The organism is Halobacillus rhizosphaerae (assembly GCF_046719735.1).
Lineage (GTDB): Bacteria > Bacillota > Bacilli > Bacillales > Halobacillaceae > Halobacillus_B > Halobacillus_B rhizosphaerae.
In genome coordinates, this window is the sequence record NZ_JAUTWQ010000002.1 from 1 (window position 1) to 57671 (window position 57671).

A 57671-nucleotide genomic window follows, 5' to 3' on the forward strand; every position below is an offset into this window, starting at 1 on the left:
AAGTGTTAAAATCAGTGATTACAAGGGCTATTATCCACTTTTGAACCTGTTTCTCCTTTTAGTACATCTCCTCCAGTTGATCGAATAACTTCATTTGTCACTTCTCTGGAGATAGTACTTGATACCATTTGCAGAATATCATTAATCACCATTTGGGAATCCTTAAATTCTGCCACTACAGGAATACTATCCAATTCTTCCTGTAAACGGTCAATTTCATTTTCTACTTTCTGCAAAGCTTCTGTTTTTCCATATGCCTGAAAGTTTACCGCTTGCTTTTGCAGGGCTTTAATCCGGTTGATATAATCTTGAACCTTTTTATTATCATTCAGCTTTGCTTCAAGCTGCTTAAAACGGTCAATTTCTTCAATATCCGCCATCATCTTAGCTAGTTTATGGGCTTCGTCAACAATTTGTTTACGTGTGTATTGAGCCACTCACTTCACCTCTGCCTTCGCTTCGACCATTTCTCCATCAAGAGACCAAGTCTTCGCTTTATTAATTTTTACCTGGACGATGCTGCCTATAGATGATTTCGGCCCGGTAAAGTTAACTAATTTATTTCGTTTCGTATGTCCAGCCAGTACGTCGGGATTGTTTTTGCTTTCTCCCTCAACTAGGACCTCTACCACTTCACCTTCATACTGCTGCATAGCTTCAGCCGATTGAGCATTGACGATTTTATTCAAACGCTGCAGACGGTCTTTCTTTTCTTCCATAGCAACATTATCCTGCATCTTTGCAGCTGGTGTGCCCTCTCTTGCGGAATAAATAAATGTATACGCCGCTTCGAAGCCGACTTCTTCTACTAAAGATAAAGTATCCTGGAATTGTTCTTCCGTTTCATTCGGGAACCCGACAATAATATCTGTCGTTAACGTAGCTTCTGGCATAGCTTTGCGAATTTTACTTACCAGCTTCAAATACTGTTCACGGGAATATTTACGGCCCATTATTTTTAATACATCAGAATTTCCTGATTGCACTGGCAGATGGATATGATCCAGCATGTTTCCACCTTTAGCAAGCACTTCAATCAAGCGGTCATCAAAATCACGCGGATGGGAAGTAGTAAATCGAATCCGAGGAATATCTACGCCGCGAAGTTCATCCATTAAGTCGCCTAATCCATAATTTATATCCAGATCTTTGCCATAGGCATTAACGTTCTGCCCAAGCAAGGTAATTTCCTTATACCCTTGAGCTGCCAAGTGACGGACTTCCTGAATAATGTCTTCTGGAAGGCGGCTTCTTTCTTTCCCTCTGGTATAAGGGACTATACAATACGTACAGAATTTATCACACCCATACATAATGTTTACCCACGCTTTAATTTTCCCATTACGGGAGCGAGGGAGATTCTCAATAATGTCGCCTTCTTTAGACCACACATCGATCACCATTTCTTTCCCAAACATTGCTTCCTTCACTAACTGAGGAAGGCGGTGAATATTATGTGTTCCGAAAATCAAATCTATAAATGGATGCTTTTTAAGTATGCGGTTCACTACAGATTCTTCCTGCGACATACAACCACAGACCCCAATAATTAAATTAGGATTTTCCATTTTTAATGGTTTCAGATGACCGATCTCGCCAAACACTTTGTTTTCTGCATTTTCGCGAATCGCACAGGTGTTAAGTAAAATAATGTCTGCTTCTTTTGTGTTGTCGGTTGAGGTATAGCCCATTTCTTCAAAAATACCGGCCATGACTTCTGTATCATGTTCATTCATTTGACAGCCATAGGTACGGATCATATATTTCTTACCCTTGCCCGCCTGGTCCAGATCTTCAGGTATGGTGAAATCGTAATGGACCTTCACCTCTTCTTTTCGGCGGCGCTGAGCTTTTCTAAGAGAAGGCGGCTGGTAGGTAGTTTCAAAATATTTCGTAAAGTCTTCACTTGTTTTTTCTTTCAAACGGTCCAGATTGTCCTGGTCGGATTTTACGTCCGCTGGATCCACCTGGCGTATTTGGGTCATTTGCTTTCGCTGTTCTTCGTTCATTGCAATCTCCTTTCAAGCAGAGCATTCTAACTGTCTTATTATATCAATTAATCAAGAGAAATTTAAGAGCTCTATGAATATTATTATAATCTCTCGCTTTTTAAGAGGCAAAACTATGTCATAAGACCCAGAAAACGGAACCAGCTTCTCTCTATTTTTCCTTGGATCTGATCCTTATACAATAATAGACCCCTATGAGATTTCATAGGGGGCAGGAGAAAGCTTAAATAATATTTAATTTTTTTCCGACTTTTTCAAAGGCGTCTAACGCCTCCTGTAATTCTTCCTGGGTATGTTCAGCAGTCACAATGGTTCGAATTCTACCCTTCCCGCGTTGTACGGTCGGAAAGACAATTCCTTGAGCAAATACTCCTTCTTCAAAGAGTTCATCGGAGAATTTGTGAGTTAAGGCATCGTCACCAATCATTACAGGGGTCACAGGAGTTTCACTGATCCCTGTATCAAAACCTAATGATTTCAGTCCATCTTTAAAGAATTTCGTATTGGCCCATAGCTTTTCGATCAATTCTGGTTCTTGAAGAAGAACATCGATCGCTGCATCATTCGCGGCCGTAACTGCTGGCGGATGAGATGTACTAAATAAGAATGGACGGCCTTTATGAATTAAATATTCACGCAGGGTTTTAGTACTGGCCACATATCCACCCAGCACTCCGATTGCTTTACTTAAAGTTCCTACTTGAATATGAACGCGTCCATCAAGATTAAAATGGTTCACCGTACCACGGCCGTTATCTCCAAGTACTCCGCTTGCATGGGCATCATCCACCATTACAAGGGCATTGTACTTCTCACACAGCTCGACAATTTCTGGAAGCGGGGCAATATTTCCGTCCATTGAAAATACACCATCCGTAACAACTAGACGAGTGCGGTAATCTCCACTCTCTTTTAACGCCTCTTCTAAAGAAGCCATATTCACATGTTTATATATTTTGCGGTCGGCTTTTGTTAGACGAATCCCATCAATAATAGAAGCGTGGTTTAATTCATCTGAAATCACCACATCTTCCTTTCCAAGAATTGAAGATAGGACTCCTTGATTGGTCGTAAATCCAGATTGAAAGACCAGGGAAGCTTCTGTATGTTTAAATTCAGCAAGCTTTTCTTCAAATTCCTCATGCATGGAGAGAGTTCCGGCAATTGTACGTACAGATCCCGTTCCTACACCATACTTTTCGTTAGCTCGATCGGCCGCTTCCTTCAATTTCGGATGAGAAGTCAATCCTAAGTAATTATTAGAAGAAAGCTGGATTACTTCTTTCCCTTTAATGGTTACTTTAGATCCTTGTGGGGATTCAAGGGGAATTAGTTTTCTAAATGTTCCTTCTTCTTTCATATCATCTAGCTGCTCTTGTAAATATTCAAAACCTTTCATACGTCTCCTCCTTAACAATTATTATGGATGTAATACTACTTTACCGCATTTTCCCTGATTCATTAATTCAAATCCCTTTTCAAATTCTTCCAATGATAAATGGTGGGTGATCATTGGCTTTACATTGACTTGACCAGAGTGCAGCAACCTTGAAACCTGCTGCCACGTTTCATACATTTTTCTCCCGGTAATCCCTTGGACTTGAACGCCTTTAAAGACGATATCATTCGTTACATCCAGAGTGACCGGCTTTGTTGGCAAACTCAAAATAGAGACTCTGCCCCCGTTTGTTATCATTTTAAATCCCTGGTCCATGGCGACTGGATGGCCACTCATTTCACAAACCACATCGACTCCGTGCCCGCTGGTTAATGCTCGCGCCTCTTCCACCGGATTTACCTTTCCTGAATGAAAGACAGCTGTAGCCCCCATCTCTTTCGCAAGATCTAATCGATAGTCATTCAGATCAAAAGCAAGTACCTGGGAAGCACCAGCGGCTTTGGCAACTCCTACAGCCATTAAACCAATCGGTCCACACCCTATGATGGCTACTGATTTCCCGGCAACATCACCGTTTAAAACTGTATGGACAGCATTTCCCATTGGTTCTTGAATAGAAGCTATATCCGTCGGTAGATCTTGCGGATTTCTCCATAAATTGCTTTCAGGCAGGGCCACATATTCCGCAAAACATCCTTGCGTATCAACCCCAATTATTTTAGTATTCTCACAAATATGGAACTGTCCCGTTAAACATTGAGGGCAGTGGCCGCAAACGAGATGAGTCTCTGCGCTCACATAGTCTCCAATTTTAAAATTGGCTACTTTTTCGCCAGTTTCCACAATTTCTCCTGCAAATTCATGGCCGAATACGTACGGCGGCTGCACACGGCTTGCCGACCACTCGTCCCAATTATAAATATGAACATCTGTTCCACAGATGGAGGTTGCTTTAACACGAATCAGTACTTCATCATCCTTGATGGATGGAATGGAGACTTCCTGAAGTTCGGCTCCAGCGCCTCGGTGGTGTTTGACAATTGCATTCATAGTTCCATTCACAGTGAACACTCCTATTGCTTTGCTTATATTAAATATCCTTATGCAATAACCATTTTATCATTAATTTAAAAAACCGCAACTTACGCCGTCCACCTCAAACGGACATATGACCACTAAAAAACCGTACTCTCTGGAAAGAGTACGGCTCGTCTGCATATAATGAATATTTGATTCATGAAAGCGTTTCGTTAACGGGGCTCGACAATTAACTTTATTGCCGTCCGTTCTTCCTCATCAATCATAATATCTGTAAAGGCAGGGACGCAGATTAAATCCAATCCACTCGGTGCTACAAACCCCCGGGCGATCGCAACCGCTTTCACTGCCTGGTTTAAAGCCCCAGCGCCGATCGCTTGAACTTCTGCAGTGCCATGTTCCCTAATAACATTGGCTAAGGCTCCTGCTACTGAATTAGGTACGGATTTAGCTGATACTTTTAATATATCCATTACTAGCTCCTCCTTCAATCACTATAGTTGTTCCATAACTACTATATTCCTGGAGATGTAGAATATTACCTTTTCAGTATGAATGAATTTGTCAAAAAATTCAAACAATCAACCAAAGAATGGATGATCATCATTGATGAGGATGCGTTCTACCTTTGTTGTTTTTCCGGTCCGTTCATCTACATCTGCCAAAAATCCGCTTAATTGTGTTCTTCCCTTTTTTGGAACTTCGAAACGTACCGGCAGATTAGTGAGGAACCGTTTTAAAACTGCTTCCCTTTCCATACCTAAGATGGCATCATAAGGTCCAGTCATGCCTACATCAGAAATGTAGCCTGTACCCTGAGGCAAGATGCGATCATCTGCTGTTTGCGTGTGAGTATGAGTGCCGACATTTACACTTACACGCCCGTCGACATACCACCCCATTGCTTGTTTCTCGCTGGTTGCTTCAGCATGAAAATCGAGGAAGATCAAATTCGTCCGCTTTTTTGCTATTTCAATAAGTTCATCAATTTTTCGGAAGGGATCATCATTAGGAGATAAAAATGTTCTGCCTTGAAGGTTGATGACAGCTATTTCAGCTTTTGGAGTCTTTACAAAGGTCATTCCTTTACCCGGGGTTCCTTCTGGGAAATTAGCCGGACGAATTAAATAATCCGCATGATCAATGAAGTCAAAAATTTCCTTTTTATCCCACGCGTGGTTGCCAAGCGTTACCGTTTGAGCTCCCAACTCAAGAAACCTGCGATAAATCTTCTCGGTTATCCCCTTGCCTGAGGCTGCATTTTCACCGTTAATAATCGTAACAGCAGGTTGATACTTTTGTTTTAATTTTGGAAGATACTCATCTACCATATCTCTTCCAGGTGAACCAACAACGTCACCAATAAATAATATTCTCATTACATCGTATCCTTTCTTGTATAACTTATATAAGTTTTGCACAATGAGCATAAGCTGTCAAAAAAACAATGAAGCGGCCAGAAGGCCGCTTCATCGGTTTATTTAGCATATTCCACAGATCGTGTTTCACGAATGACTGTAACTTTAATATGACCGGGGTAATCGAGCTCTCCCTCGATTCTATTTCTAATATCTCGTGCCAATCTTTTAGCTTCAAGATCATCAATTTCATCAGGACGAACCATAATGCGTACTTCTCTTCCGGCCTGTATAGCAAAGGATTTCTCAACTCCTTCATAGGATTCAGAGATTTCCTCCAGCTTCTCAAGACGTTTAATGTAGTTTTCTAAAGTTTCACTCCGAGCACCAGGACGAGCGGCTGACAAGGCGTCAGCAGCAGCTACTAGTACTGAAATGATAGAAGTCGGCTCTTCATCACCGTGGTGAGAAGCAATTGCATTAATAACAGTCTCATTCTCTTTATACTTAGCAGCAAGTTCCTTGCCGATTTCCACGTGACTTCCTTCCACTTCGTGGTCAATGGCTTTACCAATATCATGCAGTAAACCAGCACGTCTTGCTAACGTTTCGTCTTCTCCTAACTCTGCAGCTAGCAGACCTGATAAGTAAGCAACTTCCGTGGAATGCTTTAACACATTCTGACCGTAACTAGTACGGTATTTCAAACGACCGAGAATTTTAACAAGGTCAGGATGAAGTCCATGTACTCCTACTTCGAAGGTGGTTTCTTCTCCAACCTCGCGAATATAGTCATCAACTTCCCGTCTGGACTTGTCCACCATTTCTTCTATACGAGCTGGGTGAATACGGCCATCCTGAACAAGTTTCTCAAGTGCCATTCGGGCAGTTTCACGACGAATTGGATCAAATCCAGAAAGTATAACGGCTTCCGGGGTATCATCAATAATAAGATCAATTCCTGTTAACGTTTCTAGGGTACGAATATTACGGCCTTCACGACCAATAATACGACCTTTCATCTCATCATTAGGTAAATTGACAACAGAAACTGTTGTTTCTGCAACGTGATCAGCAGCACAGCGCTGCAAGGCAAGTGAAAGAATGCTTTTCGCTTTCTTGTCAGCTTCTTCTTTCGCGCGATTTTCTGCTTCTTTGATCATAAGCGCCGACTCATGCGACACCTCTTGCTCCACACGTTCTAGAATGATTTGTTTCGCCTGATCTGATGTCAAACCGGAAACTCTTTCAAGCTCGGCTTGCTGTTCTTGAAGCATAGCTTTCACTTTGCTTTCCATTTCTTCAATTTGTTGTTGTCTCTCGGCAAGAGTCCCTTCTTTCTTTTCAAGTGATAGATCACGCTGATCAAGCGTGCCACTTTTACGATCAAGATTCTCTTCTTTCTGTGTTAAACGATTTTCAGTTTTCTGCAGTTCCATGCGGCGTTCGCGGATTTCATTTTCCGCTTCCTGGCGAAAAGACTGGTTCTCTTCTTTCGCTTCGAGAAGAGATTCCTTCTTAGCTGATTCCGCATTGCGTCGACCTTCCTCCACAATTTGTTTAGCGAGGTCTTCTGCACTGGAGATTTTAGCCTCCGCAATCGATTTCCGAATAAGATAACCAACAACAGAACCGACGATAAGGGCAAGCAAAATGAAGATGAGCGAGGATATCATATCCATAATTTCACCTCCTCTTGCTATGAACTTGGTCCGTTTGCCGGCATGTACAAACGATTCATTTTCAATTTCATTTCATTAAATAAGGGTATAAAGATGAAAATGATACACTCTCATTTTATTCCTGAAGGTAAGTAATGTCAAGGAATCGTCAAATTCAGGCCCTGATTAAATGGAATATTAAAAACTGTCTGTCTTTTTATGGTTCAAAAAAAGCAGTGTCCGTTGCGACGGCACTGCTTTTCATAGTTTAAAAGTCTAACGATTCCTGGCTTTCATCACTTTTATCTGCCTCTTCTTCAGGTTTTTCTTCCATGCCGTAATGATCTCGGACCAACTGTTTTACTTCATAATAGATTTGTTCGTTTTCTTTAAGGAATTGTTTAGCATTTTCCCGGCCTTGTCCCAATCGCTCGTCTTTATAAGAATACCAGGATCCGCTCTTTTGAATCAAATCAAGCTCTGAACCGATATCAAGCAGCTCTCCTTCTCTGGAAATTCCCTGACCGTACATAATATCCACTTCTGCTTGTTTAAAGGGAGGAGCTACTTTATTCTTTACAACTTTTAAGCGTGTTTTATTACCGACCATTTCATTTCCTTGTTTGAGAGTTTCCGCACGGCGCACCTCTAGACGTATAGTGGAATAGAACTTAAGGGCACGACCGCCTGGAGTTGTTTCCGGACTACCAAACATAACGCCGACTTTTTCACGAATCTGATTAATGAAAACTGCCGTTGTTTTGGACTTATTAATAGCGCCTGAAAGTTTACGTAAAGCCTGAGACATTAAACGTGCCTGCAAACCTACATGAGCATCTCCCATTTCGCCTTCAATTTCTGCTTTAGGCACAAGAGCAGCTACCGAGTCAATAACTACCATGTCTACAGCACCGCTTCGCACAAGGGCTTCAGCTATCTCCAGCGCCTGTTCGCCAGTATCCGGTTGAGAAAGCAGCAATTCATCAATATTTACTCCTAGATTTCGCGCGTACGCAGGATCCAGCGCATGCTCAGCATCAATAAATGCTGCCTGACCGCCCTGACGCTGGGCTTCCGCAATAGCATGCAAAGCCACAGTTGTTTTACCAGAAGACTCCGGTCCATATATTTCAACGATTCTACCTCGTGGATATCCACCTACTCCAAGAGCAACGTCAAGGGCAAGTGATCCACTTGGAACGGTATTCACTTTGTGCTCCGCAGATTCTCCAAGCTTCATAATTGAACCTTTACCGAATTGTTTTTCAATTTGTCTTAATGCCATATCTAGCGCTTGCTTACGATCACTCATAATATACCCCTCTCAATATTTCTATTCTTATCATAACTTGTTTTACTTCGTTTAACAACTAAAAAGCGAATAAACGTTCCCTTTTTTTAAAATGAAAATGTATGCAGCTTTTCTTTTTCAATATAAAGAATTTGAAAGAACTGCATACAAGAAGGTATCGATTATTTATTTTTTAAATGATGGTATAACAATTCAAATCCTTTTTTGACCGTACGATGCCGGATCTTATTTCTGCTTCCGTCAAAATGAAATTGATGTACTTCAGGCGGCTCATTACAGGATTGAATTCCTATATATACGATCCCCGGGGCGTGTCCTTCACTGGCGTCGGGGCCAGCTGCTCCCGTAAAGCTGATGGCAAGATCCGTGTCTAGAATCCGCTGCGCATTCAGCGCCATTATTTCCGCACACTCTTCGCTGATTGTTCCAAAATCGTTAATAATAAACCGCGGGACTTCGATCACTTTCTCTTTTGCTTCAGGAGTATAGGCTACTAGACTTCCTTTACAAACAGATGAGGCGCCTTGAAAGGAAATCAGCCGCTCCATAAACAACCCGCCTGTTAAGCTCTCTGCAGCACCGATAGTTAACTCTTTCTCTTTCAAGAGATCACGTACTTTCTCTTCGATTGTAATCTCATCGCTTCCATAATAATATTCACCTGCACGGCTGAGAATCTGCTGCTTCTTCGTATCAATCAGACGATGAACTTCTTCATCAGAATTTCCAGCAGCTGTCAGACGAAGTGCCACTTCCCCTTCACTGGCTAGAGGCGCAATTGTAGGATTGGACTGTTCTGCTATCAAATCGCTTAACTGATGTTCAAGAGTGGATTCTCCAATCCCTATAAAACGAAGCATTTCTGATTTAATTTGTGAATGAAGCTGAAAGGTTGTTTTAATATATGGTAAAACATGCTGATCCATAAGAACTTTCATCTCTGAGGGTACACCCGGAAGGAAAACCCACAAACAATCGTCCTCTTCCACAATTTGTCCTGGTGCCATTCCTTCAGTGTTGGGTAAGACTTTAGCGTTTTTAAATACCCTGGACTGCTTACGGTTATTCACGGTCATTTCCCTGTCATTGCGCAAATAATATTGTTCAATCTTGGCCATTGATTCCTGGTGTTCTATAAGTTCCTGCTTAAGAAGTGTTTGAGCTGCTTCTCTCGTCATATCATCCTCAGTAGGACCCAGTCCACCAGTAATAATGACAAGGTCCGAACGGCTGCTAGCTGTTTGAAACGTATGTTTCACCCGGCTCATGTTATCGCCGACTACTGTATGAAAATATACGGGAACTCCATAGGAAGCAAGCTGCTGAGAAATCCACTGAGCATTGGTGTTTGCAATCTGTCCTAGCAGCAGTTCTGTCCCAACTGCAACAATTTCTGCCTTCATTTCGAATCTCTCATAACATGCCAATTTTTCGCGAAGTAATCATAACCGGATACAACGGTAATGATGAGCGCTGCATATAAAGCAATCATTCCTAATGGAAAACCGGCATAGGCTAACGGCCAATTATGCAGAAGTAAAAGAGAAATCGCGATAATCTGGATCCACGTTTTCAACTTACCCATTTGACTTGCAGCTAGAACAGTTCCTTCCCCAGCGGCAACCAATCTCAAACCAGTCACTGCAAATTCACGACTGATGATAGCAATCACAATCCATGCAGGTGCTAGGTTAATCTCTACAAGCAGAATAAGAGCAGCACTTACCAACAGTTTATCCGCTAAAGGATCAAGAAATTTACCTAGATTAGTGACAAGGTTATATTTTCTGGCAATATACCCATCAATCCAATCTGTCGTGGAAGCGATAATAAACAACAATGCACCAGCCAGGTGGGCAACAGGTAGTTCATGACCGCCCATATCAAAAGAGCCCCAATGAAAGGGAACACTCATAAGTACAATAAAAACCGGGATTAAAAATATTCTCGATAACGTAATCTTATTCGGTAAATTCATCTCTACACTCTCCTACACTCCAACATAAAAGCTGTCCTATAGAATAGATGGTGAACGGCATGTCCACTCGTCTTATCTATTCTTCCAAAGGACAGCCTGAATTCAAACCCTTACTTAAAATTAAATAAAAATTTCTGAGTGACCAGCTGCTTGGCATCAATCGGATAATTAACCTGCTGTCCATTGATTTTAACTTCTACAGATGGAGCAGAACCGATCTTTACATAGACTTGTTTGCGGTCTTTAACGTCTATTTTTATTGGTGAATCTGCTTGCGTATAATTCTTTGGAGGCGTTAGGTTTTCTCCTCCTTTTGATGCACGAACTTCTAAATACGTCTTCCCAGTAATATCAATGGTTAAACTGGGCTGATCAGCTCCCGTAACATTAAACGTATGCTCTGGAAAGCTGCCTGTGCCTTTCTGGGTCAATTTCACTTCAGGTTTTGACTGTTCTTCCTTTTTATTCTCATCCTGCTTATCCTGATTTGCCTTTTCATCAGCAGAGTTGCCGGAACCAGAATCCTTCGAGCTGTCATCATCTTTTTTAGCGGAATCAGAAGACCCGTCTGTCTCAGATTTATCTTTTCCTTGATCCTTTGAATCCGGCACGCTTACTTCATTTTCATTAGAAGAAGCAGGCTGATTATCCTTACTTCCATCATTCATTTGGGTAATAAAGATATAAGCTACAAACAGAAGAAAGATAATCAGTACAATGGTAATGATCGTAGGAAACATTCTGGACAGTCCTGAAGACTTCCCAGAAGATTCATTGCGGGATTTCTGCACCCGGCTGTAATTTACAACACTTTCATCATCAAACTCCGGGATTTCACTGCGATGTTCCTCCATAATCACTTCCGGATCCAGACCGACAGCAGAAGCGTATTCACGAATAAAGGCCCGGGTGTAAAATTTTCCCGGCAGCACTTTGAATTCATTGTTTTCTATCGCCTGCAAATACCGTTTTTGAATCTTTGTTATATCCTGCACCTGTTCAAGTGTCATACTTTTCGATTCCCGTGCTTCCTTTAAACGTGATCCAATATCTATATCCATCTCCAAACACCATCCATTATCTTAAAAATCAAACATGGAAAACCCATCGTCCATGGTCATGCCTGGTTTTTCCACCGTTTCATAGGTTATTACTTCATCATCATTATTTCTTAACTCAATAATATAGTCGAAATCGTCCATTTTATATTCGGTTTCCTGAACGAAAATATCAGGATGTTCAATGACCTTCGTTGCCGGAAGCCTCATAATTTCACGAACTAATTGCCAATGCTGCTCACTCGCTCTTCTTGCTGAGACGATACCATCAATAATATAAAGATTATCTTCATTGTATTCTTCTTCAATTAATTTATCCCGAACGGTTTGTTTCAATAAAGTACTTGAGACAAACAGCCACCGTTTGTTCGCACACACACTAGAAGCCACTACTGATTCCGTTTTACCTACCCGCGGCATTCCGCGAATCCCTACTAATTTATGGCCTTCTTTCATGAATAGTTCAGCCATGAAATCAACAAGCAGTCCCAAGTCTTCACGGTTGAAACGGAAAGTCTTGCGGTCATCTACATCGCTATGTATATACCTTCCATGTCTTACCGCCAGACGGTCCCTCAGCTTCGGTCTTCTCAGTTTCGTAATTCTTATGGTGTCCATCGTATTCAATATAGATTTCAGCCGGGTGATCTGCTCGTCATCTTTACATAACAGCAGCATGCCTCGATGGGAATTCTCCACCCCATTAATGGTGACGATATTAATAGCCATCATGCCCAGCAGCGAAGAGATATCTCCGAGTAATCCTGGACGATTATATTGTATTTCGTATTCTAAATACCATTCTTTTTTTTCCATGACACCGCTCCTCGGGGAAAATGTCATAATTTGTAGAACTGTGTGCAGTTCACATTTGACTTCTCTTACTATCATAAATGATTTTTATAGTTAAGGAAAGGAGGGAAATGGTAAACATGAGAAATTCACATAAAAAACCGCACAATTTTTCATGTGCGGTTTTTTGTCGAATTAGGCTTGGTTGCCTTCGTTTTGGACCAGTTTCACCATCATATTAGCGATTGCGTGCTGTTCCTTATCATCTGCAACATTCCAAAGTTCACGCAGCACAGCTTCCTGATCATTTTTGGCATCTACTTGAGTAGCTAAGTAGTTTCCGATTTCAAATGCAAGATCTGAAACAGCGTGGTCGCCCATACCTTGACCTTCGGCTTGATGTAAACGATCTCCAAGAAAATCCTTCCAAGAATCAAAATTGTCTAAAACAGACATCTTTGTTACCTCCTTCTGAAGATTAATCTTGATTAGTATGAGGAGGCAGAGAATATTTTATACATCACTTCTATTAATTCCAGCCGCCATTTACCTTTAGAATGTGACCGGTAATGTAAGATGCCTTTTCACTCAATAAAAATGCTACCGATTGGGCAGCTTCTTTACAAGTACCTGCCCGGCCAAGTGGAATCTCATCTTCAAGCTCTGCAATTTCCTCCTTAGACAGATCGGCGTTCATCTTGGAGGAGATCAACCCCGGGGTGATCGCATTAATTCGGATTCCACTAGGAGCAACCTCTTTGGCTAAACCTTTAACAAAGCTGATTTGCGCACCCTTAACGGCACTATAGGCGGCTTCCAAACTTGCCCCTTCTTCTCCCCAAATTGAAGATACTATGACCATTTGCCCTTGTTTTCTAGAAATCATCTCCGGCAGTACATGTTTCGCAATCAGCCAAGGAGCCTTCATATGCAGGTAATATAAGTGATCCATATCTTCAGGAGTCATTTCCTGAAAAAGACCGCGCCAGTGATGACCGCCTGCAAAGACCACAGCGTCCCATTGAGGATCAATCTTATTAATAAAGGAAGCGACTCCGCCATCGGAAGCTAAATCTGCCTGACTTGCCCCTATCCATTGGGATGCAGGGATTTCCTGCTTTAGCTGAGTAATGATGCTTTCATTAGAAAAATAGTGAAGGTAGACAGAGTATCCATCTTCTATAAGCTCACGTGCGCAAGCGGCACCAATGTCGCCGCTTGCGCCAATAATTAAGCATCGTTTACTCATTTCCCTGAGGCTTTACCTGAAATACAGAAATGGTTTCTTCTTTAATCCAATGCTGCAAGTATTCTTCTGCATCCTTCGTGGTCAAAGATTCAATTTCAGGCAGTACATCAAATAGGTCGAACCCTAAATTATGGTAGTGGACAAATTGATTAGCAATAAACTCTAAAGAATTTAATGCTCTCATAAACTGACCAATCTTTTTCCTTTTCATTCGCGTGAAATCTTCTTCAGGAATACTTTTAGTTTTTAATTCATGCAGCATTTCTTTTACTCGTTTTGCTAACTTATCTGGTTTCCTTGAATCTCCACCTAAAATGGTAAAGCCAAATTGTCGATCCAGCTCGGTTTCATATTGAAAACTGTCATCAATCAGGTCATTTTTATAAAGCTCTTCGTAAAATGCTCCACTTTTGGAGAAATAAAAATCAAGAATCATATCGGAAAGTAATTCTGCTCGAATCAATTCTTTTCCGGAAAGATCTAATACGTTCTCTTTTACCCCGACCATGCATTTAGCAGTTGTCACAGGCATGGTAATAGAGCTTTCCTTTTCAGCGACTGCTGCCGGCTCTTCAGGATAAGATCGATTAATTTCCGGAGCCTGTGGAAAGGATTTGCCAGCCTGATTCTCCCGCACCTGTTTCATGATCGCTTCCGGATCAATATTCCCTGCTATAAATAAAGACATGTTGGATGGATGATAAAACGTTTCATAACAAGTGTAGAGATCATCTTTGGTAATATTCTGTATGGAGTCAACCGTCCCTGCAATATCCACTTTAACTGGATGTTCGTGATACAAGCTTTGAATGGTGCCAAAGAATGCTCTCCAGTCTGGCTGGTCATCATACATCCGGATTTCCTGAGCAATGATTCCTTTTTCTTTTTCTACCGATTTTTCAGAAAAATACGGATCTTGAACAAAGTTAACTAATGTCTCTATATTCTTTTCAATTTGACTCGTAGCTGAAAATAAGTAAGCCGTTTTTGTAAAGGATGTAAAGGCATTGGCCGATGCACCTAATTTAGTAAAGTCTTGAAAAACATCACGATCTTCTTTTTCAAACAGTTTGTGCTCTAGAAAATGAGCAATTCCTTCCGGGACCGTAACTTTATCGGATTTACCAATCGGTGTGAAGGTTTGATCTATAGATCCGTAATTCGTAGAAAAAATTCCAAATGTTTTTGCCATTTCAGGTTTAGCCAGTAAAAAAACCTGCAAGCCATTATCCATTGTCTCTTGATAGATTTTCTCATTCAGCTGTTGATACACCAGTTCTTCCATACTTATTCCCCACCTTTATTACTTGTTAAGAAGTACACTGTATCTAATTGAATCTTATTTGCCATTTCTACAACGTCCTGCTTTGTCACTTTACGAATGTTAGCAATAAGCTGTTCCGCCGGCATTTCTGCCCCGGATAGCATTTGATGATAAAGAATCTCGATTAAACCGCTTGCATTATCCATCGTTTCCTGCAGCTGATTAATTACCTGTTCTTTAGTCTCACTTACTTGCTCTTCTGTGAAATCCCCTTGCTTCATTGCTTCCATCTGTTCAAGAATGATGGACTTTGCCTGGTCAAAGTCTTTCGGGTCAATCCCGCTGAATACGAGCAGAAGACCCTTATGGCTCTCAAACCGGGAAGCCGCGTAATAGGCAAGACTGTGCTTTTCACGGACATTCATAAATAACTTAGAACTTGGAAATCCGCCAAACAGACCATTAAATATCTGCAGGGCATAATAATCATCATCCCCAAATTTAGTGTACGTCCTGTAGCCTATGTGCAATTTCCCTTGATTCACTTCTTCTTTCTCAACGATGTCTTTGACTTTCTCTACTTTCGGATGAGCCGAAATTTTATCTTCCTGTTGCTTATGATTACTTTGAACCGGGCGTTGTAAGTATTGGTCTGTCAGCTCTTCAATAGCCGCAGGATCCACATCACCCGTAACATACACATCCAGAATGTCGTTCGAAATCATATCCTGGTAATATTGATATAAACTTTCAGGCGTGATGACATCGAAATCTTCTAAATAACCATGAACATGTAGAGAATAGGGTTCATCTTTACACATTTGATCAATTAACCGCATGTTCGCATACGCCATCTTGTCATCTTTAATCGAAGTAATTTTTTGTTCAAGTGTTTGTTTTTCCCTGCTTACAATTTCCCCGTCAAATCCTGAATCAATTACTTTTGGTTCAAATAATACTTCCTTAAAGAGCTGAAAAGCTTTCTCCAGAATCGGTTCGTTATCATTTAAATAAGCTTCATTAACGACGTCCATCCGAAAACTTAAAACATGATTCTCGCCTTTCTTTGCCCCGTCACTTGCAAATGCAGTCCCATACAAATATTCAAAAGCAGATTGCAGCGAACGTCTATTAGGATGGTTGTTCGTTGCCTTTTGAAGTACGTGGGGAAGGAGGGCCCTTTCGGAAATGCCCTCTCGCATCAATGGCCGCTTGAACTTTGCAACCATTGAGATGGTTTTGTATTTTTTACTTGGTAAAATATGTAACCGATAACCTGTTTTTTCTTTGACGATTTCTTCGGTAATTTTCATTTTTTCATCCTCCTTGTTTCTCTGTATATTATGTTCTTTCTTACTATTATTCATCCATTTTGAAGCTAAGTCCTATGCTAAGGTATATGATTAAAAAAGTAAAAAATTAAGCCCGGTACTTGTGCACCGGGCTTAATTATTAACGATTTCCTTTTATATAAGGTTCACCAAGCGCTTTAGGAGCTTCTGCCCTGCCGATAAATCCGGCCAACGCAAGTATAGTTAGTACATAAGGTGCAATCAATAAGAAAACGGATGGAACTTCGGATAATACCGGAATACTTGGGCCTACAATACTCAAGCTCTGAGCAAACCCGAAGAATAAGGCAGCTCCCAACGCACCAAGCGGGTGCCACTTGCCAAAGATAACAGCCGCAAGCGACATAAATCCCTGACCGACAATCGTCGCATGGGAAAAGTTTAAGGCAATGGTAAGCGCATAAACCGATCCACCCAGACCCCCAAGTGCTCCAGAAATCATAACAGCGGTATAACGCATTCCGTAAACGTTGATCCCATTCGTATCAGCTGCCATTGGGTGTTCACCTACTGATCGCAGGCGCAAGCCAAATGGAGTCTTGAATATAATAAACCAAACTAGAAACGCCATGGCGATAGCTAAATACGAAGTTAAATACATATTGGAAAAGAACAGATCTCCTAGTACAGGGATTTTGCTGAGACCTGGAATATCAGTTGTATAGAACGGACGCTCTACCATCGCCGTCTGTCCTTTATCATACCATTGCTTCGTTAAGAAAAGACCAATCCCGAGGGCAAGAAAGTTAATGGCCACACCACTGACTACTTGATCCGCACGAAATGTAATGGAAGCAACGGCGTGTATTAAAGCAAATAAAGCTGAAATAATCATTGCAGCGATAATTGAAATCCAAGGGGTCATTGCACCAAACGTGTCATAAAAAGCCAAGTTAAATACAACTCCCACGAAAGCTCCCATGATCATTAAGCCTTCAAGACCAATATTAATGACTCCTGACCTCTCACTGAATACTCCTCCAAGTGCTGTAAAAATCAGAGGGGAGGCAAAGAAAACTGCCTGTGGAATGATCGATTGCAATATTTCAAAAAAACTCATTTATTTCCCCTCCTTTTTAAACCTTAAAATAGCCCAGCGAATAATATAACTTGAAGCTACAAAGAAAATAATTAAGGCAATCACTATTTCTACAAGTTCTGTCGGAACCCCAGCTTCTGTCGGCATATTTAATGCTCCAATTTTCAATGTACCAAACAAGAATGCAGCTAATACCACTCCGACAGCTGTATTAGCACCTAGGAGGGCAACAGCGATTCCATCAAACCCAATATTTGTAAATCCAGATTTAACAGACATATAACCAAACGTCCCTAAACCTTCCATTGTTCCAGCCAGACCAGCAAATGCACCAGAGATGACCATAGCGAGAATTATATTACGGCTGACACTCATCCCCGCATAACGAGAAGCATTCTGGTTGAAACCAACGGACCTCAGTTCAAATCCAAGTGTGGTTTTATTTAAAATAAACCACATTACTACAGCAATAAATAAAGCAATTAGGATTCCATAATGAAGACGGGAATAAAAAGTTAATCCTGCCAGCCAGTCTGAGGCAAGTGAAGCAGAGGCTTTAACATGCTCTGTTTGATCTTCTCCGTCGGTAATTACGTTTCGAACAATCTCATTTGAGGAATAAAGAGCAATATAGTTCATCATGATAGTCACAATTACTTCATGGACCCCAAGTTTAGCCTTTAAAATACCGGGAATGAATCCCCAGAAAGCACCAGCTAAAGCACCGGCAAGAATGGCGAGCGGAAGATGTATAATCATCGGGAGATCAAACGAAGTCCCCACCCAGACCGAAGCCAGCCATCCAACGAACACTTGACCTTCAACACCTATATTCAAAAGGCCTGAGCGAAGAGCAAACCCAACCGCAAGACCTGAGAGAATATACGGAGTCACCTGTCTTAAGGTTTCCCCAAAGAAATATAAGTCTCCAAAAGCTCCATTCCATAAAGCTGCATAGCCTGCAACTGGATTATAGCCAAAAGCGAGCATAATAATTGCTCCAGAAAGCAGGCCTAATATTACCGATATAATCGGTATTAGAATGTTCACAGTACGATTCGAAAACATACTATTGTTCCCCCGCCTTCTCTTTTGAGTTTCCAGCCATTAGAAGGCCTAATTCCTGCTCATCCGTTTCTTCAGGCTTTTTCTCGGCCACTATTTGACCATCAAACATGACCGCAATGCGGTCGCTTAAATTCATAATTTCATCCAGTTCAAAGGAAATCAGAAGGACAGCTCTGCCTTTATCCCGTTCCTCGATCAGCTTACTATGAATGAATTCGATTGCACCAACGTCGAGTCCGCGTGTAGGCTGTGCTGCGATGATTAAATCCGGAGACCGGTCAATTTCCCGGCCGATAATAGCTTTTTGCTGATTCCCGCCAGACAGTGCACGGGCTTTTGTAAATTCATCTGGAGTCCGCACATCGTATTCTGCAATCAGCTCTTTGGCCTTCTTATAAATATTTTTGTAGCTTAGCACACCATTCTTTGAAAAAGGTTTGTCTTTATAGCTTTGCAAGACCATATTTTCACCAATGGGAAAATCCAGAACAAGACCAAATTTGTGACGGTCTTGAGGTATGTGGGATACTCCAGACTTCGTTACTTTACGAGGATTTAAATTCGTAATTACGTTTTCTCTTAAATTCACGCTTCCAGACTCGCTTTTTCTAAGCCCGGTAATGGCTTCGATTAACTCTGTTTGTCCATTCCCATCCACACCGGCAATTCCTACAATCTCTCCGCTGCGAACATCCAAGTTTAATCCTTTCACCATTTCCACGCCGCGAACATCCTTCACGCGAAGATCTTTTATAGATAAGTAAGTTTCCTTAGGCTGTGCAGGTGTTTTCTCCGTAGAGAAATTCACTTCTCTTCCTACCATTAAGGAAGCAAGTTCAGTTGGATTGGTGTCTTTTACATCCACTGTTCCGATTCCTTCACCTTTCCTAATGACGGTACAGCGATCACAAACCTGCATGATTTCTTTAAGCTTGTGAGTGATCAAAATAATCGATTTTCCTTCTCTTACTAACCCTTGCATAATTTCTATTAATTCTTTAATTTCTTGAGGAGTTAATACAGCGGTAGGTTCATCAAATATAAGAATTTCCGCACCGCGGTAAAGAGTTTTTAAGATTTCCACCCGCTGTTCCATACCTACTGAAATATCGCGGATTTTAGCTTTTGGATCGACATTTAAACCGTAGCGTTCAGAAAGCTCTTGAACTTCTTTTTCTGCTTTCTTTAGATCTACTCTTCCTGCTTTTCTAGGTTCGCTGCCTAAAACAATATTTTCCGTAACAGTAAATGTATCTACCAGCATAAAGTGCTGGTGAACCATTCCAATACCTAAATCATTTGCTACGTTAGGGTCTGTAATATTTACTTTTTTGCCATTAACTTTTATCTCGCCTCGTTCCGGCTGGTAGAGACCAAATAAAACATTCATTAAGGTAGACTTCCCTGCACCATTTTCACCTAACAGGGCATGGATTTCTCCTTTTTTTACTTGCAGCGTAATATTATCATTTGCTACGATACCTGGAAATTCTTTTCTGATATTCAGCATCTCTATTACGTAATCCATTTTTCCCTCACTCCTTGCTTAGCAGTCTGCTCTTTCCCGAAAAAATCATCAAATGAAGAGGGCCGGATCAAACTCTTCATTTGATGATTTTCATATTTAGGGAGAGAAAGGCTGGTTGTTCCCAGCCTTTCTCAATAAAATTATAGTGATTTTTGGAATTTTTCCAGTTCGTCGCGGGTACTAGGAACTTCTACATCACCATTAACAATTTTCTCTTTCCACTTATCTACAGCAGAAAGAATATCATCTGTAAGAGCATCCTTATTTGTACGAGCAATACTGATTGCATCGTCATCTAAACCATATTCAAGAACTTTGCCTCCAGGGAAATTGCCTTCCATAGCCTGGTTAGCTACGTCTTGAACCGCAACGTCCACACGCTTAACCATAGAAGTTAAAGTTACGTTATTGTCTCCAATTTGCCCTTCATCATACTGGTCACGGTCCACACCGATAACCCATACATCTTTGTCCGGGTCGTTTTTCTTAATATCTTTCGCTTGAGAGAATACTCCGTTACCAGTCGCACCAGAAGCATGATAAATAACATCAATGCCTTTTGAATACATGCTGGAAGCAATTAGTTTACCTTTATCTGCTGCCGCAAAGCTTCCTGCGTATTGTACGTCTACGTCAATATCAGGGTTAACAGATTTAACACCAGCAACGTAGCCAGCTTCAAATTTGTTAATTAAATCTCCATCCACACCGCCGACAAAGCCGACTTTGTTAGATTTTGTTTTCATAGCAGCTACAACACCTGCAAGGAATGAACCCTGGTGTTCTTTAAAAGTAATACTTGCAATGTTGTCGCTTTTCTTAGCAACTGAGTCAACAATACTGAAATTTGTATCTGGGTATTGAGATGCTACTTTTTCAATAGCAGGCTGAAGTTTATAGCCAATACCGAAGATAAGGTTATAGTCTTCACGAACAAGGCGGTTCAGGTTTGTCGTGTAATCGGCATCACTCTCTGACTGAGAATAATCAAACCCTTTCCCTTTTTCCATGTCATGCTCTTTACCAAATGCTTGTAAGCCTTCCCAAGCAGATTGGTTAAAGGATTTGTCATCGACTCCTCCAACATCCGTTACCATACCAACAGAGAAATCGCCATTGTCTTCTGAAGAGTTTCCGTCGCTGCCAGATCCTTCACTATCACTGCCTGATTTACCTTCATCGGACGATCCGCAAGCGCCTAATACCATACCAATAGCTAATAAAAGTGCAAACAAAACTAAAAACCGACTTTTCTTCAAATGAATTACCCCCTAATTTGTTAAGTATTGCAAAAATTCCATTTAAAAAATAGAGTTCACGCCTCGCGGGAAGCCTCACCTCCTTCAAATGTCCTAAATAGTACATACAATTGTAAGCCCTTACACTCTTTTTCGCAAAACATGAAAGCTGAACTTGTCTGCTCTGAAGTAGTTTGAAGACAAGAGCATAGGTTCATCATCCTGGGAATAATGCATTTGTCTTAACAAGAGTAAAGCTTGATCCGGTTCACTATTAAGAATAGGAGAAATCCGTTCATGGTAGCCAATGGGTTCTATGTGAGTTACTGCATAGCTGATCGACTTTCCAGTAAATTGCTCCAGGATTCCGAACATAGAATCCGCTTCTCTTACTTTGTTTAAAGGAATCAATCCTTCTGGCAGCTTGTCTACACAATAAACTACCGGCTGATCATCTGCCGTTCTTACTCTTTCTACCTTTGCTAAGCTATGTATTTCGATAGGCAGGAACCGCTTCCGCTCTTCTTCCGTCGGTTCAATAAGTTCCGCAGATAAATATTGAGAACCAGGCGTCATTCCGGATTTGGCAATCATACCGGTTACACTATCCAGTTCTTCTATCCCAGAGCTGAATACGGGTTTCGGATTCACAAACGTACCTACTCCGTGCCTTCGTGTTACAATACTTTCTTCTTCAAGAATTCTTAACGCCTCTCTCAGCGTTGCCCTTGAGACTCCTAAAGATTTTGAAAGCTGAAATTCGGAGGGTAATTTTTCTTTTTCTACATAGATACCGTTTTCAATATCTCGTTTAATCTGTTCGATCACCTGTAAATACAGGTGCCTGGTATCTTGTCTGATCGACATAACCTTCACTCCAAGTCTATTAGCCTATAAGTAAGAGATCTGACCTCTGACGTTCGACACATCATATTCTTGAATAATATAACACTTTTCTGTTAATAAATAAATAGAAATAGGACATTTTTATCCGTACTTGTTGATAACTATTAACTTAGATTATTTTTAATATTAAAAAAAAGCCACTGAATTAGTGGCTTTTAATTAAGAGGGCGATTCTTCGGATACTTGGGAAACCAAAACATTTCTCGGTTTACTTCCTTCATAAGGACCTACAATCCCATTATCCTCCATGGCATCAATTAGCCGGGCAGCGCGAGTATAGCCGACCCTGAACCTCCTCTGGATCATCGAAACACTGGCACTTTGCATTTCTATGACCATTTCGACTGCCTCAGGATACAACTCATCATCCACTTCTTGTTTTACTTCATTTTCTTCTTCCGGAATCATTTCGTCCTGGTATTGAGCCTTCTGCTGCTCTACGCAGAAATCTACCACTCTCTCCACTTCTTCATCGGAAAGAAAAGCACCTTGCACACGCGTAGGTTTACTTGAACCTACTGGAGTAAAGAGCATATCCCCCCGACCTAACAACTTCTCTGCACCTCCGGAATCCAAGATTGTTCTTGAATCTGTCTGAGAAGATACACTAAAGGCAATTCTGGACGGAATATTGGCTTTAATGACCCCTGTAATTACGTCTACGGAAGGACGCTGGGTAGCAATTATTAAATGGATTCCTGCGGCACGTGCCATTTGAGCAAGCCGGGTAATGGCATCCTCTACATCATTTGAAGCTACCATCATCAAATCTGCTAGTTCATCGACCAGCACCACAATGTATGGAAGCTGAGGCTGTGCATCTTCATGATCAGAATTGTATTTCTTTACATACTCATTGTAACCTTCAATGTTTCTTGTCCCTGTGTCAGAAAATAAATCATACCGACGTTCCATTTCTGAAACCACTTTCTTTAAAGCCCTGGATGCTTTTTTTGGATCGGTAACTACAGGAGCAAGCAAATGAGGTATTCCATTATAGACATTCAGCTCTACTTTTTTTGGATCAATCATCATCATTTTCACTTCGTGAGGTTTGGCTCTCATTAGAATACTGGTAATGATCCCATTAATACAAACACTTTTTCCGCTTCCAGTTGCTCCCGCCACAAGTAAGTGAGGCATTTTGTTTAACTCCGACATGACCGCTTCTCCGGAAATATCACGACCAAGTGCAAAACTAAGCTTTGCTTCAGGCTTTGCTTTCCCCGTTTCTAATACTTCTCTTAAAGAAACCATAGATACTTCCTGATTCGGTACTTCAATTCCTACGGCCGACTTACCGGGAATTGGTGCTTCAATTCGAATATCTTTCGCAGCAAGGGCTAAAGCTAAGTCATCATTTAAATTTACAATTTTGCTTACTTTAACTCCTACATCAGGGTACACCTCATACTTAGTGACGGCAGGACCTACATGCACTTTCGTCACTTTTGCTTTCACTCCAAAGCTTTGGAAAGTTTTTTCAAGTTTCCTTACAGTGGCTTGAATGTGGGACCGTCCCTGGCTCTGAGGATTAGAAACTGGCTCATCTAGTAAATCGAACCCTGGAAGTTTATAATCAACATTCTCAAGTTCTGCTGTCGGCATCGATTTCTCTAACTCAGGCTCTTCTTCCTCAACTTTACTAGTGGTTGACTTAGGCGGCTGAGGTTCCTCTTGTTGATAAGCATGATCTGTAAAATCCTGGATGATTGGCTCTGCAGCTTCCTCTTCCTCTGAACTACTTATTTCATAGACGGTTGTTTCCTCTTCAGGAGTGACATCAATACGCTTAGATTTACTTTGCGATTTCTTTTTATCCTGGACACGTTCTGCCTGCTTTTGGCTGATGGATTTGATTGCTGATCCTGTTTTCACCATGACTTCACCAATCGACCACTCGCTCAGGAATAAAACACCTACCAAAAATAAGAAAAAGGAAACGATCGCTGCCCCGACACCCGAAAATAAGTAATACGTAATAAAAAGTAAAAATGCTCCCGATAAACCGCCGCCAATACTATAGAACGTCGTGGTTCCTCTCATCATACCGGCTAAACGATCCCATGTAAGGGCTACAATAGAGCCTTGCCCGGCAGCTAACTCATCTCCTAATGTTTCTAAATGAGTAAATAGAAGCAGGGCAGTAAAAATAATGTACATTCCTATTAAACGTTTATGTAAAAACATTGGCCACTTTCTTTTGATCATCAAATAAAGACCCAGTACAAACAAAAATAGAGAAGGAACAAAGTACCAAACTCCAAAGATCACTTGCCAGATTCGCTCCAGACCACCCGGAACGGCTCCATCACTAATGGCTGAGGCGCCACTTCCAAATACCGATAAAAACAGGAAAAATAGTCCTGCAAGTTCAAATTTAATTTGTTGTTTTAGCCCGGTCTGCTTTTTCTTTGCTTTTGACTTCTTTCTTCTGGCCATCTAGACACCTCCCCTAGTGAATGGAAAAGAACAGGATGCCGAATGTTTCTCTATTGGGTCAATAGAAGAAAACGATACGGCATCCTGACTTTCCATTATTCCTTTACCTATTATACCACAGGGAGAAGCTTCGTTACGAGTCCAAACATTGTCCTGGTTGAAGAGCAGGATCCATATAATCTGCCGGATCCGTAGATAGAAGCTGTACGATCTGTTTTTTACCATTTCCAAGTTCCAGACACTTCATCGGTTTATTCTTGTACTGATGATAGACGATTTTTTCGTCTTCCTTAGATCTAGGAAAGATATCGTATTCACTGAGTGGAGTATAGTGGATCATTGGACCACCTTCTGTTCTTCTGGTCCTTTTCTTTCTTCAATCATTTCATTTAATTTCACCATAGCTTCTTTTACTCCGCCAACGGCATCGATCAGCCCATAATCTACAGCATCCTGGCCAACGACATTTGTTCCGATGTCACGAGTTAAGTTTCCTCTTGCAAACATAAGCTCTTTAAATTTCTCTTCTTCAATATTGGAATGGCTCGTTACAAAATTAACGACACGATCCTGCATCTTATCCATATACTCGAACGTTTGCGGAACTCCAATGACAAGGCCCGTCAGCCGAATGGGATGGATCGTCATCGTAGCAGTCTCCGTAATAAAGGAATAGTTGGAAGCTACGGCAATAGGCACGCCTATGGAATGTCCGCCCCCCAGCACTATGGAAACGGATGGTTTAGATAAAGAAGTAATCATTTCAGAGATGGCAAGACCTGCTTCTACGTCCCCACCTACTGTATTTAGGAGTACCACTAAACCTTCTATTTTCGGGTTCTGCTCAATCGCGATTAACTGTGGAAGTAAGTGTTCATATTTTGTTGTTTTGTTTTGTGCAGGCAATTGAACATGTCCTTCCACCTGGCCGATAATCGGAAGTACATGAATATTTGAATCCGCCGGCTGTGGTACGTTGCTCTGACCAAGCTGCTGAATTTTATCTACAATAGAGGATTTAGACTGGTCCTGTTCTTTTTCTTCTTGAGATTCTTTCATCGATGGAGCTCCTTTCAATCTTTTCCCGTAGTATGAGTCAGGAAAGGAGCAATCATACAAAAAAACCGGCAAGGATCTGGTCCCTGCCGGTAAATCTCTATTACAATTGGTCCATTAAGTGCTGAATATACGTTCTCTCTTCCTTGGTTAAAGGGAGCAGAGGAAGTCTGAAACCACCTGTATCCAGTCCCTTCATTTGTAAAGCAGTTTTTACTGGAGTCGGAGAAGGTGCACTGAACATCCCATTTAATACCGGAATTAATTGTCGATGAATGCGAGCCGCTTCTTTTACTTTACCTTCGTCAAATAAACGAAGCATTTGCTGCATTTCATTTCCGATAACGTGGGCAGACACAGAAACTATTCCGTTTGAACCTATCGCATAGGAAGGAAGCGTTAGGTTGTCATCGCCACTGTAAAGGCTGAAACCTTCTTCGGCAGCTTCAATAATTTCTGCCATCGCGTCCAAATCTCCGGTAGCTTCTTTAACAGAAACAATATTTTTAATTTTGGACAACTCTATAATGGTTTCCGGATCTAGACGGACGGCTGATCTTCCAGGTACATTATAAATCATGACCGGTTTCTTTACGGAATCTGCCACGGCTTTAAAGTGAGCATACAACCCTCTTTGATTGGGCTTATTATAATAAGGAGCCACAATCATTACAGCATCGACACCTGTGTCCGCTGCTTTTTTTGAGAGCTCTATTGTTGCCTGAGTATCATTGCTCCCTGAGCCCGCAATGACAGGCACACGGCCGTTTACAACTTTTACAACGTGTGCCCACAAAGCGATCTTCTCTTCTGCAGATAACGTTGGTGATTCTCCTGTTGTTCCTGCTACGACAAGTCCGTCTGAACCATTATCGAGCAGGTATTCTACTAAAGTAGTGGTTTTTTCTAGGTCAAGATTTCCATGGCTGTCAAAAGGGGTCACCATAGCTGTTAATACTTTCCCGAAATTCACGTTTTTCTCCCCTTTCACTCTTCAACTGCGTTTAATTGGAATATATCGTGCAAAGCATTTACGGCTTGCACTAAATCGGTTTCTTTTATTAATACCCAAATGGTGGTATGTGAGTCAGCAGACTGCAAAATTTGCACGCCTGCATCTGTTAACGTCTGTACAATTCTAGCCGTAACCCCAGGTACACCAGTGATGCCGGCACCAACTGTGGAAACTTTCGCACATTGCCCTCTCACTTCAGGTTTATATCCAAGAGCCTCCAGAATTTCTACAGCTTTTGGTGTAAATATATCATCGATAGTATAGATAACCCCGCTCGGCGAAATGTTAATAAAGTCCACAGAAATATTGGCTTCAGCCATGGATTTAAAAACATCCGACTGAAGCTTGCTGGGATCTTTTTTGGATTGGACCTTAATTTGAGTCAGACCGGACATATGTGCAATCCCAGTAACGAGGCGGTCTGGAACATCATTCCCTGCTCCTCCCTCACTGGATGCGGAAACAAGAGTTCCGGGTAAATCTGAATAAGTAGACCTTACCCGGATAGGTACTTGGGCATGCATGGCAATTTCAACTGCCCGCGGATGAATGACTTTTGCCCCTTGATAGGCCATATTGCAAATTTCATTATAAGTGACTGCATTCAGCGCCCGAGCAGATTCAACTAAACGCGGATCTGCTGTCATAATTCCGTCTACATCAGTAAAGATGTCGATGAATTCAGCGTTTAAGGCAGCTCCTAATGCAGCTGCCGTGGTATCACTGCCGCCTCTTCCTATCGTAGTCGTTTCTAAATTTTCGGTTCTTCCTTGAAAACCTGCCACTACTACCACATCATGAGTTTCAAGCTCAGATAATACTCTGGATGGGTCCATACGCAGAATCTTAGCTTTCGTGAAATCCTGATTAGTTAAGAATCCAGCTTGAGCACCTGTTAATGCAGCTGAAGAGATTCCTTCTCTAAGCAGTTCATGAGAAAAGACGACAGAAGAAATGGTTTCACCGCAGGACATTAACATATCCTGCTCCCTGCCTGATATTTGGCTGTTTGGAAAATCGATAAGTCCTAGCAGAGAATCCGTAGCATAAGGGTCACCATTTCGTCCCATTGCAGAAACAGCTGCAACTACTTTATAACCTTCGTTAATTGCATTTTTTATATGAGAAATCGCTCTTGCACGGCCCTCGCTGTCCCGTACCGACGTTCCTCCGAATTTTTGAACGAGTAACTTCATTTATACACCTCAACCTATAAAAGATTACAGCCACTGATTGGCAATAAGACGTTCAGCGATCTGAACAGAATTCCAAGCGGCTCCTTTTAATAGATTATCAGAAACCACCCAAAGATGGAATCCATTCTCATGGTCCAGGTCTTTACGAATACGACCGACAAACACATCTTTTTTCTCTGCCGCATCGAGCGGAGTTGGATATGTTTGAGTGGCTGGGTCATCTTGTAAGACGATACCAGGAGCATGGTCCATTAACTTCTTGATTTCTTCTACAGTAACTCCCGCTTGCTCAACTTCCACATACACGCTTTCTGCATGAGAAGTAAAAAAAGGCAGACGAACACAAGTTGCCGCAACATGAAGTTCTGGAGAGTGCATAATTTTCTTTGTTTCGTTAATCATTTTCATTTCTTCAAAGGTGTAGCCATTCTCTTGAAATACATCAATCTGCGGCAGCGCATTAAACGCGATCGGATAATGCTTACTTTCTCCCTTAACAGGCAGTAAGTTTGCCTCAAGCTCTTCCCCATTTAAAAATGCTTGAGACTGTTCGCGTAATTCATTCGCCGCTTCATTTCCAGCTCCGGAAACTGCTTGATAAGTAGATACAATTATGCGGCTGATACCGAGAGCATTTTTCACAGGCTCAAGTGCAGCTACCATTTGAATAGTGGAGCAGTTCGGATTGGCAATGATCCCTTTATGATTTTGAATGTCCGCTTCATTAACTTCAGGTACCACTAGAGGGACATCCTCAGCCATACGATACGCGCTCGTATTGTCGATTACGACAGCTCCACGTTTTACAGCTTCAGGAGCAAATTTCTTAGAAACGGATCCTCCTGCAGAAAATAGTGCTATATGAATATTATCAAAACTCTCTGGAACAGCCTCTTCTACTGTGTATTCAGTTCCCTTAAAAGAAACTTTCTTACCAGCAGATCGGCTGGAAGAGAGAAGCTTCAGCTGATTAATAGGAAAATTTCGATCTTCAAGCGTTTCCAGCATTTTTTGTCCAACAGCTCCAGTGGCGCCAACCACGGCAACATTGTACGTACTCGTATGACTCATATAAGGATCCCCTTTCCCGTTTAATCTCAAGTAACTATATAGTAAAACGAGTCACTATTTTGCTATTTTATCATATTTAAAGGGTGATCTGGTAAGAAAAACTCGAATTAGCCAGGGTATCTTTCTATTAAAACGGGTTGAAGCTGTATCCCTTCCAATGCCGCCTCCACCGTTTCAGGAATTAAATTCATATCTGCAACTAAAGAATTAGGTTTTTTATACGGATGATCCTGGCCCAAAGGAACGAAATAAATGAACTTTGCAGCCATCAGCTTCATAATATTTACTCCATTCAGCCCTAAACCATCATTCGTAGATACAGCAAGCACCACTGGTTTACTGTTTCTTAATGTGGCTTTTGCAGCCATCAGCACCGGCGAATCAGTTAAGGCGTTAGCAAATTTACTTGTAGAATTACCTGTTAGCGGAGCAATGACCATGCAATCCAGCGGACGTTTAGGTCCAAGAGGCTCTGCGTCTGGAATAGTCAATATCGGTTCTTCTCCAGTAATCTCCTTAATTTTCTTCAAATGATCAGCTGCCTCACCGAATCTGGTATCCGTTTTTTGGACAGTGTAAGAAAGAACAGGAACAACAGTTGCGCCCATGTCCACTAGACGCTGCATTACTGGAAACACTTCATGGTACGTACAATGGGAACCGGTTAAACCAAAGCCTATGGTTTTCCCTTTTAAGCTAGTCATGAGCCATCCACCTCTCGATTAGAGTTTTTTAATAACCTTGATATTACATCAGCTATAATTCTTCCCGCCGTTTTAGGTGCTACAATACCCGGCAGCCCGGGAGCAAGCATTGCTTTTATCCCTCTTTTCTCAGCATAGCGGAAATCTGTACCGCCGGGCTTGGAAGCAAGATCTATGATTACGGCATGAGAAGGAAGCTGCTTGATAACGGCCGCCTGCACAACTGGTGCGGGAACAGTATTTAATATAATGTCACACTCCGGCATTTCCTCAGCAAGATTATTCATATCAAGCGGCGTCAGCCCCATTTCATAAACTCTTGCCGCGCTTGCTGAAGATCTGACACCCACAGAAACATGAGCGCCCAGTTGAGCAAAGGTACGCGCTAACCCTGTACCTACTCGCCCAAGTCCTAAAACGACCACCTTTGATCCATGGATCGTAAAATCGGTGTGTTGAATAACCATCATAATCGTGCCTTCTACCGTAGGAATTGAATTAAAGATTGCCACGTCATCCCGATCCATTAATGGGATGAGGTTTCGATTTATATGTGACGTCAATTGAGTAAAATAATCATTTGAAATACCCGTATATATTTGACAGTGAGAAGGTGTACGCTTTAACCAGCTTTCCGTTAAATGAAGAAGCCTGTTTGTGAAAATTCCATCTACTCTTCCTTGATCATCCGTGCCAGCTACAGGAAGAATTATGGCATCCAGTCTCTCCACCTGATCACTATCAAAATCAAGATCGATAGCTTCTGTAAAGCCTTCTTTTAATTGATCAAAGCCAGCTAAATAAACAGTAGCATCCCACTCATTTAATCTGCGAATGATTTCTAATTGCCGGGCATCGCCCCCTATAACTGCTACTTGATAGCCTGTTAGCATGCCGGAAGTCTCCTTTATCAATGATCTAATCTCTTTGTATCCTATGCTTGAAGGCAAAGTTAGTGATTTGAAAAACGACCACCACAATAAATATCTCTTCCCGAGTTACTCGTATTAAGACAGGAACTGATTGAGGATGAAACACTATACTCAATTGATGAGAGGCGAGACTCACCAGCATATGGAGGGATTAATTTTATTCAGCACAAAGCCCGAACCAGTGAAGTACATGGTTCGGGCTTATAAATAGGAAGCAGCCGGCAAAGTCTACAATCGTCAACCTGCTTCCTTATATGTCTATTTCCATTTTCAATGACTTATTTTACCGCCAAGCTTTGACCCTGAGTCCAGTATTATTCTAAAGGGGTACTTTTAATGAGGATAGTATCTTCACCAATAGCAGCAATTTGCGTCCAATCAAGCGTGGCATGTTTTCTCGCAGAGCTTAGTCTCATAATGCCGCTATTTAAAAGAACTAAGGATTTAATTTCTCCTGTATCAGGATTGATGATTAAATCTGCTTTCCCTAATACTCCTAATTTTTGACCGTTTTCCACATCAATCACTTCTTTACTTGCAAGAGATTTTAATCTCATATCCCGCACTCCTTTAACGGTCTTCACTTAACAACACAGGTAAAGGGCCGATCCTATAATCCTTCTTAATCCGTTCAATTAAAGCTGGCAGGCTGTCCGCGGTCACCTGCGTCGGATGCATCAAGATGGTTGCTCCGTTATGAAGCTTTCCCATCACTCTCTCAATAAGAACTTCTTGGGTTGGCTGTTTCCAATCAATTGTATCTACCGTCCATAAGATGGTTTCCATCCCCAGCTGGTCGGCGGCTTGAACTGTACTATTATTAAAACTTCCTGATGGAGGAGCAAACCATTGAACTTTTTCATTTGTTAAGGCGAATAATATGTCGTTTGCCTGCTTTAAGTTTTCAGAGGCTTCTTGTTCTGACATGGCTGCCATATCTTTATGCAGATACCCATGACTCCCAATCGTATGACCTTCTTCTTGGATCATCTGGACCAGTTCTTTATGCTGTTTAGCAAAAGCTCCATCAATGAAAAACGTTGCTTTAACATTGTATTTCGTTAAGGTTTTTATCATCTCAGGGATATACTCTTCTCCCCATGATACATTAATTAGAAAAGATACCATGTCCTTATCTGGATGGCCACGGTAAATAGGGGATGGGGGCAGATCTTTTAAAGAAACCTTAGGGTTAACCGTTTTATAAACGATTAAGTCAGGATCGAATTTCCCTTCTTTTTTCATCTTCTTATAGGAGGCGGCTACGTCCACGGACTTTCCCTTTATCCCCGGAGTTTTTTTCCAAACACGGTCAACCGCTGCATTCTCCGATTTCTTTTCATAATCCTTCTTTTTAGCAAGAATTTCTTCATAAAGATCGTCCGTTCCGCTTACTGATGCAGTCCGGTCACTCGTACTTATAAACGCAAGGCTGATACCAAGCAGAAAAAAAGATATGATGCAGCCTGCTGCCCAGATTTTGAAATTCATAAGCATCCACTCCTAGTCCAAGTGTATGCATTTCTTAAGGGGACAAGACCGTTTTCAGGCAAAAAAAAAGAGCCTGGCTGGCCAGTTACTCTTTTTCCTGATCTGCTTCTTTTTGCTTCTTCTCTTCAACGAGAATCGCTTTTCTTGAAAGATTAATTCTTCCCTGGTTATCGATTTCTTTGACTTTCACTTTAATCGTATCACCAATGGAAACAATATCTTCAACTTTACCAATTCGCTCTTCTGCCATTTCTGAGATATGAACGAGTCCTTCTTTACCTTTAAAGAGCTCTACAAAAGCCCCGAATTTCTCAATCCGTTTTACTTTTCCATCGTATACTTCTCCCGCTTCAACTTCACGGACAATATCTTCAATAATTTTCCGGGCTGTCGCATTCATATCAGCATCTGTAGAAGAAATGAACACCGTGCCATCCTGCTCAATATCAATCTTAACACCTGTATCATCAATAATTTGATTGATTTGCTTACCGCTTGGACCAATCACATCACGGATTTTATCAGGATTAATTTTCATTGTCATGATCTTCGGAGCATACTGAGACAATTCTCCTCGTGTTTGAGGCATCGTATCAAGCATAGACTGTAAGATTTCCATTCGGCCGTTTTTCGCCTGGCCTAATGCTTCATCAAGAATTTCTCGGGAAAGGCCGTCAATTTTGATATCCATTTGCAGTGCGGTAACTCCTTTAGCCGTTCCCGCTACTTTAAAGTCCATATCTCCGAGGGCATCTTCCATTCCTTGAATGTCAGTCAGTATTGTATAATCTTCACCGGATTTCACAAGACCCATAGCAATACCGGCCACAGGTGCTTTAATAGGTACACCAGCGTCCATCATTGCAAGAGTGCTCGCGCAAATACTTGCCTGAGATGTAGAACCATTGGATTCTAATACCTCGGATACTAAACGAATAGTATAAGGAAAATCATTTTCAGAAGGGATCACTTGCTCAAGTGCACGTTCACCAAGCGCACCATGTCCAATTTCCCGGCGTCCTGGTCCTCGGATTGGTCCAGTTTCTCCAACAGAGAATTTAGGGAAATTGTAGTGATGCATAAACCGTTTAGATTCTTCCAGATCAAGGCCGTCTAGAATCTGTACATCTCCTAATGCCCCAAGTGTGCAAATGCTCAATGCCTGCGTCTGTCCTCTCGTAAACAAACCTGAGCCGTGAGTTCTGGAAAGCACTCCTACACGGGAAGATAGCGCACGAATTTCATCAACTCCCCGCCCATCAGGACGGATCTTGTCTTTTGTAATCAAGCGGCGGACTTCAGCTTTAACGATGTCATTTAAAATAGAGCTCACTTGCTTGATCGTTTCCGGTTCGGCTTCCTCTTCTTCATACTTATCCACGATGGCCTGCTTGGCCTGGGAAATAGCATCTTCCCGTTCTTTCTTTTCAATAGTTTTAATGGCAGCAACTATAGATTCTGTTGCTTCCTCTTCTACTTTCTTTTTAAGATCCGGGTCAGCCTGAATAAGCTGGACTTCCATTTTCTCGCGGCCGACTGCAGCAATGATTTCTTCCTGGAAAGCCACTAACCTTTTAATCTCTTCATGACCAAACATGATAGCTTCTAACATATCTTCTTCAGGAACTTCCTGAGCTCCAGCTTCCACCATATTAATGGCATCTTTCGTACCTGCTACTGTAAGATCAATATCACTTTTCTCCTGCTGTTCAATTGTCGGATTCACGATGAATTCACCATCAACGCGTCCAACTATGACTCCAGCGATAGGACCGGCGAATGGAATATTAGAAATTCCAAGAGCTAAAGACGACCCCAGCATTGCAGCCATTTCAGATGAGCAATCCTGGTCCACACTCATCACAGTGCTGATCACCTGCACATCATTTCTGAAACCGTCCGGGAACATCGGGCGGATTGGGCGGTCAATTAATCGTGAAGCAAGTACTGCTTTGTCGCTTGGTCGTCCTTCACGTTTAATAAACCCTCCTGGAATTTTACCAACAGCGTATAGACGCTCCTCATAATTTACCGTCAGGGGGAAAAATGGTAAATCCTTAGGCTCTTTAGAACCCGTTGCCGTGCTCAGCACTGTTGTATCTCCATAATGTATTAAAGCAGCGCCATTGGCTTGTTTAGCTAATTCGCCGACTTCTATGGAAAATGTGCGGCCGGACACATCAATTGAAAACACTTGTTTATCTTCTGCCATAAAGAACTATACTCCTCTCAAATCCACTCATATTGTGAAGGGCTAATTTCAGTTTACACCCTTAAGTATGTAAACATACAGAAAAAGCGGGAATACTCCCGCTTTTTTTCCAATCATTAACGACGCAGACCAAGGCTTTTAATCAGCTCACGGTAACGTGTAATGTCTTTATTACGAAGGTAGTTCAATAGGTTACGGCGTTTACCTACCATTTTAAGCAATCCACGGCGAGAGTGATGATCCTGTTTGTGCGCGCGAAGATGCTCGTTTAGTGTAGTGATCTGTTCTGTAAGTACAGCGATTTGCACTTCTGGAGAACCCGTGTCGTTGTCATGAGTTTTGTACTCATTGATTAATTCATTTTTACGTTCTTGTGTGATAGCCATTATAGCTACACCTCCATTTAAGATTAAAATTCCCTTTCACCTAGCGGGCGCCGGAGTAACGTTCCGCCAAGAGAAGGTTCCATATTAAAGCGTACTAGTTTCATCGGTAAAAAGCAAGTATAACTGCTAATTTTTTTTAAAGAAATGTCGAACTGCCGACTCATCTTTCTCCAACTGAAAATTCCATTCTGAAGTCGAACTGCACTTCTTTTCTTCTCTAATAAACTCGTAAAAATAAATGTCTAAAGCTGCTTCGTATATTTTTTCATTAAAATCCAAAAGGAAGACTGCCAGACAGGAGGTATGCTGTTCTTGTAAAGCAGCCTGCCGGTCTAAAACTGCCCATCCATGAAGGTAACGTTCCTTGTATTTTACAGAAACCGTATAAACTCCTGATTTCGGCAGAAAATAGTCTTCGCTCAACTCTAGACTTGCTGAGGGAGAATCTGTCCAATTTCCTTGTCCATTTTTCCCCGCTAATCCGCTCACTTTAAACGGCCTTCCGAGTAATTTCCGAGCTTCTCCAACATCCCCTTCTTCAAGGAGATTTCGTATTCTAGTAGAACTGATTTTATAATCTTGATCTTCAACTTTCTCCACAACGGTATGTGTAAATCTCCCTTTAGCATGCTCAGAGAGTGTCGTCATTGAGCCTTGACCTTTATGTCCATAGCTGAAATCAAAACCGGCAACTACGTGCTTTACCTGCAATTCTCCAAAGAAATTGTCTACAAACTGTTGCGGGCTTAAGGAAGCAAGCTCCTTGTCGAAATGGACAATATATAAGTAATCGATCCCCATTTCTTCAAGGATCTGCTGCTTCTCCTCAAGCGGTGTAATGTACCTTGCATGCTGTTTATTCTTTTTTAGAACCACTGAGGGGTGGGGATCAAAAGTCATAACCGCACTTTTCAGACCACGTTTCTCAGCTTCTTCCTTTGCTTCACGGATGACTTGCTGATGACCAAGATGAATCCCATCAAAGAACCCTACCGCCGTTACGTTCGGCTCGGTTTGTGTGCCTTCATTCGGCCGGGATGCGGATAATTGAAATATTTCCATATTCTTCACCTGCTCTTTACTGCATGATAACTAAAACACGCGGATCGGCTTAACCTTCTCAGGCTTAGTCGGGTGAGGCTGATAAATAGCCAGTGCCTCTTTGTCGCATACAATCAGAAAGGGTTCATCCGGCATCTCTGCCAGTTTAGTCAAAACCCCGCCATTTTGAATCTGCTGCTTTGTACCGGTATCTACTTCCCACCTGGGAAAATGAGGTAACCCCCTCGATAAAGGTAACAGCAAATCTTCTGCTCGTCCATCATCTGCGGCAGACTGAACTTCTTCTAACGTTTTGCACTCTTCTTGAGAAATCTCTGCTGTTCTCGTACGCACTAGCGATGACATATGGGCAGGATATCCCAGTGCCTTACCCACGTTTGTACAAAGAGTACGTATGTATGTACCTTTCGAACAAGTAACTCGAATAGAGAAAGAAGCGGTACCAGCGAAGTAGTGCACTTCACTTGAAAGCAACTCAATGTTATGAATGAAAATCTTTCTTTCAGGCCTCTCTACACTCTTCCCTTCACGAGCATATTCATATAATTTTCTTCCGTTTACTTTGACGGCTGAATACATCGGAGGAATTTGCGAAATCGTGCCCTTAAACCCTTCCAGTACCTGCTTAATGTCCGACACTAATAGCGAGTTTTGTTCTACAGCTTTCTTCTCAACCTCAGCTCCGGATGCATCTTCCGTTTCTGTTGAAAAGCCCATAGTAACTACAGCTTCATAAACTTTCACAGTATCTGTTAAAAAAGGGACAATTTTTGTAGCTTTTCCTACACACAAAGGCAGAACTCCTTCAACATCCGGGTCTAATGTCCCTGTGTGGCCGATCTTTTTAGTTCTTAGCATCCCTCGCGCTTTACTTACACAGTCATGAGACGTAAAGCCTTTAGGTTTCCATAAGGGGAGAATACCATCCATATAGGACCACCTTGTCATATACTAATTTTTATACAGAGAGAATCCGCACTCCATAAGTACGGATTCTGTAGATTAGCTATCTGTATCATTAAGGTCTTTCAAAATTGTTTCAATTCGATTTCCGCGTTCGATCGCTTCATCAAATTCAAACATGATTTCAGGAGTTTTTCGCAGACGGATTCTTTGACCAATTTCCGAGCGTATAAACCCTTTTGCTTTAGCCAGACCGACTAAAGTGTCATGTTTCTGTCTGTCATCTCCTAAAACAGAGATATAGACCTTTGCCTGCTGCAGGTCTCCTGTTACTTTTACATCCGTAACTGTTACAAAGCCTACACGCGGATCTTTAATTTTCTTACTAATGATGTCGCTCATTTCTTTTTTCATTTGCTCACCGACACGGTTTGCACGTAAGTCGTTCATATTTCTTCACCTCTTCCAAAGCCGAACGTTATAACCATTCAAGAACTGTTTCTGCTCGCTCCAGTTCAGGAAAAGAATCAATGAAGGCTAATACTCGTTGTACTGTTTGCTCAGCCACCACTTTATCACTAGCTATCGTCACTATGCCCAAACATGTGCGCTGCCAGAGATTTTGATAGTCAAGCTCACTGACAGCTACATTATGGTCATTTTTAATTCTTGTTATTATACGCTTTAAAACTGAGCGTTTATCTTTAAGAGACTGGGCGTCATAGATAAAACATTCCACCTCAGCACTTAAGATCATGTACGTTCAATTTCCTGCATTTCGTACGGCTCAATAATATCTCCAACTTTTAAATCGTTGAAATTCTTAATTGTAATCCCACACTCATAACCTTGTGCTACTTCTTTAGCATCATCTTTATACCGTTTCAGGGCATCAATTTCCCCTTCATAAATGACAACACCATCGCGGATAACACGAATGCCTGAGTTACGCGTGACTTTCCCTTCAGTTACATAAGATCCAGCTATTGTACCAATTTTTGAAACCTTAAAGATTTCTCTTACTTCTACTTGGCCAATAATTTTCTCTTCAAAAACAGGATCCAGCATTCCTTTCATAGCAGATTCAATTTCTTCCATAACTTTATAAATAATGTTATGAAGACGAATTTCTACATCCTCGGACTCTGCCGCTTTGCGGGCATTTCCATCTGGGCGAACGTTAAATCCTATAACGATCGCATTAGAAGCAGAAGCAAGGGAAATATCAGATTCAGTAATGGCACCGACACCCGTATGGATGATCTTCACTTTTACTCCTTCTACTTCAATCTTTTGAAGAGAACCAGCCAAAGCTTCTAAGGAACCTTGTACGTCTGCTTTTAAAATCAAATTAATATCTTTAATGTTGCCGTGTTTAATTTGTTCAAACAAATCATCCAGACTGACTTTTGCTGTAGAGCTGCGGTCTGCCTCAATTTGAGCTTGAGCTCGGGATTCTCCAATAGACCGTGCTTTTTTCTCATCTTCAAAGACAAGGAAACGATCTCCTGCCTGAGGCACATTGCTTAAACCAGTGATCTCAACTGGAGTGGATGGTCCTGCTACTTTGACCCGGCGGCCGATATCATTCACCATCGCTCTAACGCGTCCGAAAGTATTTCCAACCACCACAGAGTCTCCGACGTTAAGTGTACCATTCTGAATTAACAGCGTCGCCACTGGGCCACGGCCTTTATCAAGTTCTGCTTCAATTACCGTACCATAAGCAGGTCGGTTTGGATTGGCTTTAAGTTCTTCCATTTCAGAAACCAAGACAATCATTTCGAGAAGCTCTTCAATTCCCTCTCCATTAACAGCGGACATCTTAACAAAAATAGTTTCTCCGCCGAAATCTTCAGAGATGAGTTCATACTCCATAAGCTCCTGCATAACACGGTCAGGGTTTGCGCCCTCTTTATCCATTTTATTTACAGCTACAATAATTGGTACTTCTGCTGCTTTAGCATGGTTGATGGCTTCACGTGTCTGCGGCATTACGCCATCATCAGCAGCTACAACCAGGATAGCAATATCGGTTACCTGTGCTCCTCGGGAACGCATGCTGGTAAATGCAGCGTGACCTGGAGTATCTAGGAATGTGATCTTTTTATCGTTTTCTTCGATCTGGTAGGCACCAATATGCTGGGTAATTCCACCCGCTTCACCTTCAGTAACCTTTGTATCTCTGATACGGTCAAGCAGCGTCGTTTTTCCGTGGTCGACGTGTCCCATAATGGTAACCACTGCTGGACGTTCTTTAAGATCAGCAGGATCATCTTCAAAAGTCATATTTTCGATATCTGTCTCATCAACTACCACTTCTTCTTCTACTTCAACCTCAAATTCAGCACAAATTAATTCAATAGAGTCTCCATCGAGATCCTGGTTTTTCGTCGCCATAACCCCTAGACCCATTAATTTTTTAATGATTTCGGAAGATTCTTTATTCAGTTTGTCAGCCAGTTCTCCTACTGTCAGAGAACCTGAAAAAGTGATTTTTTCCGGGGTCTGCTTTTTCTTAGGAGCCTGCTGTTGAGGATTCGGACGCTGCTGAGTATTCTTCTGGTTTTTCTTAGCATTGGATTTATTATTCTGCTTGTTGTTCGGCTTATTGTTCGTTTTGTTTTGGTTTTGGTTTTTCTGCTGAGCAGGTTTAGTTGGCTTCGCTGGTGTTTCTTTATCTTTCCCTTTGCTGAAACCAGTATCCAGTTTATCCTTAATCTCTGGTTCAATTGTGGACATATGGTTCGATACTTCAATGTTCAATGTTTTTAATTTATCAATAACTTGTTTACTTGTGAGTTCATTTTGCTTTGCATATTCATATACGCGCATTTTACTCATCATTTCACCCCCGAATAGATTCATCGAGCAGCGATTTCAGCTTTTTTGCAAATCCTTCATCAAGAACTGCGATCGCGACTCTTCCTTCCTTTCCGATGGCATGTGACAGTATGTCCCGATCTTCCACCGTATAGCAAGGTATGTCATAATAACTGCATTTATCTGTTAGTTTCTTTTTTGTCTGCTTACCGGTATCTTCAGCAATGAGGACGATCTTTGCTTTTTCTTTTTGAATATCACGGACAATCGCTTCTTCCCCAAATGTGCATTTACCAGCCCGGACAGCAAGTCCCAGCAAACTTAAATGTTTGTTCATTGCTCTTCTGCCTTTATTAAATCTTTGAGCTGATGATAGATCGCTTCGTCTACATTTGTATTTAAATGACGGTTCAATACTTGTTCTTTCTCAGCTTTTTCAATAATGTCAAGCTTCTTAGTCATATAGGCACCCCGGCCATTCTTTTTGCCAGTTTCATCAATAAAGACTTCACCCTCTTTATTTCTGACAATCCGAATCAGCTGCTTCTTAGGCATCATTTCCTGGGTCACTACGCATTTTCTTAATGGTTCACCTTTTGAACGGACCATGATGACTCCACTCCTTACTCATCAAACAATTCGGTTTCGTCGTCTGTATCCGGACTGCTATCACTCAGCATCCCCTGTTCGCGAGCTTCGCTTTCGCTTTTAATATCAATTTTCCAGCCCGTTAACTTCGCAGCTAAGCGTGCATTCTGTCCTCGTTTACCAATGGCAAGGGATAGCTGGTAGTCAGGAACGATAACTACTGTAGCCTTGTCATCTTCATTCACAAGTACTTCTACTACTTTGGAAGGACTTAAAGCATTTGATACATATTCAACGGGATCTTCTGACCATTGAACGATATCAATCTTTTCACCTTTAAGCTCGTTGACAATAGCCTGTACACGCTGACCGCGCTGGCCAACACATGAACCAACCGGATCTACTTCCGGATCTTCAGCATGAACAGAGATTTTGGACCGGTCTCCTGCTTCTCTTGCTACAGATTTCACTTCCACCGTCCCGTCATAAATTTCAGGAACTTCCATTTCAAACAGACGCTTTAAAAGACCTGGGTGAGTTCTTGAAACATAAATATGAGGTCCTTTATTACTGTTTTCTACTTTTGTAACAAAAACTTTCAACCGGTCATGTACTTCATAAGACTCTGCAGGCATCTGCTCGCCTTCAGGAAGCCTTGCTTCAATTTTCCCCAGATTCACATAAACAAATCGTGAGTCTTTGCGCTGAATAATTCCTGTCATCACATCTTCTTCACGGTCGACATACTCTCCGTAAATAATGCCTCTTTCGGCTTCTCGTACTCTTTGAGTTACCACTTGTTTAGCTGCTTGAGCAGCAATTCTTCCAAAGTCCATTGGAGTAACTTCAAGCTCAATAACATCTTCAAGGCCATAACTAGGATTTACTTCTTTCGCTTCTTCAATTGAAATTTCCTGCTGAGGGTCCATGACTTCATCAACAATCGTTTTTCTGGCAAAGACCTTCATATTTCCTTCTTCTTCATTAATATCTACACGTACGTTTGTTGCAGAATTAAAATTCTTTTTATAAGCAGAAATTAATGCAGCTTCAAGCGCTTCCAACAACAAGTTTTTGTCGATGCCTTTTTCCTTTTCGAGGTAATTCATGGCATCAAATAATTCGCTACTCAACTTTTTTCTCCCCCTTAGTTAAACGTGACTGCTAAATTTGCCTTAGCAATTTTATTAAAAGGTATTTTTAATTTTTTCTTTCTGGTTTTTATTTTAATTTCAATTTCCGCTTCTTCATTTTCAAAGGAAAGCAAAGTGCCCTCAAATTCCTTTTCACCTTCCATCGGTTCGTATAACTTCATATAAATATGTTCTCCAACATATTTGGTGAAATCGGATTGTGATTTCAAAGGACGTTCTGCCCCGGGTGAAGACACCTCTAAAAAGTAAGGAAATTCGATTGGATCCGTTTCGTCTAATTTTTCACTCAGCTGTTCAGAAACTTGACCGCATTCCTCAATGTCCACTCCGCCTTCTTTGTCAATAAACACTCGAAGGAACCAGTCTTTTCCCTCTTTCTTGAACTCTATATCGACCAGCTGTAAATTCATCTGCTTTACGATGGGCAGAACCAATTCTTCAGTTACTGCAGTTATATTATTGCTCAAACCAAATCCCTCCTTTATGTAGCGATGCCCTGTTTTTAATCTCGAAATTTAGTGTTATGTGCTGAACGCGAACTATCTAAATGGTCAGGCAGATACAAAAAGGTCTATCCCGACGAGAAACCGCTATGAAAGAAATCATAGCGGCGCAGTCTTCGGAGGCATCTATGCCTCCTCGTAAATCCACGTTCTAGTCAAAAGCGAGCGTAAATATGACGAAAGAGTGGGTTGCCCCACTCTTTCGCTTGTTTCTATCGCTCTTCTCACCATAAAAAAATATACCATACTTACGTAATATTTGCAACAAACCCTAGAAAAGAGACAGCTGGTTCTCTTCAGGCATTCCGGATAAGCAGCCCTGCTGATCTAAATATTCAAGAACGGTTTTAGAGATGCGGCTTCGCTCCCTAAGGTCCTGCTTAGAAAGAAACTCCCCTTCTTTTCTAGCATTTACAATGTTTAAGGCAGCATTAGTTCCCAGACCGTCTACTGCATTAAAGGGAGGGATGAGCTGATTTCCTTCGACGAGAAAATTTGTCGCACTTGATTCATAAAGATCGACACTTTTGAAGCCATATCCTCGCTCGCACATTTCCATAGAGAGCTCAAGGACTGTCATCAGGTTTTTCTCTTTTGGTGTAGCGTCCAATCCTTTAGACTGAATTTCTTCGATCCGCTTCCGGATCGCCTCAGATCCCTTAATCATCGTTTCCAGTTCAAAGTCACCCGCGCGAACCGTAAAGTAAGCTGCATAGAAATAGATGGGGTAATGAACTTTAAAGTAAGCAATCCTGACCGCCATTAACACATAAGCGGCAGCGTGTGCCTTTGGAAACATATATTTAATCTTCTTACAAGAATCAATATACCAATCTGGCACTCCATGCTTTTTCATTTCTTCAATCCATTCATCTTCAAGGCCTCTGCCTTTACGAACAAATTCCATGATTTTAAAAGCAAGGGAAGGCTCAAGTCCTTTGTGCATTAAATAGACCATAATATCATCACGGCAGCCGATAACTTCTGGTAGTGTGCATATCCCATCATTGATGAGCTGTTCTGCATTACCCAGCCAAACATCCGTACCATGCGAAAGACCGGAAATGATCACTAATTCAGCAAACGTTTTCGGTTTCGTATCTTCAAGCATCTGCCTTACAAACCGAGTTCCAAATTCAGGTACACCAAGTGTGCCCGTCTTACACATAATTTGATCGGCTGTAACTCCAAGCGCTTCAGGTCCGCTGAAGATCTTCATGACCTCTGGATCGTCTACCGGAATTTCCTTCTGATCGATTCCGCTTAAATCTTGAAGCATACGAATGACCGTTGGATCATCGTGTCCTAGAATATCCAGTTTCAGCAGATTGTCATGAATGGAGTGGAAATCGAAATGAGTTGTTCTCCATTCAGATTTGGTATCATCTGCAGGAAACTGAATCGGAGAGAAATCATAGATCTCCATATCATCAGGTACGACGATAATACCGCCTGGGTGCTGTCCAGTTGTCCTTTTCACTCCGGTACACCCTTGCACTAGGCGGTCAATCTCAGCGTTTTTATATTGCAGCTGATGATCTCCTGCATAGCCTTTAACATAACCGTAAGCAGTTTTCTCAGCGATTGTACCAATTGTTCCTGCCCGGTATACATTATCTTCTCCAAATAATATCTTCGTGTAATTATGCGCGTTAGGCTGATATTCTCCTGAGAAGTTCAAGTCAATATCAGGAACTTTGTCTCCTTTAAAGCCGAGGAACGTTTCAAAGGGGATGTCCTGCCCATCCTTTTTAAAATTTGTGCCGCATTTAGGACAGTCTTTTTCAGGCAGATCAAAACCACTCCCAATTGAGCCGTCAGTGAAAAATTCATGATACTGACAATTCGGACAGACATAATGCGGAGGTAATGGATTAACCTCTGTAATATCTGTCATAGTGGCGACGAAAGAAGAACCCACCGACCCGCGGGACCCTACCAGATAGCCGTCTTCTAAAGATTTCGTTACAAGCTTCTGCGAAATCAAGTAAATAACAGCAAAGCCGTGACCAATAATACTTTCAAGTTCTTTCTCTAACCTTTTTTCAACTAACTCTGGTATAGGTTCTCCATATATACTTTTCGCTTTATTATAGGACATTTCTCGTATTTCCTGATCTGCCCCTTCAATGTTAGGAGTAAACAAATCTTCCTTAACCGGGGTAACTTCTCCGATTTCACTGGCTATTGCCTGCGTATTTGCAACCACGATTTCACTTGCCTTCTCTGTACCAAGGAAAGAGAATTCCTCGATCATTTCATTCGTCGTTTTAAAATGAACATCAGGCAGCGTCTGTCTGTTCAAAGGGTTGCCATTCTGAGAAGAAATTAAAATTTGACGATACATTTTATCATGAGGATCGAGGTAGTGAGTATTCCCTGTAGCCACTACAGTTTTACCCAGTCTTTCGCCCATAGCTACCAGTTTTTTTAAAATATCATAGATTTGAGCTTCGTTCTGCACCAGATCTTTTTCTAACAAGTGATAATAATTACCTGGAGGCTGAACCTCAATATAGTCGTAGAATTCAGCAGCTTTCTCTGCCTCTTCTTCTGACTTTTGCATCATCGTTTCGAATACTTCTCCCTTATCACAGCCTGAACCGATTAGAAGACCTTCACGCAGCTTTGCTAATCGCGAGCGCGGAATTCTCGGAACGCGGTAATAATAATTCACATGAGCTTCCGAAACTAGCTTATACATATTTTTCAGACCAGTATTGTTCACGGCAAGGAGAGTGCAATGGGACGGCCGGGAGCGCTGATAGGCTTTCCCTTCGCCCATATAGTCATTTAAATTCTTGTGATTGTTGATGCCTCTTTCCATCGCTTTCTTCACAAGTTTCCATAACAAATAACCAGTAGCTTCAGCGTCATAGATCGCACGGTGATGCTGTGTAAGCTCAATATCAAAGTGCTTACAAAGGGTATTTAACCGATGGTTCTTAAGCTCAGGGACTAGAAATCTCGCTAATTCCAGCGTATCAATGACTGGGTTCACTGATTTATCGTATCCGATTGCCTGCAGACCAGCATTTAAAAAACCCATGTCGAAGCTTGCATTATGGGCAACTAGAATATCATCTTCCATCCATGAGTGAAAATCTTTCAATACTTGGTCGATTTCAGGTGCATCTCTTACCATATCATCGGTAATCCCAGTTAATTCAACTGTAGTCTGTGATAAAGGCTGGTGAGGGTTGGCAAATGATTCAAAACGATCTATAATCTCTCCATCTTTCACTTTTACCGCTGCTAATTCAATAATTTTGTCATAAACTGCAGATAGCCCGGTAGTTTCCACGTCAAAAACGACGTAGACTTCACTCTCCAGACTGCGGTCTTGTTCTTGATAAGCAATCGGTACACCATCATCTACAAGGTTCGCTTCCATTCCATAAATAATTTGAATCCCATGTTTCTGTCCAGCAGCATAAGCTTCCGGATATGCCTGTACAACGGCATGGTCGGTGATGGCAATAGCAGGGTGTCCCCAATCTGCTGCTTGCTTAATTAGAGTGGAGACTGAAAGCGGGGCATCCATTTGACTCATCATCGTATGGGCATGGAGTTCCGCACGTTTTTCTCCATCTTTAGCTTCGTCGATTCGGACCTTTGGGCTGATTTCATTGATGTCATTTGCCATCATTGTAAGCTCACTAGTGAAATTATCTGTTTGAATACTCCCTCTTGCTTTAATCCACATTCCTTTATTAACATGCTTAAACATCTCCGCATGGTCGTCGCCGCGGGAGAACATCTTGATAGAGAAGGAATCTGTATAGTCAGTGGCTTTCAAGAGTAATAAATTCCTGCCTGACCGCAGTTCTTTAACTTCAACAGCGAACACGTATCCTTGAATTGTTTTTCTGCGTTCCTCTTCTTCAATAGCTTCCATGGGCTCAGCTTCTTCTTGAATCTTATAGCCAATTTCAAGCGGCCCTTTCGGCTTCGAATTATCCTTGTCTTTCGCCCGTTCTTCTTGCTCTTTAACGGCTTGCTGAACAATAATCTTGTCTTCTTTCTGCCGCTCTTCTTGAAATTTCTTCAACTCTTCTTGTTCCTCTTTCACGCGGGTAGAAAGCATTAACATAGGCAGCCCTGAGGCCGTACAGAAGCTTTGCAATGGTGCTTCTAACTTCTTCTTTACAGCATGACTTTCCGCATAATTTCTACAAGTTAACATAACCTTATTACCGTTAACTTCCGGATCCTGCTCCATTAATAAATCCTTGTAACTCGGTGTCAGGTTAGTCATCGTCTGGATAAACCCGCGCCAATATTCCGTTACATCCTCAGCGGTTACTTCTTTAGCAGAAGTATGAATGGTCCATTGAACCTCTGCAATAGAATGAAAACTATCTTTTAGTTTAGCCGTAAACAGCTGGTACACGGAAGGTGGCAGCGGCTTTGGCAGGGTAAAATGAAAGTGCCACTGCTTCTTTTCTTTCAAAACGATTAGTTTATCCATTGTACTCTCTTGAAAATGAGGTTCAATCAGATCGACAGGGAACTGAATCTGTTCCAATAGATAATGCATTTTCTCTTTGTTCGTCACATCCAATTTCGTTCCTCCTCTATCCCCACTCGGGCTAAAACACGAAAGATACCCTTGCCATTGACGCAAGGGTATTTGTATTAAATTCCATTTCAGCGGCTGTACATTTCTTCTACATAGTCGATGACTTTAGAGGCTTCCAGATCACTCTTGTCCTCACTCATTCGTTCCTTCATTTCAACGATACTTTCTGATGCACGCTTTCCAACAGTAATTCTTAAAGGAATTCCTATGAGATCACTATCTGCAAATTTCACACCTGCGCGCTCTTTTCGATCATCATATAATACTTCAATACCGGCATCCAGCAATTGATCATACAGTTGATCGGCCAGTTCCCTCTGCTCATCCTTCTTAGGATTTAAGGAGAGTAAATGAACCTGATAAGGCGCCATATTTGCCGGCCAAGTAATTCCACGGTCATCATGGTACTGTTCGACTAATGCAGCTAGAGTTCTTGATACTCCGATTCCATAACTGCCCATAACCATGGTTTGATTTTTCCCTTGATCATCAAGGAACATGGCATTCATGTTCTCCGCGTAAAATGTTCCAAGTTTAAATACATGACCTACTTCAATTCCACGAGCAAACTGAATGAACCCTTCTCCGTCTGGAGATGGATCACCTTCCTTAATAAAACGCAGATCCGCGTATTGAGATACTTGAAAGTCTTTCCCAGGTGTTACATTGAGATAATGACTTCCCTCTTCATTTGCACCACAGGAGACGTTCACCAACGATTCAACAGCGAGGTCGGCCACCACTTCGACTTCCTTAGGAACGTTTACGGGACCTAGTGAACCAAAGCCGGTCCCCATCACGGTTTCGGTTTCTTCAGCAGAAGCAAGTTCTACCATACTGGCAGAATATAAATTCTTAAGCTTCACGTCATTAACTTCATGGTCTCCTCTGGTAACAGCCATGACTAATTTTTCATCCACCTTAAACATAATGGACTTTAATCCTTTATCAAGGTCATGACCTAGAAAATCTGCCACTTCTTTCATGGTTTTCTGATTAGGGGTAGCGGTTTTCTTCATCTCTTTAGGTTCTTCTGCAGAAGCTGGATAGGTGGTAATTACCGGTGCCATTTCGACGTTTGCCGCATACCTGGAAGTATCAGAATAGGCAATCACATCTTCCCCCACTTCTGAGAGTACCATAAATTCATGAGTATCTTTACCGCCCATTGCCCCCGAATCTGCAATAACAGCGCGAAAGTTAAGTCCCAGCCGCTTGAATATACGGGAATAGGCATCAAACATTTTCTGATAAGTTAGATCTAAGCTTTCATAAGAAGCATGAAAGGAGTAGGCATCCTTCATTAAAAATTCTCGACCACGTAATAATCCGAAACGTGGACGCGCTTCATCACGAAACTTATTTTGAATTTGAAATACCGTGAGGGGCAGACGCTTATAACTTTTAACCTCATCACGAACTATACTGGTTATGACTTCCTCATGGGTAGCACCAAGGGCGAACTCTCGATCACTTCTGTCATGGATTCGCATAAGCTCAGAACCAAAGGTGTTCCAGCGTCCGGATTCTTTCCATAGCTCTGAAGGCTGCAAGGCAGGCATCATCATTTCATGAGCACCGATTTTCTCCATTTCTTCACGAACTACGTTTTCTACTTTTCGTAAAATTCGTCGGCCGACTGGCAGAAAACTATAAACTCCAGATGCAATTTGACGTATGTACCCGGCACGAACGAGGAGCTGATGGCTTTTAATCTCTGCATCGGCTGGATTTTCTTTAAGAGTTGGGATTAACATTTCACTTTGCTTCATGATTAAGCACCTCAATTCTGTAATTTAAAAAATAAATAAGCCGGAAGCCAAACGAGAGCTGTTGTCTCCCTGGCTTCCAGCTCTTTGATTATAAGAATAATCGTTGTATATCATTCCATGTTACCACGAGCATTAACAACATTAACAGGGCAAACCCAATAAAGTGTACGATCCCCTCTTTCTGTGGATCCACAGGCTTTCCTCTAATTCCTTCAACACCGACAAATAACAGCCTGCCGCCGTCTAATGCTGGCAGAGGAAGAAGGTTGACTATCCCTAAATTAATACTTAATATGGCCGTCCACATCATAAAGTTCGTGAACCCAGTTTGTACTACTTTATCCGTAGCATCATAAATACCAACCGGTCCAGACAGCATATCCAGAGAGAATTGACCCGTAACTAGCTTTCCTAAGTTTGTCAGGATCATTTTGCCCCAATCATAGGTCTGAGTGAACCCAAAGGTTATCTTTTTGAAAAAAGAATCATCAAAGGCCCGTGCTACTCCTACCTGGCCGAATTTCTGACCCTGATCAGTTATAGATGCCGGCGTTACATCAATTTCCTGCGTCTGACCATTTCTTTCTACAGTGAGCGCCATTTGCTCATCAGGGTGATCGCGGACGATGGTAGTAAATTCTTCCCACGAATCCACTGGCTCGTTATCAATGGCAACGACCTTATCACCCGCATGAAGGCCTGCTTGTTCAGCTGGCGTATTTTTCTGAATCTCACCAAGCACCGCTTGATCAGCAGGAACTCCTTGGATAAAACCTAAAATCGTAAATAAGACGATAGCCAGTACAAAATTCATCAGCGGACCGGCAAAAAGCTGCATTGCCCGCTGAGGAACGCTTTTAGAGGCAAACTGGCGGTCATAAGGTGCAATCTGCGTTTCCTTCTCATCCATTACAAACAATGCTTTTGGATCTACATCAAAATAGAGCTTCTCATTCTCATCAACTTCATATCCCTCAATAACTAATTGATGATCCAAATCTGCCCGCTCTACTTCTATCACACGAGCATGAGGATGTTTAGACTTATTGTTCACAATAATCCGGCTGACTTTCCCTTCACTATTGAATTCCAAGCCAATATGATGTCCCGGCTTTAACTCAATAATTTCAGGATCCTCTCCAGCTACACGAACATATCCACCAATCGGCAGTAAGCGAATGGTATATAATGTTTCATTTCTCGTGAATGCAAAGATCTTCGGTCCAAAACCGATGGCAAATTCACGAGCAAGCATACCTGCGCGCTTGGCAAATATGAGATGCCCCCACTCATGTACAAATACTAAAAGTCCGAACATGAGTATAAATGCAATCACTGTAGTCAAATGAAGCACCTTCCTTTTAATTTAAATGGAAACGGACTTGCTTTCTTGTTTCCTCATCAATAGACAGTATGGCAGGCAAGTCAGGGTTATGAATCCGCGAGTGTTTTTCAAGAGCATTTTCAATCAATTGTTCAATCTCCAAGAAGGAAATTTTACCCTCTAAAAACATTTGTACCGCTTCTTCATTCGCCGCGTTTAAAACGGTGGTCATTGACCCTCCTTGGCGTCCTGCTTCATAAGCCATTCGCAAACAAGGGAAACGTTCCATATCCATTTTCTCAAAATGCAGAGTCGCAATTTCTTCCAGGTTCAGTTGTTTCGTCATTGGCAGTTCCATTCTATTGGGGTAAGTTAAAGCGTACTGGATAGGTACTTTCATATCCGGGGTTCCCAATTGAGCAAGAACACTTCGATCTACGTACTCCACCATGGAATGAATGACACTTTCTCTATGAAGAATAACATGAATTTGGTCGTAAGGTACATTAAAAAGCCAATGGGCTTCAATTACCTCTAATCCTTTATTCATCATAGAAGCAGAATCAATCGTAATTTTGGCTCCCATACTCCAGTTTGGGTGATTTAGAGCATCTTCAACCGTTACACCTTCAAGTTCTTCTCTTTTTTTATCACGAAAGCTGCCGCCAGAAGCTGTAATAATCAATTTATGGATATCTTTTTTATCTTCTCCATTCAGAGATTGGTAAATGGCAGAATGCTCGCTGTCCACCGGTAAAAGCTCTACCTGATGTCTGCGCGCCTCTTCCATAACCAGGTGGCCTGCTGTAACCAGAGTTTCTTTATTGGCGATAGCAATTACTTTTCTTGCTTCAATCGCTTTTAGAGTAGCAGGCAGCCCAATACTCCCCATGACTGCATTAACGACCACATCAACAGGATCAGCAACACTTGCTTCAATCAGCCCTCCGCTTCCACATAAGATAGGAATCTGATCGATATGTCTGCTCAGTTTCTGTTTCGTATTTTCATCCTGTACGACAACTAATTCAGGTTTGAATTCTTGAATAAAAGGTACGGCCTTATCAATATTCTTTCCAAAAGCCATGGCGTACAACTCAAACTCTTCTGGATGTGCTCTAATGACGTCCAGCGTCTGGATGCCAATGGAACCTGTGGCCCCGAGCAGTGATATTTTTTTCATTATTTTTCTCCTTCCTACCAAGCAATGAATTTAATTAATTGCAGGAATGAAATTAATTAAGTGCAGGATTGGCAGAATGAAAATTAAACTATCAAACCTGTCCAGAACCCCGCCGTGTCCGGGCAGTATTTTCCCAGAGTCTTTAACAGCATAGTGACGCTTAAAAGCAGACTCCACGAGATCGCCAATCTGGCCGGCAATCGAAATAAGAATCGTAACAAGAATTACAATCACCATAGAATGATTAAGAGGCTGGATCAATTGAAAGATTACGGCGACTAGACACGCCAGAATTACTCCGCCAAGTGCGCCTTCCACTGTTTTCTTTGGACTGATCTGGGGCCATAATTTATGCCTGCCGAAAGCTCTTCCGAACAAATAAGCTCCGGTATCCGTAGCCCATACTATAAATAATGCATAAAAGATGTATTCCAGCTGAGCATCGCGGGTTTCGATTAAATAATTAAAGCCCATGCCAATATAGACGGCAGAAAGCAGCAAGAAACCTGCATCATCGAAGGTAAATCTATTTTTCACAAGTACCGTATAACTTAAAAGCAGTAGAACCACTAATAAAGTAATTTCAGATTTCGTAATGTACTCAGCAAAATTAAAATCCTCGACTAAATTTTTCGGAAACATTAATGCCCACATCAGCAATAAAGTTAAACCGGAAGATACAGAGTACCGGGCAATCTTTTTCATTCTCATTAATTCAAAGATGCCAATACTCGCAATAATATAAACAAAAAAGTAAAATAGTCTTCCGCCCAGCATTACGATAGGCAAAAAGATTAAACCCGCAACAATTGCGGTAATCGTCCGCTGTTTCATATTATAACCTCACACCTTATACTCCGCCGTAACGACGTTTGCGATTTTGATAGTCATACAACGCTTTTTCAAACAGGCTCTCATCAAAATCCGGCCAATAGACTTCAGTGAACCAGAATTCTGCATAAGCAAGCTGCCATAGTAGAAAATTGCTCAAGCGCTGCTCTCCACTTGTTCGTATTAATAAATCAGGCTCTTTCAAATTTGATGTGTATAAATGGGAAGAAAATAGTGTTTCGTCAATGTCGGAAATCTGGACACTCCCATTTTCCACTTCTGCTGCTATTTCCTTCACTGCATTAACCATTTCAAAACGGCTGCCATAATTCAAGGCGAAATTTAAAATGAGTCCGTTGTTATCCTTTGTCTTTTCAATAGCTTCCTGCACCGCTTTTTGGGTGTGATTTGGAAGAACATTGAAATCTCCAATGGTCTGGACTTGGACATTTCTTTCAATGAGTTCAGGCAAATATGTATTTAGAAAGTCAACAGGTAATTTCATTAAGAAGTCTACTTCTTTTTTTGGGCGTTTCCAATTTTCAGTTGAAAAGGCATAAAGGGTTAATACATGCACTCCTATATCAGAGGCTTGTCTAACGATCTTCTTAACGACTCCCATACCTTCTTTATGACCAGCAATTCGAGGCATTCCTCTATTTTTAGCCCATCGGCCATTTCCATCCATTATGATAGCCACATGTTTAGGCAGATGATCCTGATCAAGACCAAGAGGTTTGGTAGTTGGCTGCTTTTTATTTTTAGTAAACGGAAACTTGATTGGCATTGCTAATCCTCCAGTCTGATTGTTCCATCTCTATATTATATACTATTATCGTACATCATGCCGCCGAGGACATAAAGACTTACATGAAATGTGCTGAAATAAGATGAGGAACCCAGAAAGACCCCGATTCCTTCATGCAGCTACAAGGAATGCTTTTATGCGTGGCCAACGGGTTTATGCCGAAGCGGATCCTATCAATTACTATGCCAAAATAAAAACCGCACTGCCAAACAGCTACAGTGCGGCTTCATACACCAAATGGCATACTAAGATGGAAGGAGATCAAACTTCCATAATTTCTTCTTCTTTTGTTTTTGCAAGCTGATCGATTTTATCAACGTGGGTATTTGTAACTTTTTGCACATCGTCTTGATAAGAACGAAGCTCATCTTCCGTCAGATCATTGTCTTTTTCCGCTTTTTTCAGACGATCGTTTGATTCGCGGCGAATATTACGGATTTGAACTTTCGCTTCTTCTGAATACTTACCGACGACTTTAGCTAAATCTTTACGCCGTTCTTCCGTTAAAGCGGGGATGTTAATACGGACGATGTTCCCGTCACTGGACGGAGAAAGTCCTAGATCTGCTTTTTGAATCGCTTTTTCAACTTCAGCAATCGCTGATTTATCATAAGGTGTAATAACGAGCAGACGAGGTTCTGGTGCTGAAACTTGAGCTAGTTGATTCAACGGTGTAGCCGCTCCATAATAATCGACATAGACAGAATCAAGAATACCAGGATTCGCACGTCCTGCACGAACTGTAGCTAATTGACGGGAAAAAGCCTGAACGGCTTGTTCCATTTGTTGTTTAGTTTCGTTAATCACTGCATCTGACATGATTATTTCCCCCTTACAATTGTTCCTATATTTTCACCAAGAACAGCTTTTTTAATATTACCTTCTTCTGTAATAGAGAATACCAGTAAATCGATGTCGTTGTCCATACATAGAGAAGAAGCAGTAGAATCCATTACTCCAAGACCTTCATTAAGAACATCCATATAGGAGAGCTGATCGTACTTTTTAGCATCTTCATTTAGTTTTGGATCGTCGGTATAGACGCCATCTACGTTGTTCTTAGCCATTAAAATAACGTCTGCTTCAATTTCTGCGGCGCGCAGGGCTGCAGTAGTGTCTGTAGAAAAATAAGGATTTCCTGTTCCTGCAGCAAAAATGACAACGCGTTTCTTTTCTAAATGGCGAATCGCTTTTCTGCGAATATATGGTTCAGCTACCTGTCTCATCTCAATAGATGTCTGGACTCGGGTAGGAATCCCCATATTTTCCAGGCTGTCCTGAAGAGCGAGGGAATTCATAACCGTGGCCAGCATGCCCATATAGTCGGCATTAGCTCGATCCATTCCCATTTCACTTCCAACTTTACCGCGCCAGATATTACCGCCGCCTACAACAACGGCTACCTCAACACCAAGTTCGGCAACTTCCTTCACCTGACGTGATACCGATTTAATAATGCTCGGTTCTAGTCCGAAGCCAGCTTCTCCACTAAGAGCTTCTCCACTAAGTTTAAGTACAATACGACGATAGCGAGCTGTAGTCATAGTAACCTCCAATTAATAATGCTAGTCTTTTCTTTGTCCGCTACTAGTTGATTCAACTTATGTAGCATGTTTGAAAATAGGGAACACATTGTGTTCCCTACGTTTCTCACACTGTTATTTTTTAACCTGGCTCATTACTTCATCAGCAAAGTTTTCTTCGCGTTTTTCCATACCTTCGCCAACTTCAAAGCGAACAAAATCAGTAATCGCACCACCAGCAGAGGCTACGAATTTCTTAACTTTTTGATCAGGATCTTTAACGAAATCCTGTTCTAACAGGCAGATTTCCTGATAAAATTTATTGATACGGCCTTCTACCATCTTTTCAACGATGTTTTCTGGCTTACCTTCATTCAGCGCTTGAGTTTTCAGTACTTCACGCTCGCTGTTTACTACTTCTTCAGGAATTTCTTCACGGGAAACGTAACGCGGATTAACTGCTGCTACATGCATGGCCACATCTTTAGCTGCTGCTTCATCAGTAGAACCTTCAAGAACAGTTAGAACTCCGATGTTTCCGCCCATGTGTAAGTAAGCGCCAAAAGCATCGTTATCTGTTTTTTCTTTGATTACAAAACGGCGCAGAGAAATTTTTTCGCCGATTTTCGCAACAATATCCGTGATATAACTGTTAAGCGTATCCCCTTCACCATGAATCTTCTGTTCAAGAGCTTCTTCAACAGTAGCTGGTTTTTGGTTAACCAAATGCTTGCCCAATTCACTTAGAAGAGACTTAAACTGATCGTTTTTCGTTACGAAATCTGTTTCACAGTTTACTTCTAAAAGAACAGCCGTATTTCCTGAAACTTCAATATGAGCAGATCCTTCTGCTGCAATACGGTCAGCTTTCTTCTGTGCTTTAGAAATACCTTTTTCGCGGAGCCAGTCTAAAGCTTTATCCATGTCCCCGTCATTTTCTGTAAGTGCTTTTTTACAATCCATCATTCCAGCACCAGTTTTTTCACGAAGTTCTTTTACCATTTTTGCGTTTACAGCCATTGTTATGCCTCCTTATAAAATGTAACCGTTATTTAACCCTTTAAAAAAGGTGATAAAAGGTCTGCCCCCTTATCACCTTCTGAAACTATCCTTACTCGTTAGCAGTTTCTACTTCTGCTTCAACTGCTTCTTCAGTATCTTCAGTTTCTTCGCCTTGTTTTGCCTCAAGAACGGCATCTGCCATTTTTGATGTTAGCAATTTAACAGCACGAATTGCGTCATCATTAGCTGGGATGACATAGTCAATTTCATCCGGGTCACAGTTCGTATCAACGATACCGACTACCGGGATATTTAATTTATGTGCTTCCGCAATCGCAATGCGCTCTTTACGAGGGTCAATGACAAACATTGCAGCTGGAAGGCTATTCATTTCTTTAATACCGCCAAGGAATTTAACAAGACGATCTTTTTCTTTAAGCATGTCAACGACTTCTTTTTTAGGAAGTACTTCAAAAGTACCGTCTTCTTCCATACGCTCAATATCTTTCATACGATTGATACGCTTACGGATCGTTTGGAAGTTTGTAAGTGTTCCGCCTAACCAGCGCTGGTTAATGTAATACATACCACAGCGGTTAGCTTCATCACGAACAGTGTCCTGTGCTTGCTTTTTCGTACCTACGAATAGGATGTTACCGCCGTCTGCGGCAATATCTCTTACGTAGTTGTACGCTTCATCCACCTTTTTAACCGTTTTTTGCAGGTCGATGATGTAAATTCCGTTACGCTCTGTGAAGATGTACTTTTTCATCTTCGGATTCCAGCGACGGGTTTGATGTCCAAAATGAACACCAGCTTCTAGCAGCTGTTTCATAGAAATAACTGACATAATTGTTCCTCCTGTTTGGTTTATTAGTATCCTCCGCCTGTTTCATCTTTCTTTAAAAACTCTTTAATTTCAGAGCAACCTAATAAAGAAATCCAAAGGCGTGTGAATTGACACCGACAGTAAATATACCATATTAGAACCGTTCATTCAAGTCATAACCTGAATTTTTCTGTTTAAATTTAATAACTAATTCAATTTCAGTTTTTCCTCTATTCAATCTTTTTGCGATTTGGTCATTAGAAAGACCTTGATCTTTTAAAAGAAGGACCTGCGATTGGAGAGTTGGCTGGTAGGACTCATCTGTTGAATCGGGAGCAGGAGGTACATAATCTTTCTGTTCCTCTACCGGTGATTTAATTGTAGACCAGTGTTCTGATGAAGAATCAACTGGTGGTGACGAATTGTTGCTGGCATGCGGTTCCCGTTCTTTAGAGCGGAGCAAGTCGGTCATTCTTTCATTCTCTTCTTTTATTTCCATTAAGTAAGAGGTGAATAGATCTTCTATTTCGCTCGCCACTTTCTGTTGTTTTAATTCTAATTCTTCCGTTTTCTTTGTCCTGGCTGATAGATTTATGAACGCCAAGATCAGTATTCCCTCAATAATAAAATTAATCACTAATAAAAAGGCTGTCATACATACTCCCCTATACTTAACTTTCGCATATCCTGCCGTTATCCTAATACAAACTGGCTGAGTAATTTAAAGATGACCTATGGCTTCTGATGAATCACAATTTCTCCTTCTTCAAGAATAGCAATGACCTTCTGTTTCGTCTCCATAACTTTATACTGGTAACGGCCAAAACCTAAATTAGTATTGGCAAATAAAGTTCCACTTACTTCTACACTTGCTCCTTGAACTTCTCCCATAACAGCATCCATGGCAGATAAAGTACTTGTCAGGTCCTCAATTTCTTCCTCCACCGAGCTTAAGGAGTTCTTTTGTCTCAACAGAGTGATTTTATCCTTAATTCGGTTTTCTCCCTGGTTTATCTTATTGATCAGCATTTCGCCTAATTTATGAAGTTTGCTTTTTTCTTCTAGTTTTTGATTTTTCAGCTGAGTAAACTTCTTCACTTTTTCTTCTACCTTTTTATTTACCCCTAAGTATAAACCCGTAGGCGTGCTCATCCGGTTCCCTATATCTTTCGCTTCTATTCTGACTCCTGCTGATAACGTTCCTCCAATGATATTGCCCTTCTGACAATAAATACTATCTTTAGCTACGCAATGGCTATGGAGAATGGAGTTTTCCACAAATAGATTCTGACCTGCTTCTATTGCTGCCTGGTTAATATAACCAACGCGAATATCCAGTCCTGCCTGGATAACCGCCTTCCCCAGACCAGATACCCCTTCTCCCACGTAAACTGAACCACCTGCGATTATTTCGGCTCCTTCTACCATCCCGAGTATCTTAATATCACCATCTGCTTTTAAATGAAAGCCTGAAGGAACATTGCCATTAATTTCAATCGATCCAACAAAGTCTAGATTGCCAGTTTTCAAATTTAAATCTCCCGGGACCTTAAACAAGGGAAGGACTTTCAGTGACTTTTCATCATAACTTAACTGCCCTGTAAGTTCAGAATAAAAACTGCCGTCAGAAGTTTGGAAGGTAACATTTTCCCCGCCCTCATACGTTGAGGCTTGCCTGGCTTTGCAGGAAGCTCTTCTCCATAAACATTCCTTCCCGGCACCCCTTTTGTAGGAGGAATAACCCTGGCAACTCTTTCGCCTTTTGTAACAGAAGGGATGCTAATTATATCCCTGAAACTTACTTTATCACGGGCTTCTATTTCCATTGTAAACGACCGGTCAAAGATTATTTTACCGGGCTTTCCATTCTGAGGTTCTTTGCCAAAAGCAATTTGCAATGGGAAATTCACAGAATCAGGGCGAGTTGTCATCTGTTCAACCACTTCACCATCCACCCCATAGACGAGACCTTGTTCTTCTAGAAACCTATGAATCTCTTCAATTGATATTTCACTATCTTCAAGCCTGGA

At 41.5% G+C, this 57671-nt stretch carries 55 protein-coding genes (1 of these 55 running past the window's edge); all 55 read right to left on the reverse strand.

Going from position 1 to position 57671, the window contains the following annotated elements; genetic code table 11:
- Positions 1–11: 11 nt before the first annotated feature.
- Entirely contained in the window at positions 12–437 is a 426-nt protein-coding gene (locus Q7A53_RS04155) for a YlbF/YmcA family competence regulator (RefSeq protein ID WP_411787864.1), read from the reverse strand.
- Positions 438–2009: a tRNA (N6-isopentenyl adenosine(37)-C2)-methylthiotransferase MiaB gene (miaB, locus tag Q7A53_RS04160; RefSeq protein ID WP_411787865.1), complete on the reverse strand. Its 1572-nt coding sequence runs from the start codon at positions 2007–2009 to the stop codon at positions 438–440. It abuts the gene before it with no gap.
- 223 nt (positions 2010–2232) lie between these two features.
- Positions 2233–3408, reverse strand: a complete 1176-nt coding sequence (locus Q7A53_RS04165) for a glycine C-acetyltransferase (RefSeq protein ID WP_411787866.1) — start codon at positions 3406–3408, stop codon at positions 2233–2235.
- 21 nt (positions 3409–3429) lie between these two features.
- The gene (gene tdh, locus Q7A53_RS04170) at positions 3430–4470 is read right to left on the reverse strand and encodes an L-threonine 3-dehydrogenase (protein WP_411787867.1); all 1041 of its coding nucleotides are present in this window, start codon (positions 4468–4470) and stop codon (positions 3430–3432) included.
- Between the two features lie 188 nt (positions 4471–4658).
- Positions 4659–4919 (reverse strand): stage V sporulation protein S, encoded by a 261-nt coding sequence (locus Q7A53_RS04175; RefSeq protein WP_411787868.1) that lies wholly within the window; start codon positions 4917–4919, stop codon positions 4659–4661.
- Positions 4920–5027: 108 nt separating this feature from the next.
- Entirely contained in the window at positions 5028–5825 is a 798-nt protein-coding gene (locus Q7A53_RS04180; RefSeq protein WP_411787869.1) for a TIGR00282 family metallophosphoesterase, read from the reverse strand.
- 98 nt (positions 5826–5923) lie between these two features.
- On the reverse strand, positions 5924–7486 hold the full coding sequence (gene rny / locus Q7A53_RS04185) for a ribonuclease Y (RefSeq protein ID WP_411787870.1): 1563 nt from the start codon (positions 7484–7486) through the stop codon (positions 5924–5926).
- A 247-nt stretch (positions 7487–7733) separates the two neighbouring features.
- A complete protein-coding gene (gene recA / locus Q7A53_RS04190; protein WP_411787871.1) occupies positions 7734–8777 on the reverse strand; it encodes a recombinase RecA in 1044 nt (347 codons plus the stop codon).
- A 161-nt stretch (positions 8778–8938) separates the two neighbouring features.
- A complete protein-coding gene (locus tag Q7A53_RS04195; protein ID WP_411787872.1) occupies positions 8939–10180 on the reverse strand; it encodes a competence/damage-inducible protein A in 1242 nt (413 codons plus the stop codon).
- Positions 10177–10755, reverse strand: a complete 579-nt coding sequence (gene pgsA, locus Q7A53_RS04200) for a CDP-diacylglycerol--glycerol-3-phosphate 3-phosphatidyltransferase (protein WP_411787873.1) — start codon at positions 10753–10755, stop codon at positions 10177–10179. Before pgsA ends, Q7A53_RS04195 begins: the two co-directional genes overlap by 4 nt.
- A gap of 110 nt (positions 10756–10865) precedes the next feature.
- Entirely contained in the window at positions 10866–11816 is a 951-nt protein-coding gene (locus Q7A53_RS04205) for a helix-turn-helix domain-containing protein (RefSeq protein WP_411787874.1), read from the reverse strand.
- 21 nt (positions 11817–11837) lie between these two features.
- Complete coding sequence (locus tag Q7A53_RS04210; RefSeq protein WP_411787875.1) at positions 11838–12629, reverse strand: DUF3388 domain-containing protein; 792 nt, start codon at positions 12627–12629, stop codon at positions 11838–11840.
- Positions 12630–12800: 171 nt separating this feature from the next.
- On the reverse strand, positions 12801–13061 hold the full coding sequence (locus Q7A53_RS04215) for a DUF3243 domain-containing protein (RefSeq protein WP_411787876.1): 261 nt from the start codon (positions 13059–13061) through the stop codon (positions 12801–12803).
- A 73-nt stretch (positions 13062–13134) separates the two neighbouring features.
- Positions 13135–13854 carry an elongation factor P 5-aminopentanone reductase gene (ymfI, locus tag Q7A53_RS04220; protein ID WP_411787877.1) on the reverse strand — a complete coding sequence of 240 codons (720 nt, stop codon included), beginning with the start codon at positions 13852–13854 and terminating at the stop codon, positions 13135–13137.
- The gene (yfmH, locus tag Q7A53_RS04225; protein WP_411787878.1) at positions 13847–15139 is read right to left on the reverse strand and encodes an EF-P 5-aminopentanol modification-associated protein YfmH; all 1293 of its coding nucleotides are present in this window, start codon (positions 15137–15139) and stop codon (positions 13847–13849) included. The genes ymfI and yfmH overlap by 8 nt, the downstream gene beginning before the upstream one ends.
- Positions 15140–15141: 2 nt before the next feature.
- Positions 15142–16431, reverse strand: coding sequence for an EF-P 5-aminopentanol modification-associated protein YfmF (gene yfmF / locus Q7A53_RS04230; RefSeq protein WP_411787879.1), 1290 nt, complete (start codon positions 16429–16431; stop codon positions 15142–15144).
- Between the two features lie 139 nt (positions 16432–16570).
- A complete protein-coding gene (locus Q7A53_RS04235) occupies positions 16571–17530 on the reverse strand; it encodes an ABC transporter permease (protein WP_411787880.1) in 960 nt (319 codons plus the stop codon).
- Complete coding sequence (locus Q7A53_RS04240) at positions 17531–18577, reverse strand: ABC transporter permease (RefSeq protein WP_411787881.1); 1047 nt, start codon at positions 18575–18577, stop codon at positions 17531–17533.
- Position 18578: 1 nt separating this feature from the next.
- On the reverse strand, positions 18579–20105 hold the full coding sequence (locus tag Q7A53_RS04245) for an ABC transporter ATP-binding protein (RefSeq protein WP_411787882.1): 1527 nt from the start codon (positions 20103–20105) through the stop codon (positions 18579–18581).
- Between the two features lie 140 nt (positions 20106–20245).
- Positions 20246–21364 carry a BMP family lipoprotein gene (locus Q7A53_RS04250; protein WP_411787883.1) on the reverse strand — a complete coding sequence of 373 codons (1119 nt, stop codon included), beginning with the start codon at positions 21362–21364 and terminating at the stop codon, positions 20246–20248.
- Between the two features lie 120 nt (positions 21365–21484).
- Complete coding sequence (locus tag Q7A53_RS04255; RefSeq protein ID WP_411787884.1) at positions 21485–22210, reverse strand: GntR family transcriptional regulator; 726 nt, start codon at positions 22208–22210, stop codon at positions 21485–21487.
- Positions 22211–22408: 198 nt separating this feature from the next.
- Positions 22409–24691, reverse strand: coding sequence for a DNA translocase FtsK (locus Q7A53_RS04260; RefSeq protein WP_411787885.1), 2283 nt, complete (start codon positions 24689–24691; stop codon positions 22409–22411).
- 133 nt (positions 24692–24824) lie between these two features.
- A complete protein-coding gene (locus Q7A53_RS04265) occupies positions 24825–25031 on the reverse strand; it encodes a YlzJ-like family protein (protein WP_411787886.1) in 207 nt (68 codons plus the stop codon).
- On the reverse strand, positions 25028–25750 hold the full coding sequence (locus Q7A53_RS04270) for a ClpP family protease (RefSeq protein WP_411787887.1): 723 nt from the start codon (positions 25748–25750) through the stop codon (positions 25028–25030). The genes Q7A53_RS04265 and Q7A53_RS04270 overlap by 4 nt, the downstream gene beginning before the upstream one ends.
- Positions 25751–25850: 100 nt before the next feature.
- On the reverse strand, positions 25851–26720 hold the full coding sequence (dapA, locus tag Q7A53_RS04275; RefSeq protein WP_411787888.1) for a 4-hydroxy-tetrahydrodipicolinate synthase: 870 nt from the start codon (positions 26718–26720) through the stop codon (positions 25851–25853).
- 14 nt (positions 26721–26734) lie between these two features.
- Positions 26735–27958, reverse strand: coding sequence for an aspartate kinase (gene dapG, locus Q7A53_RS04280; RefSeq protein ID WP_411787889.1), 1224 nt, complete (start codon positions 27956–27958; stop codon positions 26735–26737).
- A gap of 24 nt (positions 27959–27982) precedes the next feature.
- Positions 27983–29029, reverse strand: coding sequence for an aspartate-semialdehyde dehydrogenase (asd, locus tag Q7A53_RS04285; RefSeq protein ID WP_411787890.1), 1047 nt, complete (start codon positions 29027–29029; stop codon positions 27983–27985).
- Positions 29030–29136: 107 nt separating this feature from the next.
- Positions 29137–29733: a dipicolinate synthase subunit B gene (locus tag Q7A53_RS04290; RefSeq protein WP_411787891.1), complete on the reverse strand. Its 597-nt coding sequence runs from the start codon at positions 29731–29733 to the stop codon at positions 29137–29139.
- The gene (gene dpaA / locus Q7A53_RS04295; RefSeq protein WP_411787892.1) at positions 29730–30626 is read right to left on the reverse strand and encodes a dipicolinic acid synthetase subunit A; all 897 of its coding nucleotides are present in this window, start codon (positions 30624–30626) and stop codon (positions 29730–29732) included. The genes Q7A53_RS04290 and dpaA overlap by 4 nt, the downstream gene beginning before the upstream one ends.
- Before the next feature lie 353 nt (positions 30627–30979).
- A complete protein-coding gene (locus Q7A53_RS04300; RefSeq protein ID WP_411787893.1) occupies positions 30980–31222 on the reverse strand; it encodes a YlmC/YmxH family sporulation protein in 243 nt (80 codons plus the stop codon).
- Positions 31223–31235: 13 nt separating this feature from the next.
- The gene (locus Q7A53_RS04305) at positions 31236–32156 is read right to left on the reverse strand and encodes a polysaccharide deacetylase family protein (protein ID WP_411787894.1); all 921 of its coding nucleotides are present in this window, start codon (positions 32154–32156) and stop codon (positions 31236–31238) included.
- 85 nt (positions 32157–32241) lie between these two features.
- On the reverse strand, positions 32242–34368 hold the full coding sequence (pnp, locus tag Q7A53_RS04310; RefSeq protein ID WP_411787895.1) for a polyribonucleotide nucleotidyltransferase: 2127 nt from the start codon (positions 34366–34368) through the stop codon (positions 32242–32244).
- 116 nt (positions 34369–34484) lie between these two features.
- Positions 34485–34754, reverse strand: coding sequence for a 30S ribosomal protein S15 (gene rpsO, locus Q7A53_RS04315; protein WP_411787896.1), 270 nt, complete (start codon positions 34752–34754; stop codon positions 34485–34487).
- 126 nt (positions 34755–34880) lie between these two features.
- Positions 34881–35816: a riboflavin biosynthesis protein RibF gene (gene ribF, locus Q7A53_RS04320; protein ID WP_411787897.1), complete on the reverse strand. Its 936-nt coding sequence runs from the start codon at positions 35814–35816 to the stop codon at positions 34881–34883.
- A gap of 30 nt (positions 35817–35846) precedes the next feature.
- Positions 35847–36746 (reverse strand): tRNA pseudouridine(55) synthase TruB, encoded by a 900-nt coding sequence (gene truB / locus Q7A53_RS04325; protein WP_411787898.1) that lies wholly within the window; start codon positions 36744–36746, stop codon positions 35847–35849.
- Between the two features lie 72 nt (positions 36747–36818).
- Positions 36819–37169 carry a 30S ribosome-binding factor RbfA gene (rbfA, locus tag Q7A53_RS04330; protein ID WP_411787899.1) on the reverse strand — a complete coding sequence of 117 codons (351 nt, stop codon included), beginning with the start codon at positions 37167–37169 and terminating at the stop codon, positions 36819–36821.
- Positions 37170–37197: 28 nt separating this feature from the next.
- Positions 37198–37476 carry a DUF503 domain-containing protein gene (locus Q7A53_RS04335; RefSeq protein ID WP_411787900.1) on the reverse strand — a complete coding sequence of 93 codons (279 nt, stop codon included), beginning with the start codon at positions 37474–37476 and terminating at the stop codon, positions 37198–37200.
- Entirely contained in the window at positions 37473–39563 is a 2091-nt protein-coding gene (gene infB, locus Q7A53_RS04340) for a translation initiation factor IF-2 (RefSeq protein ID WP_411787901.1), read from the reverse strand. The genes Q7A53_RS04335 and infB overlap by 4 nt, the downstream gene beginning before the upstream one ends.
- A 4-nt stretch (positions 39564–39567) precedes the next feature.
- Positions 39568–39879: a YlxQ family RNA-binding protein gene (locus tag Q7A53_RS04345; RefSeq protein WP_411787902.1), complete on the reverse strand. Its 312-nt coding sequence runs from the start codon at positions 39877–39879 to the stop codon at positions 39568–39570.
- Positions 39876–40151, reverse strand: a complete 276-nt coding sequence (gene rnpM, locus Q7A53_RS04350; RefSeq protein WP_411787903.1) for an RNase P modulator RnpM — start codon at positions 40149–40151, stop codon at positions 39876–39878. Before rnpM ends, Q7A53_RS04345 begins: the two co-directional genes overlap by 4 nt.
- 14 nt (positions 40152–40165) lie before the next feature.
- The gene (nusA, locus tag Q7A53_RS04355) at positions 40166–41263 is read right to left on the reverse strand and encodes a transcription termination factor NusA (RefSeq protein ID WP_411787904.1); all 1098 of its coding nucleotides are present in this window, start codon (positions 41261–41263) and stop codon (positions 40166–40168) included.
- A gap of 14 nt (positions 41264–41277) precedes the next feature.
- A complete protein-coding gene (rimP, locus tag Q7A53_RS04360) occupies positions 41278–41751 on the reverse strand; it encodes a ribosome maturation factor RimP (protein ID WP_411787905.1) in 474 nt (157 codons plus the stop codon).
- 307 nt (positions 41752–42058) lie between these two features.
- A complete protein-coding gene (locus Q7A53_RS04365) occupies positions 42059–46351 on the reverse strand; it encodes a PolC-type DNA polymerase III (RefSeq protein ID WP_411787906.1) in 4293 nt (1430 codons plus the stop codon).
- An 86-nt stretch (positions 46352–46437) separates the two neighbouring features.
- Complete coding sequence (locus Q7A53_RS04370; protein WP_411787907.1) at positions 46438–48141, reverse strand: proline--tRNA ligase; 1704 nt, start codon at positions 48139–48141, stop codon at positions 46438–46440.
- A gap of 88 nt (positions 48142–48229) precedes the next feature.
- Positions 48230–49486: an RIP metalloprotease RseP gene (rseP, locus tag Q7A53_RS04375; RefSeq protein WP_411787908.1), complete on the reverse strand. Its 1257-nt coding sequence runs from the start codon at positions 49484–49486 to the stop codon at positions 48230–48232.
- A 16-nt stretch (positions 49487–49502) separates the two neighbouring features.
- Positions 49503–50648, reverse strand: coding sequence for a 1-deoxy-D-xylulose-5-phosphate reductoisomerase (dxr, locus tag Q7A53_RS04380; protein WP_411787909.1), 1146 nt, complete (start codon positions 50646–50648; stop codon positions 49503–49505).
- Positions 50649–50678: 30 nt separating this feature from the next.
- The gene (locus Q7A53_RS04385; RefSeq protein ID WP_411787910.1) at positions 50679–51482 is read right to left on the reverse strand and encodes a phosphatidate cytidylyltransferase; all 804 of its coding nucleotides are present in this window, start codon (positions 51480–51482) and stop codon (positions 50679–50681) included.
- Positions 51483–51498: 16 nt separating this feature from the next.
- Positions 51499–52266, reverse strand: a complete 768-nt coding sequence (locus Q7A53_RS04390; RefSeq protein WP_411787911.1) for an isoprenyl transferase — start codon at positions 52264–52266, stop codon at positions 51499–51501.
- A 282-nt stretch (positions 52267–52548) separates the two neighbouring features.
- Positions 52549–53106 (reverse strand): ribosome recycling factor, encoded by a 558-nt coding sequence (frr, locus tag Q7A53_RS04395; RefSeq protein ID WP_411787912.1) that lies wholly within the window; start codon positions 53104–53106, stop codon positions 52549–52551.
- Between the two features lie 2 nt (positions 53107–53108).
- The gene (pyrH, locus tag Q7A53_RS04400; RefSeq protein WP_411787913.1) at positions 53109–53831 is read right to left on the reverse strand and encodes a UMP kinase; all 723 of its coding nucleotides are present in this window, start codon (positions 53829–53831) and stop codon (positions 53109–53111) included.
- Between the two features lie 114 nt (positions 53832–53945).
- The gene (tsf, locus tag Q7A53_RS04405) at positions 53946–54830 is read right to left on the reverse strand and encodes a translation elongation factor Ts (protein ID WP_411787914.1); all 885 of its coding nucleotides are present in this window, start codon (positions 54828–54830) and stop codon (positions 53946–53948) included.
- 91 nt (positions 54831–54921) lie between these two features.
- Positions 54922–55662 carry a 30S ribosomal protein S2 gene (gene rpsB, locus Q7A53_RS04410; RefSeq protein WP_411787915.1) on the reverse strand — a complete coding sequence of 247 codons (741 nt, stop codon included), beginning with the start codon at positions 55660–55662 and terminating at the stop codon, positions 54922–54924.
- Between the two features lie 133 nt (positions 55663–55795).
- Complete coding sequence (locus Q7A53_RS04415; RefSeq protein ID WP_411787916.1) at positions 55796–56296, reverse strand: DUF6115 domain-containing protein; 501 nt, start codon at positions 56294–56296, stop codon at positions 55796–55798.
- Between the two features lie 77 nt (positions 56297–56373).
- The gene (locus Q7A53_RS04420; RefSeq protein WP_411787917.1) at positions 56374–57198 is read right to left on the reverse strand and encodes a FapA family protein; all 825 of its coding nucleotides are present in this window, start codon (positions 57196–57198) and stop codon (positions 56374–56376) included.
- 32 nt (positions 57199–57230) lie between these two features.
- Positions 57231–57671: the 3' portion of a flagellar assembly protein A gene (locus tag Q7A53_RS04425; RefSeq protein ID WP_411787918.1), read on the reverse strand. Its footprint extends 72 nt past the window's final position; 441 of the gene's 513 nt are visible here — the last part of the coding sequence; its start codon lies off the right edge, out of view; it ends in the stop codon at positions 57231–57233.

What these genes read in the sequence shown, in the direction of transcription:
- Q7A53_RS04415 (WP_411787916.1), bottom strand. Translation starts at nt 56,296, where the DNA reads ATGACAGCCTTTTTATTAGTGATTAATTTTATTATTGAGGGAATACTG.
- recA (WP_411787871.1), bottom strand. Translation starts at nt 8,777, where the DNA reads ATGAGTGATCGTAAGCAAGCGCTAGATATGGCATTAAGACAAATTGAA.
- Q7A53_RS04385 (WP_411787910.1), bottom strand. Translation starts at nt 51,482, where the DNA reads ATGAAACAGCGGACGATTACCGCAATTGTTGCGGGTTTAATCTTTTTG.
- dxr (WP_411787909.1), bottom strand. Translation starts at nt 50,648, where the DNA reads ATGAAAAAAATATCACTGCTCGGGGCCACAGGTTCCATTGGCATCCAG.
- pyrH (WP_411787913.1), bottom strand. Translation starts at nt 53,831, where the DNA reads ATGACTACAGCTCGCTATCGTCGTATTGTACTTAAACTTAGTGGAGAA.
- Q7A53_RS04235 (WP_411787880.1), bottom strand. Translation starts at nt 17,530, where the DNA reads ATGAGTTTTTTTGAAATATTGCAATCGATCATTCCACAGGCAGTTTTC.
- Q7A53_RS04240 (WP_411787881.1), bottom strand. Translation starts at nt 18,577, where the DNA reads ATGTTTTCGAATCGTACTGTGAACATTCTAATACCGATTATATCGGTA.
- rpsO (WP_411787896.1), bottom strand. Translation starts at nt 34,754, where the DNA reads ATGGCTATCACACAAGAACGTAAAAATGAATTAATCAATGAGTACAAA.
- Q7A53_RS04260 (WP_411787885.1), bottom strand. Translation starts at nt 24,691, where the DNA reads ATGGCCAGAAGAAAGAAGTCAAAAGCAAAGAAAAAGCAGACCGGGCTA.
- Q7A53_RS04390 (WP_411787911.1), bottom strand. Translation starts at nt 52,266, where the DNA reads ATGCCAATCAAGTTTCCGTTTACTAAAAATAAAAAGCAGCCAACTACC.
- frr (WP_411787912.1), bottom strand. Translation starts at nt 53,106, where the DNA reads ATGTCAGATGCAGTGATTAACGAAACTAAACAACAAATGGAACAAGCC.
- Q7A53_RS04370 (WP_411787907.1), bottom strand. Translation starts at nt 48,141, where the DNA reads ATGAAGCAAAGTGAAATGTTAATCCCAACTCTTAAAGAAAATCCAGCC.
- Q7A53_RS04265 (WP_411787886.1), bottom strand. Translation starts at nt 25,031, where the DNA reads ATGATCCACTATACTCCACTCAGTGAATACGATATCTTTCCTAGATCT.
- Q7A53_RS04300 (WP_411787893.1), bottom strand. Translation starts at nt 31,222, where the DNA reads ATGAGATTAAAATCTCTTGCAAGTAAAGAAGTGATTGATGTGGAAAAC.
- Q7A53_RS04195 (WP_411787872.1), bottom strand. Translation starts at nt 10,180, where the DNA reads ATGAAGGCAGAAATTGTTGCAGTTGGGACAGAACTGCTGCTAGGACAG.
- Q7A53_RS04305 (WP_411787894.1), bottom strand. Translation starts at nt 32,156, where the DNA reads ATGAATTTCAAAATCTGGGCAGCAGGCTGCATCATATCTTTTTTTCTG.
- Q7A53_RS04270 (WP_411787887.1), bottom strand. Translation starts at nt 25,750, where the DNA reads ATGAAAGAATCTCAAGAAGAAAAAGAACAGGACCAGTCTAAATCCTCT.
- Q7A53_RS04290 (WP_411787891.1), bottom strand. Translation starts at nt 29,733, where the DNA reads ATGACTAGCTTAAAAGGGAAAACCATAGGCTTTGGTTTAACCGGTTCC.
- Q7A53_RS04215 (WP_411787876.1), bottom strand. Translation starts at nt 13,061, where the DNA reads ATGTCTGTTTTAGACAATTTTGATTCTTGGAAGGATTTTCTTGGAGAT.
- yfmH (WP_411787878.1), bottom strand. Translation starts at nt 15,139, where the DNA reads ATGGAAGAACTGGTGTATCAACAGCTGAATGAGAAAATCTATCAAGAG.
- Q7A53_RS04205 (WP_411787874.1), bottom strand. Translation starts at nt 11,816, where the DNA reads ATGGATATAGATATTGGATCACGTTTAAAGGAAGCACGGGAATCGAAA.
- Q7A53_RS04165 (WP_411787866.1), bottom strand. Translation starts at nt 3,408, where the DNA reads ATGAAAGGTTTTGAATATTTACAAGAGCAGCTAGATGATATGAAAGAA.
- pnp (WP_411787895.1), bottom strand. Translation starts at nt 34,368, where the DNA reads ATGGCAGAAGATAAACAAGTGTTTTCAATTGATGTGTCCGGCCGCACA.
- rpsB (WP_411787915.1), bottom strand. Translation starts at nt 55,662, where the DNA reads ATGTCAGTTATTTCTATGAAACAGCTGCTAGAAGCTGGTGTTCATTTT.
- yfmF (WP_411787879.1), bottom strand. Translation starts at nt 16,431, where the DNA reads ATGAAAATTACCGAAGAAATCGTCAAAGAAAAAACAGGTTATCGGTTA.
- Q7A53_RS04175 (WP_411787868.1), bottom strand. Translation starts at nt 4,919, where the DNA reads ATGGATATATTAAAAGTATCAGCTAAATCCGTACCTAATTCAGTAGCA.
- Q7A53_RS04345 (WP_411787902.1), bottom strand. Translation starts at nt 39,879, where the DNA reads ATGAACAAACATTTAAGTTTGCTGGGACTTGCTGTCCGGGCTGGTAAA.
- pgsA (WP_411787873.1), bottom strand. Translation starts at nt 10,755, where the DNA reads ATGAATTTACCGAATAAGATTACGTTATCGAGAATATTTTTAATCCCG.
- ribF (WP_411787897.1), bottom strand. Translation starts at nt 35,816, where the DNA reads ATGGAAATATTTCAATTATCCGCATCCCGGCCGAATGAAGGCACACAA.
- infB (WP_411787901.1), bottom strand. Translation starts at nt 39,563, where the DNA reads ATGAGTAAAATGCGCGTATATGAATATGCAAAGCAAAATGAACTCACA.
- tsf (WP_411787914.1), bottom strand. Translation starts at nt 54,830, where the DNA reads ATGGCTGTAAACGCAAAAATGGTAAAAGAACTTCGTGAAAAAACTGGT.
- rbfA (WP_411787899.1), bottom strand. Translation starts at nt 37,169, where the DNA reads ATGAACGACTTACGTGCAAACCGTGTCGGTGAGCAAATGAAAAAAGAA.
- miaB (WP_411787865.1), bottom strand. Translation starts at nt 2,009, where the DNA reads ATGAACGAAGAACAGCGAAAGCAAATGACCCAAATACGCCAGGTGGAT.
- Q7A53_RS04245 (WP_411787882.1), bottom strand. Translation starts at nt 20,105, where the DNA reads ATGGATTACGTAATAGAGATGCTGAATATCAGAAAAGAATTTCCAGGT.
- rny (WP_411787870.1), bottom strand. Translation starts at nt 7,486, where the DNA reads ATGGATATGATATCCTCGCTCATCTTCATTTTGCTTGCCCTTATCGTC.
- Q7A53_RS04335 (WP_411787900.1), bottom strand. Translation starts at nt 37,476, where the DNA reads ATGATCTTAAGTGCTGAGGTGGAATGTTTTATCTATGACGCCCAGTCT.
- truB (WP_411787898.1), bottom strand. Translation starts at nt 36,746, where the DNA reads ATGGATGGTATTCTCCCCTTATGGAAACCTAAAGGCTTTACGTCTCAT.
- Q7A53_RS04210 (WP_411787875.1), bottom strand. Translation starts at nt 12,629, where the DNA reads ATGGAAAAAAAAGAATGGTATTTAGAATACGAAATACAATATAATCGT.
- ymfI (WP_411787877.1), bottom strand. Translation starts at nt 13,854, where the DNA reads ATGAGTAAACGATGCTTAATTATTGGCGCAAGCGGCGACATTGGTGCC.
- dapG (WP_411787889.1), bottom strand. Translation starts at nt 27,958, where the DNA reads ATGAAGTTACTCGTTCAAAAATTCGGAGGAACGTCGGTACGGGACAGC.
- rnpM (WP_411787903.1), bottom strand. Translation starts at nt 40,151, where the DNA reads ATGGTCCGTTCAAAAGGTGAACCATTAAGAAAATGCGTAGTGACCCAG.
- Q7A53_RS04180 (WP_411787869.1), bottom strand. Translation starts at nt 5,825, where the DNA reads ATGAGAATATTATTTATTGGTGACGTTGTTGGTTCACCTGGAAGAGAT.
- Q7A53_RS04255 (WP_411787884.1), bottom strand. Translation starts at nt 22,210, where the DNA reads ATGTCGATCAGACAAGATACCAGGCACCTGTATTTACAGGTGATCGAA.
- dpaA (WP_411787892.1), bottom strand. Translation starts at nt 30,626, where the DNA reads ATGCTAACAGGCTATCAAGTAGCAGTTATAGGGGGCGATGCCCGGCAA.
- asd (WP_411787890.1), bottom strand. Translation starts at nt 29,029, where the DNA reads ATGAGTCATACGAGTACGTACAATGTTGCCGTGGTTGGCGCCACTGGA.